The 52,584-nt window shown below is 62.0% G+C and carries 50 protein-coding genes and 1 pseudogene; 25 read left to right on the plus strand and 26 right to left on the minus strand.

From position 1 onward, the window contains the following. Positions 1-8: 8 nt before the first annotated feature. The 6 genes from ntrC to glnA all read right to left on the minus strand — a co-directional run bounded on the left by ntrC (position 9) and on the right by glnA (position 6,266). Positions 9-1,445 (minus strand): nitrogen regulation protein NR(I), encoded by a 1,437-nt coding sequence (gene ntrC / locus NPS29_RS22345; RefSeq protein WP_274135160.1) that lies wholly within the window; start codon positions 1,443-1,445, stop codon positions 9-11. Next, positions 1,442-2,527, minus strand: a complete 1,086-nt coding sequence (gene glnL / locus NPS29_RS22350; RefSeq protein ID WP_274135162.1) for a nitrogen regulation protein NR(II) — start codon at positions 2,525-2,527, stop codon at positions 1,442-1,444. Before glnL ends, ntrC begins: the two co-directional genes overlap by 4 nt. A 307-nt stretch (positions 2,528-2,834) precedes the next feature. Further along, positions 2,835-3,479 carry a DUF4124 domain-containing protein gene (locus tag NPS29_RS22355; RefSeq protein ID WP_274135163.1) on the minus strand — a complete coding sequence of 215 codons (645 nt, stop codon included), beginning with the start codon at positions 3,477-3,479 and terminating at the stop codon, positions 2,835-2,837. Further along, the gene (locus tag NPS29_RS22360; RefSeq protein WP_274135164.1) at positions 3,463-3,987 is read right to left on the minus strand and encodes a DUF4124 domain-containing protein; all 525 of its coding nucleotides are present in this window, start codon (positions 3,985-3,987) and stop codon (positions 3,463-3,465) included. The genes NPS29_RS22355 and NPS29_RS22360 overlap by 17 nt, the downstream gene beginning before the upstream one ends. 119 nt (positions 3,988-4,106) lie before the next feature. Continuing rightward, a complete protein-coding gene (locus NPS29_RS22365) occupies positions 4,107-4,673 on the minus strand; it encodes a chorismate mutase (protein WP_274135165.1) in 567 nt (188 codons plus the stop codon). Positions 4,674-4,859: 186 nt separating this feature from the next. Further along, entirely contained in the window at positions 4,860-6,266 is a 1,407-nt protein-coding gene (gene glnA / locus NPS29_RS22370; RefSeq protein ID WP_274135166.1) for a glutamate--ammonia ligase, read from the minus strand. Positions 6,267-6,597: 331 nt separating this feature from the next. Between glnA and thiI the strand changes: the two genes are divergently transcribed. Both thiI and typA read left to right on the plus strand, forming a co-directional pair. Then, the gene (gene thiI, locus NPS29_RS22375) at positions 6,598-8,052 is read left to right on the plus strand and encodes a tRNA uracil 4-sulfurtransferase ThiI (protein WP_274135167.1); all 1,455 of its coding nucleotides are present in this window, start codon (positions 6,598-6,600) and stop codon (positions 8,050-8,052) included. Positions 8,053-8,193: 141 nt separating this feature from the next. Next, a complete protein-coding gene (gene typA / locus NPS29_RS22380) occupies positions 8,194-10,014 on the plus strand; it encodes a translational GTPase TypA (protein ID WP_274135169.1) in 1,821 nt (606 codons plus the stop codon). Between the two features lie 214 nt (positions 10,015-10,228). Here the strand turns inward: typA and NPS29_RS22385 are convergent, their stop codons facing one another. Beyond that, the gene (locus NPS29_RS22385) at positions 10,229-10,684 is read right to left on the minus strand and encodes a YkgJ family cysteine cluster protein (protein WP_274135170.1); all 456 of its coding nucleotides are present in this window, start codon (positions 10,682-10,684) and stop codon (positions 10,229-10,231) included. Here NPS29_RS22385 and NPS29_RS22390 point away from each other — a divergent pair. Then, positions 10,683-10,895, plus strand: coding sequence for a hypothetical protein (locus NPS29_RS22390; RefSeq protein WP_274135172.1), 213 nt, complete (start codon positions 10,683-10,685; stop codon positions 10,893-10,895). The two genes, NPS29_RS22385 and NPS29_RS22390, sit on opposite strands and share 2 nt — an antisense overlap. Beyond that, entirely contained in the window at positions 10,858-11,421 is a 564-nt protein-coding gene (locus tag NPS29_RS22395) for a phosphonate degradation HD-domain oxygenase (RefSeq protein ID WP_274135174.1), read from the plus strand. The genes NPS29_RS22390 and NPS29_RS22395 overlap by 38 nt, the downstream gene beginning before the upstream one ends. A 99-nt stretch (positions 11,422-11,520) precedes the next feature. Here NPS29_RS22395 and NPS29_RS22400 read toward each other — a convergent pair whose 3' ends face one another. Together NPS29_RS22400 and NPS29_RS22405 are read right to left on the minus strand one after the other, a co-directional pair. Further along, positions 11,521-12,906, minus strand: a complete 1,386-nt coding sequence (locus NPS29_RS22400) for a GTPase/DUF3482 domain-containing protein (protein ID WP_274135176.1) — start codon at positions 12,904-12,906, stop codon at positions 11,521-11,523. Beyond that, a complete protein-coding gene (locus NPS29_RS22405; RefSeq protein ID WP_274135177.1) occupies positions 12,899-14,278 on the minus strand; it encodes a DUF2868 domain-containing protein in 1,380 nt (459 codons plus the stop codon). The genes NPS29_RS22400 and NPS29_RS22405 overlap by 8 nt, the downstream gene beginning before the upstream one ends. 185 nt (positions 14,279-14,463) lie before the next feature. Here NPS29_RS22405 and NPS29_RS22410 point away from each other — a divergent pair, with 185 nt between their 5' ends. Both NPS29_RS22410 and NPS29_RS22415 read left to right on the plus strand, forming a co-directional pair. After that, positions 14,464-14,976 carry a dihydrofolate reductase gene (locus NPS29_RS22410; protein WP_274135178.1) on the plus strand — a complete coding sequence of 171 codons (513 nt, stop codon included), beginning with the start codon at positions 14,464-14,466 and terminating at the stop codon, positions 14,974-14,976. 228 nt (positions 14,977-15,204) lie between these two features. After that, positions 15,205-16,260, plus strand: coding sequence for a haloacid dehalogenase-like hydrolase (locus NPS29_RS22415; RefSeq protein WP_274135179.1), 1,056 nt, complete (start codon positions 15,205-15,207; stop codon positions 16,258-16,260). Positions 16,261-16,405: 145 nt separating this feature from the next. Here NPS29_RS22415 and NPS29_RS22420 read toward each other — a convergent pair whose 3' ends face one another. Together NPS29_RS22420 and NPS29_RS22425 are read right to left on the minus strand one after the other, a co-directional pair. After that, positions 16,406-17,788: an ATP-binding protein gene (locus tag NPS29_RS22420; RefSeq protein ID WP_274135180.1), complete on the minus strand. Its 1,383-nt coding sequence runs from the start codon at positions 17,786-17,788 to the stop codon at positions 16,406-16,408. Further along, positions 17,785-18,495, minus strand: a complete 711-nt coding sequence (locus tag NPS29_RS22425; RefSeq protein WP_274135182.1) for a response regulator — start codon at positions 18,493-18,495, stop codon at positions 17,785-17,787. The genes NPS29_RS22420 and NPS29_RS22425 overlap by 4 nt, the downstream gene beginning before the upstream one ends. Before the next feature lie 240 nt (positions 18,496-18,735). Between NPS29_RS22425 and NPS29_RS22430 the strand changes: the two genes are divergently transcribed. From NPS29_RS22430 to NPS29_RS22440, 3 genes are read left to right on the plus strand one after another with little or no spacing between them, the layout of a single operon-like run. Continuing rightward, the gene (locus NPS29_RS22430) at positions 18,736-19,836 is read left to right on the plus strand and encodes an ABC transporter substrate-binding protein (RefSeq protein WP_274135238.1); all 1,101 of its coding nucleotides are present in this window, start codon (positions 18,736-18,738) and stop codon (positions 19,834-19,836) included. Continuing rightward, positions 19,833-20,915, plus strand: coding sequence for a FecCD family ABC transporter permease (locus tag NPS29_RS22435; RefSeq protein WP_425312547.1), 1,083 nt, complete (start codon positions 19,833-19,835; stop codon positions 20,913-20,915). The genes NPS29_RS22430 and NPS29_RS22435 overlap by 4 nt, the downstream gene beginning before the upstream one ends. Next, the gene (locus NPS29_RS22440; RefSeq protein WP_274135184.1) at positions 20,912-21,697 is read left to right on the plus strand and encodes an ABC transporter ATP-binding protein; all 786 of its coding nucleotides are present in this window, start codon (positions 20,912-20,914) and stop codon (positions 21,695-21,697) included. The genes NPS29_RS22435 and NPS29_RS22440 overlap by 4 nt, the downstream gene beginning before the upstream one ends. A gap of 240 nt (positions 21,698-21,937) precedes the next feature. Here the strand turns inward: NPS29_RS22440 and ilvD are convergent, their stop codons facing one another. Further along, positions 21,938-23,785, minus strand: coding sequence for a dihydroxy-acid dehydratase (ilvD, locus tag NPS29_RS22445; RefSeq protein ID WP_274135186.1), 1,848 nt, complete (start codon positions 23,783-23,785; stop codon positions 21,938-21,940). A gap of 457 nt (positions 23,786-24,242) precedes the next feature. On the opposite strand from ilvD, the gene NPS29_RS22450 reads away from it, so the two are divergent. Both NPS29_RS22450 and NPS29_RS22455 read left to right on the plus strand, forming a co-directional pair. Continuing rightward, positions 24,243-24,968, plus strand: coding sequence for a magnesium transporter (locus tag NPS29_RS22450; protein ID WP_274135188.1), 726 nt, complete (start codon positions 24,243-24,245; stop codon positions 24,966-24,968). A 172-nt stretch (positions 24,969-25,140) separates the two neighbouring features. Continuing rightward, entirely contained in the window at positions 25,141-25,599 is a 459-nt protein-coding gene (locus tag NPS29_RS22455) for an REP-associated tyrosine transposase (protein ID WP_274135190.1), read from the plus strand. Between the two features lie 75 nt (positions 25,600-25,674). Here the strand turns inward: NPS29_RS22455 and NPS29_RS22460 are convergent, their stop codons facing one another. Then, complete coding sequence (locus NPS29_RS22460; RefSeq protein ID WP_274135191.1) at positions 25,675-26,871, minus strand: class I SAM-dependent rRNA methyltransferase; 1,197 nt, start codon at positions 26,869-26,871, stop codon at positions 25,675-25,677. A 168-nt stretch (positions 26,872-27,039) separates the two neighbouring features. On the opposite strand from NPS29_RS22460, the gene NPS29_RS22465 reads away from it, so the two are divergent. The 3 genes from NPS29_RS22465 to NPS29_RS22475 all read left to right on the plus strand — a co-directional run bounded on the left by NPS29_RS22465 (position 27,040) and on the right by NPS29_RS22475 (position 29,319). Further along, positions 27,040-27,906: an HDOD domain-containing protein gene (locus NPS29_RS22465; protein WP_274135193.1), complete on the plus strand. Its 867-nt coding sequence runs from the start codon at positions 27,040-27,042 to the stop codon at positions 27,904-27,906. Positions 27,907-27,945: 39 nt separating this feature from the next. Beyond that, positions 27,946-28,758 carry a bifunctional DNA-formamidopyrimidine glycosylase/DNA-(apurinic or apyrimidinic site) lyase gene (gene mutM / locus NPS29_RS22470; RefSeq protein ID WP_274135195.1) on the plus strand — a complete coding sequence of 271 codons (813 nt, stop codon included), beginning with the start codon at positions 27,946-27,948 and terminating at the stop codon, positions 28,756-28,758. 222 nt (positions 28,759-28,980) lie between these two features. Continuing rightward, positions 28,981-29,319: a multidrug transporter gene (locus NPS29_RS22475; protein WP_274135198.1), complete on the plus strand. Its 339-nt coding sequence runs from the start codon at positions 28,981-28,983 to the stop codon at positions 29,317-29,319. Here the strand turns inward: NPS29_RS22475 and ggt are convergent. The 6 genes from ggt to NPS29_RS22505 form a co-directional block, all read right to left on the minus strand. Next, positions 29,301-31,043 carry a gamma-glutamyltransferase gene (gene ggt / locus NPS29_RS22480; RefSeq protein WP_274135200.1) on the minus strand — a complete coding sequence of 581 codons (1,743 nt, stop codon included), beginning with the start codon at positions 31,041-31,043 and terminating at the stop codon, positions 29,301-29,303. The genes NPS29_RS22475 and ggt overlap by 19 nt on opposite strands. A 79-nt stretch (positions 31,044-31,122) precedes the next feature. Continuing rightward, positions 31,123-31,374, minus strand: coding sequence for a YfhL family 4Fe-4S dicluster ferredoxin (locus tag NPS29_RS22485; protein WP_081565136.1), 252 nt, complete (start codon positions 31,372-31,374; stop codon positions 31,123-31,125). A gap of 99 nt (positions 31,375-31,473) precedes the next feature. Beyond that, entirely contained in the window at positions 31,474-31,953 is a 480-nt protein-coding gene (gene coaD / locus NPS29_RS22490) for a pantetheine-phosphate adenylyltransferase (RefSeq protein WP_274135204.1), read from the minus strand. A gap of 183 nt (positions 31,954-32,136) precedes the next feature. After that, positions 32,137-33,735, minus strand: a complete 1,599-nt coding sequence (locus NPS29_RS22495; protein WP_274135205.1) for a GMC family oxidoreductase — start codon at positions 33,733-33,735, stop codon at positions 32,137-32,139. 27 nt (positions 33,736-33,762) lie between these two features. After that, the gene (locus NPS29_RS22500) at positions 33,763-34,302 is read right to left on the minus strand and encodes a twin-arginine translocation pathway signal protein (RefSeq protein ID WP_274135207.1); all 540 of its coding nucleotides are present in this window, start codon (positions 34,300-34,302) and stop codon (positions 33,763-33,765) included. After that, complete coding sequence (locus tag NPS29_RS22505) at positions 34,299-35,738, minus strand: coniferyl aldehyde dehydrogenase (protein ID WP_274135209.1); 1,440 nt, start codon at positions 35,736-35,738, stop codon at positions 34,299-34,301. Before NPS29_RS22505 ends, NPS29_RS22500 begins: the two co-directional genes overlap by 4 nt. 166 nt (positions 35,739-35,904) lie before the next feature. On the opposite strand from NPS29_RS22505, the gene NPS29_RS22510 reads away from it, so the two are divergent. The 3 genes from NPS29_RS22510 to NPS29_RS22520 all read left to right on the plus strand — a co-directional run bounded on the left by NPS29_RS22510 (position 35,905) and on the right by NPS29_RS22520 (position 38,777). Next, positions 35,905-37,101 (plus strand): MFS transporter, encoded by a 1,197-nt coding sequence (locus NPS29_RS22510; protein ID WP_274135211.1) that lies wholly within the window; start codon positions 35,905-35,907, stop codon positions 37,099-37,101. A 73-nt stretch (positions 37,102-37,174) separates the two neighbouring features. Next, the gene (locus NPS29_RS22515; protein ID WP_274135213.1) at positions 37,175-37,861 is read left to right on the plus strand and encodes a TetR/AcrR family transcriptional regulator; all 687 of its coding nucleotides are present in this window, start codon (positions 37,175-37,177) and stop codon (positions 37,859-37,861) included. A gap of 61 nt (positions 37,862-37,922) precedes the next feature. Beyond that, positions 37,923-38,777 (plus strand): sulfurtransferase, encoded by an 855-nt coding sequence (locus NPS29_RS22520; RefSeq protein WP_274135215.1) that lies wholly within the window; start codon positions 37,923-37,925, stop codon positions 38,775-38,777. 172 nt (positions 38,778-38,949) lie between these two features. Here the strand turns inward: NPS29_RS22520 and NPS29_RS22525 are convergent, their stop codons facing one another. The 6 genes and pseudogenes from NPS29_RS22525 to NPS29_RS22550 form a co-directional block, all read right to left on the minus strand. Continuing rightward, positions 38,950-39,273, minus strand: coding sequence for an AzlD domain-containing protein (locus NPS29_RS22525; protein ID WP_274135217.1), 324 nt, complete (start codon positions 39,271-39,273; stop codon positions 38,950-38,952). Further along, entirely contained in the window at positions 39,270-39,992 is a 723-nt protein-coding gene (locus NPS29_RS22530) for an AzlC family ABC transporter permease (protein ID WP_274135219.1), read from the minus strand. The genes NPS29_RS22525 and NPS29_RS22530 overlap by 4 nt, the downstream gene beginning before the upstream one ends. Positions 39,993-40,179: 187 nt before the next feature. Next, positions 40,180-41,193: a hydrolase gene (locus NPS29_RS22535; RefSeq protein ID WP_274135221.1), complete on the minus strand. Its 1,014-nt coding sequence runs from the start codon at positions 41,191-41,193 to the stop codon at positions 40,180-40,182. Continuing rightward, positions 41,177-41,797: a 16S rRNA (guanine(966)-N(2))-methyltransferase RsmD gene (rsmD, locus tag NPS29_RS22540; RefSeq protein WP_274135223.1), complete on the minus strand. Its 621-nt coding sequence runs from the start codon at positions 41,795-41,797 to the stop codon at positions 41,177-41,179. Before rsmD ends, NPS29_RS22535 begins: the two co-directional genes overlap by 17 nt. Continuing rightward, a pseudogene (locus tag NPS29_RS22545) lies at positions 41,797-43,170 on the minus strand (M16 family metallopeptidase); the annotation flags it as partial. The pseudogene NPS29_RS22545 and the gene rsmD, both read right to left, overlap by 1 nt. Before the next feature lie 131 nt (positions 43,171-43,301). Continuing rightward, positions 43,302-44,654, minus strand: coding sequence for a M16 family metallopeptidase (locus tag NPS29_RS22550; protein ID WP_274135226.1), 1,353 nt, complete (start codon positions 44,652-44,654; stop codon positions 43,302-43,304). Positions 44,655-44,910: 256 nt separating this feature from the next. On the opposite strand from NPS29_RS22550, the gene ftsY reads away from it, so the two are divergent. The 4 genes from ftsY (at position 44,911) to rpoH (ending at position 49,153) form a co-directional block, all read left to right on the plus strand. Next, positions 44,911-46,470 carry a signal recognition particle-docking protein FtsY gene (ftsY, locus tag NPS29_RS22555; RefSeq protein WP_274135228.1) on the plus strand — a complete coding sequence of 520 codons (1,560 nt, stop codon included), beginning with the start codon at positions 44,911-44,913 and terminating at the stop codon, positions 46,468-46,470. Then, positions 46,467-47,138 (plus strand): cell division ATP-binding protein FtsE, encoded by a 672-nt coding sequence (gene ftsE, locus NPS29_RS22560; RefSeq protein WP_274135230.1) that lies wholly within the window; start codon positions 46,467-46,469, stop codon positions 47,136-47,138. The genes ftsY and ftsE overlap by 4 nt, the downstream gene beginning before the upstream one ends. Further along, positions 47,135-48,160, plus strand: a complete 1,026-nt coding sequence (ftsX, locus tag NPS29_RS22565; RefSeq protein ID WP_274135232.1) for a permease-like cell division protein FtsX — start codon at positions 47,135-47,137, stop codon at positions 48,158-48,160. The genes ftsE and ftsX overlap by 4 nt, the downstream gene beginning before the upstream one ends. 138 nt (positions 48,161-48,298) lie before the next feature. Next, positions 48,299-49,153, plus strand: a complete 855-nt coding sequence (gene rpoH, locus NPS29_RS22570) for an RNA polymerase sigma factor RpoH (protein WP_274135233.1) — start codon at positions 48,299-48,301, stop codon at positions 49,151-49,153. A 187-nt stretch (positions 49,154-49,340) separates the two neighbouring features. Here the strand turns inward: rpoH and mtgA are convergent, their stop codons facing one another. Further along, positions 49,341-50,051 carry a monofunctional biosynthetic peptidoglycan transglycosylase gene (gene mtgA / locus NPS29_RS22575; RefSeq protein WP_274135234.1) on the minus strand — a complete coding sequence of 237 codons (711 nt, stop codon included), beginning with the start codon at positions 50,049-50,051 and terminating at the stop codon, positions 49,341-49,343. 79 nt (positions 50,052-50,130) lie between these two features. Between mtgA and NPS29_RS22580 the strand changes: the two genes are divergently transcribed. The 4 genes from NPS29_RS22580 (at position 50,131) to trmB (ending at position 52,554) form a co-directional block, all read left to right on the plus strand. Next, positions 50,131-50,514, plus strand: a complete 384-nt coding sequence (locus tag NPS29_RS22580; RefSeq protein ID WP_274135235.1) for a DUF423 domain-containing protein — start codon at positions 50,131-50,133, stop codon at positions 50,512-50,514. A 208-nt stretch (positions 50,515-50,722) separates the two neighbouring features. Continuing rightward, the gene (thiS, locus tag NPS29_RS22585; RefSeq protein WP_274135236.1) at positions 50,723-50,923 is read left to right on the plus strand and encodes a sulfur carrier protein ThiS; all 201 of its coding nucleotides are present in this window, start codon (positions 50,723-50,725) and stop codon (positions 50,921-50,923) included. 67 nt (positions 50,924-50,990) lie between these two features. Further along, positions 50,991-51,785, plus strand: coding sequence for a thiazole synthase (locus NPS29_RS22590; protein ID WP_274135237.1), 795 nt, complete (start codon positions 50,991-50,993; stop codon positions 51,783-51,785). A 55-nt stretch (positions 51,786-51,840) separates the two neighbouring features. Further along, entirely contained in the window at positions 51,841-52,554 is a 714-nt protein-coding gene (trmB, locus tag NPS29_RS22595; RefSeq protein WP_274135240.1) for a tRNA (guanosine(46)-N7)-methyltransferase TrmB, read from the plus strand. The last annotated feature ends 30 nt before the right edge of the window (positions 52,555-52,584 follow it).

A 52,584-nucleotide genomic window follows, 5' to 3' on the forward strand; every position in this document is an offset into this window, starting at 1 on the left:
GTCACGCCTTAACCCTCATCCCCCTCGTCATCATCCCCACCATCGATCTTCATGCCTAGCTCCTTGATCTTGCGGGTCAAGGTGTTGCGGCCCCAGCCCAGCAGCACGGCGGCGTCGCGACGGCGGCCTGCGGTGTGCTTGAGAGCTGTCTCGATCATGATGCGTTCGAAGGTCGGCACGGCGCTGTCCAGCAGGCTTGACTGCCCGCGGGCCAGCGCCTGGTCGGCCCATTGACGCAGTGCTTGCTCCCAGTTGGTCACTGGCGCTGCGTCTTGCGGCAGGCTCAGCAGTTCAGGTGGCAGGTCGCTGATGTGCACTTCGCGACCCGACGCCATCACCGTGATCCAGCGGCAGGTGTTTTCCAGCTGGCGCACGTTGCCTGGCCATGGCAGGTGCTTGAGGTATTCCTCGGTCTCGGCCTTGAGCAGCTTGGGCTCTACCGCCAGTTCCTGCGCCGCGCGGCTGAGGAAATGCTTGGCCAGGGTCGGGATGTCTTCGCGACGGTCCGACAGGCGCGGAATGTGGATGCGGATCACGTTCAGACGGTGAAACAAGTCCTCACGGAATTTGCCGGCCTGCACCAGGGTTTCCAGATTCTGGTGAGTCGCGGCGATGATGCGTACATCGACCTTGACCGGCACATGGCCGCCCACGCGATAGAACTCTCCGTCAGCCAGGACGCGCAGCAGGCGAGTCTGGGTGTCGGCCGGCATGTCGCCGATTTCATCGAGAAACAGCGTGCCGCCATCGGCCTGTTCGAAACGGCCGCGACGCAGGTTGGCAGCGCCGGTGAACGCGCCTTTTTCGTGACCGAACAGCTCGGATTCCATCAGGTCCTTCGGAATCGCCGCCATGTTCAGGGCAATGAACGGCGAGGCCGAACGCGGGCTGTGGCGATGCAGCGCATGGGCCACCAGCTCTTTACCAGTGCCGGATTCACCGTTGATGAGCACGGTGATGTTGGAGTGGCTCAGGCGGCCGATGGCGCGAAACACTTCCTGCATCGCCGGCGCTTCGCCGATGATTTCCGGGGTGCGGGTCAGGGTTGGCGCAACGTCCATGCCCTGTTGTTCCTGGGCGTGCTGGTTGGCGCGCTTGACCAGCGCCACTGCCTCATCGACGTCGAACGGCTTGGGCAGGTATTCGAAGGCGCCGCCTTGATAGGACGCCACCGCGCTGTCCAGGTCCGAATGCGCCGTCATGATGATCACCGGCAGGCGCGGGTGCTGTTCGCGGATACGCGCCAGCAGATCCAGGCCGCTGGCGCCGGGCATGCGGATGTCGGAGATGATGACATCCGGCTGCTGGCGCGCCAGGCGGCTCATCACGCCATCGGCGCTGTCGAAGCTCTGCGTGGTCATGCCTTCTTGCTGCAAGGCCTTTTCCAGTACCCAGCGGATGGAACGGTCGTCATCGACGATCCAGACAGTTTCACTACGGCTCATGTCGAAGCTGCTCCTTGTTCCAGCGGCAGGAAGATCGAGAAAGTGGTGTGGCCAGGATGGCTGTCACACTCGATCAGCCCCTGGTGCTGACTGATAATGTTCTGGGTGATGGCAAGGCCCAGCCCGGTACCGTCCGGGCGGCCGCTGACCATTGGGTAGAAAATGGTTTCCTGAAGTTCCTGGGGAATGCCGGGGCCGTTGTCGATGATTTCGATCTTGCTCACCAGGCGATGGCGCACGTGGCCGATGGTGAACTGGCGCATGGCCCGGGTGCGCAGGCTGATGCGGCCCAGGCGCAGCTCGTTCTGCCCGCTGATGGCCTGCATCGCGTTGCGCACGATGTTGAGCACGGCCTGGATCATCTGCTCGCGGTCGATCAATACATCAGGAATGCTTGGGTCATAATCGCGCACCAAAGTGATGCAGCCTTGGCTTTCGGCCTCCACCAGGCTGCAGACGCGCTCCAGCACCTCGTGGACGTTGGTCATCGCCAGCGAAGGCAGCTTGTTCGAACCCAGCATGCGGTCGACCAGATTACGCAGGCGGTCGGCCTCTTCGATGATGACGTTGGTGTAGTCCTTCAGGCCCTCATCGGGCAGCTCGCGGGACAGCAGTTGTGCCGCGCCGCGAATCCCGCCCAGCGGGTTCTTTATTTCGTGAGCCAGGCCACGCACCAGCATCTTGGTGGTTTCCTGCTTGGACAGTTGTGCCTCTTCCTTGGTGATCCGCAGCAGGCGGTCACGAGGGTGGACTTCCAGCAACAGCAGGGTTTCGCCCTGGGACAGGATCGGCGTCACGGCGTAATCGACCGTCAGCGTCTGGCCGGTCAGCGCGGTCAGCATCGCCTCGCGCTTGGTGAACGGATGGGCTTGCTCCACCGCCTGACGCAGCGAACTCAAGGCTTCGGCGGATTCGGTGAACAGCTCGCTGATGAATTGCCCATGGCTGCGCTGGCCACTGATGGCGAGCAGCATTTCGGCAGCCGGGTTCATGTACTCAAGGCGCAGATCCGAATTGAGCAGAATCGTGGCAGTGGTCAGGTTGTCGAGCAGCAGTCGGTGCAACGTATCGCTGATAGTCATGAATCTCGTTGACCTCTTTTGGCACATCGCACTGGGGCAAGCCCGAAAGTGCAGGCTCTGGTTGGTCTTGGCCAGCGTGGAAAAGCCACTGATTCAGGGGCGTATTCCTCGCATATTCGCTGGAAAATGCAAAAACCAAACCAAGCTCCGAAAAGAAGCGTTGGCCGAGTCATTTCGGGCCTTTTCTGCACCGTTTGATCGAGTGGGCGGCCGAGCGGCGCAATTTGTGACCCAAAATGGTGTTTTGGTCAGGTCGTTCGTTCAGCTTATGCACCATTTTGGAGCTTAGACCCTGAAAAGGGCGCCATTAGAAAAAAGGCAGGATGCTGCTTTTCTCTTCTGGCGGCTTGTCCTTGAGCGGGCATTCGGGGCGCACGCCGTAGTCGTCCGTCTTGCACGGTTGAGCCAGACGCTTCTGCGCCAGCGAGATGCGCACCATATGGAAAGGTTGATTGGGCGTGCGCTCGACCACCCGCCCAAACTCGTCGACTATTTCGATGGACAGTTGGTGGGTGCCGCGGTCGATGTTGGTCATCGGGAACACCGGGCTGCGTCCCTGCTCGCTGAAGGTCTTGCCGTCCAGCAAGAGGCGGTAGGTGTGGCGAGGTTGCAGTTCGGGATCGTTGGTGACGGTCACGATCAGGTTGCCCTGGATGTCCCGGATGGTGCTGTCCGGTTCCGGGGCGAGAATGCGCAGCAACTGGTAACGAAACAGCGGCCCGGGTTGCGGTTTGCTGCTGGCTGCCTGGCGAGGGGCCTTGGGGGCAGCCTTGATCTGGTTGCTGGGGGCGATATCGACCTTCTTCGCGCCACGGTGGGGCTGATCGGTGTAGACCCGGTTCCCCTCGGCATCGACGTAGGTGTACACATCGGCCACGGCCAGTTGGCAGCAGAGCATCAGCAGGCAGACGAGGACTGTTCCGAATCGCTTCACATCAAGGCTTGCCGACATGGACCCGCTGCACTGTCAGGTTGATGGTCTGGCTTTGCTGGATCGCCTGGTTGCCCTGGAGTACTGCCACCGAGAGACTGTGTTCGCCACGGTCGATTTCCATCACCTGCATGCGCGGCACGTTGGTCGGCTGGCCGTAAGGCTTGCCGTCGATGATCAGTTGCAGCAGATGGCCCTGTTGCAGGCGCGGCTGAATCGCCACGCCAACGGTGAAATTGCCGTTGTTGGCCCGCAGCGCCTCCTCGGTGGGCAGGTCGGTCAAGGCGAGCACCTGATAGGCCGCTGTGTTCTGCGGAGCCTGGCCCTGTGGCGCAGACGCACCGGACGGGGCCGGTGGCGTGTTGGTGGGCACGCTGTTGAGCGGCGGCAGATCCACCGTCTGGGCCTTGATGCCATCGGGCGGCTGATTGGTGTACGCCGTGTTGCCGTTGGCGTCGGTGTACTTGTAGATCTGCGCGACGGCGGGCAAGGCTAAAAACAGCAGCAAAAGGGCAAGGCTTTGACGCATGACTGCTCCAGTACCACGATCAGGAGAACGACTGGTTGTGCCGCGCACGTACGACGCGCGGCACAGGCGCCAGCATAGAGCAAAGCGTGGCGATCGTGTCATTCGCGGCGAGCCTGGACTCAGGCTTTGCCGGGTGCACTGCACAGGGTAGCCGTGGCGGTCTGCATTGCGGTCACGATGATCGGGTCGGATGTGTGACGGTGTATTTCCGCCTGTACCCAGTCCGGGCAGGCGGCGTCATGTTGCCAGGGCAGAAAGGCTGCGTACTTCTGCATCATCACCGGTTGCAGGGTGTCGAGACGGGCGCGAATACCTTGAAAGGCGCTGGCGGCAGGCTCGGCGGGAACCTGGGCGGTCGCGTGCCACTGGGCGATGCGGGCGTACTGCACCTGCTTGTTGGCTTCGATTTGCGCGGTCATGAAGCGACGTACATCGTCCTTGGCCAACCCGTAGGTCGTGGCCTGATTTTCGGCATTGAGGATCACCTGCTGCTCGCGCTCGCTGTCCTGCACGGCCTTGCCGCTGTACCACTTGCTCAGCGCGACATCGTTGGCCACGTCCGCCCGCTGGCCCACGGCTTCAATCAGGGGCCGTAACGAGGCCGGCGCGGGCACTGGCGAGGTTGTAGTGGCGCAGCCTGACATCAATGGCAGGGTCGTGAGGAAGAAGGCGAGGGGCTTGAGCATGTCGAAGTCCTTGATGGGGGAGACGCGGGTCGTGCTGGCGATTATTGCCGAATCATTGGGTGAGCGTGCGGTATCAGGATATTGCCCTTGATTGCGCTTTTTATGCTCCTGACAAAATCGCAGGCATGAAAAAGGCCTCCCGAAGGAGGCCTCTTGTTCACGCAGCTTGCGCTGGCGCGACTGGGATCAGCAGCTGTAGTACAGCTCGTATTCCAGTGGGTGTACGAAAGTACGAACCTTGATTTCTTCTTCCGATTTCAGAGCGATGTAGGCATCGATGAAGTCGTCGCTGAAAACGCCGCCCTTGGTCAGGAACGCACGGCCTTTGTCCAGCTCTTCCAGGGCTTCTTTCAGGCTGCCGCAAACTTGTGGGATCTCTTTGGCCTCTTCAGGCGGCAGGTCATACAGGTTTTTGTCAGCAGCATCGCCTGGGTGGATCTTGTTCTGGATACCGTCCAGGCCGGCCATCAGCAGAGCTGCGAAAGCCAGGTATGGGTTGGCAGCCGGATCCGGGAAGCGAGCTTCGATACGACGGCCACGTGGGCTGGAGACGTAAGGAATGCGGATCGAGGCGGAACGGTTGCGAGCCGAGTAGGCCAGCATTACTGGAGCTTCGAAACCTGGGACCAGACGCTTGTAGGAGTTGGTCGACGGGTTGGTGAAGCCGTTCAGTGCCTTACCGTGCTTGATGATACCGCCGATGAAGTACAGAGCGGTGTCGGACAGGCCGGCATAGCCTTCGCCAGCGAAGGTATTCTTGCCATCTTTGGCGATGGACATGTGAACGTGCATACCCGAGCCGTTGTCGCCGTACAGAGGCTTAGGCATGAAGGTAGCGGTGCGGCCGTAAGCGTCGGCAACGTTGTGAACAACGTACTTCAGGGTCTGAACTTCGTCAGCCTTCTTCACCAGGGTGTTGAAGCGGGTGCCGATTTCGTTCTGACCAGCGGTTGCCACTTCGTGGTGGTGAACTTCGACGACCTGGCCCATTTCTTCCAGGGCGTTGCACATTGCGGTGCGGATTTCGTGGTCGTGGTCGAACGGAGGAACTGGGAAGTAACCACCCTTGACGCCTGGACGGTGGCCTTTGTTGCCGCCTTCGATGTCAGCGTCGGACATCCAGGAGCCTTGTTCGGAGAAGATCTTGAACATGGAGCCGGAGATGTCGGACTTGAACTTCACTTCGTCGAAGATGAAGAATTCTGGCTCTGGGCCTGCGAATACGGTGTCACCGATACCGGTGGTCTTCAGGTACTCTTCGGCGCGGTGAGCGATGGCGCGTGGGTCGCGGTCGTAACCTTGCATGGTCGAAGGTTCGATGATGTCGCAAACCAGGATCAGGGTCGGCTCTTCGGTGAACGGGTCCAGAACGGCAGTTTCGTCGTCTGGCAGCAGGATCATGTCGGAGGCTTCGATGCCTTTCCAGCCGGAGATGGACGAACCGTCGAACATTTTGCCGACTTCAAAGAAGTCATCTTCCAGCGCATCGCGAGCAGGCATGGTCACGTGGTGCTGAGTACCTTTGGTGTCCGTGAAGCGCAGATCAATCCACTTAACGTCATGATCTTTGATGAGTTGAACCGACTTCGACATGTTGTCCTCCGGGGTGGATTAGGGCGGGTAGTTGTGGGCCCTTAAATTTGGGTGATGCCGGGCGCGAATAGTCGGCCAAGGCAACCTGCCTCACAAGGGAGCAATTTGCATGCCAGTGCCCCGTCATGGGTTTTTCCGCGAAAACCACCTGTTTTAGGGCGTTAAACGTCGCAATTGTGAAAATCGATGCACCTTATTGGTGCTCATGGATTGTATACAGTGCCATTTTGGTGCGCTGATGATCGGCTGTGAGATAGTTGGTCAAACCTTGAGCAATTTCCGCTATAATCCGCGCCCCCCTTTTTCGACCGGCACCTCGCGCGCTGTTTTCATGAAACTAATCGTTAAAGTTTTCCCGGAAATCACCATCAAAAGCCGGCCTGTACGCAAGCGCTTCATCAAGCAGCTGGCCAAGAACATCCGCACCGTGCTCCGTGATCTGGACCCGGCGCTGGTGGTCGATGGCGTGTGGGACAACCTCGAGGTCGAAACCAGGGTCGAGGACGCGAAGATCTTGCACGAAATGACCGAGCGCCTGAGCTGCATGCCCGGCATTGCGCATTTCCTGCAGGTCGATCAGTACCCGCTGGGCGACATGGACGACATCTATGAGAAGTGCAAACTGCATTTCGGCGATGCCCTGCCCGGCAAGATTTTCTCGGTACGCTGCAAGCGCGGCGGCCACCATGACTTCAGCTCCATGGACGTCGAGCGTTACGTGGGCAGCAAGCTGCGCCGCGAGTGCGGTGCGGCCGGCATCTCCCTCAAGGACCCTGAGGTCGAGGTGCGGATCGAAGTCCGCGACCAGCGCCTGTACGTGATCCACAGCCAGCACAACAGCATCGGCGGTTACCCGCTGGGCTCGCTGGAGCAGACCCTGGTATTGATGTCCGGCGGTTTCGACTCCACGGTTGCGGCTTACCACGTGATGCGCCGCGGCCTGATGAGCCATTTCTGCTTCTTCAACCTGGGCGGCAGGGCCCACGAGCTGGGCGTGATGGAAGTCGCGCACTTCATCTGGAAGAAGTACGGCAGTTCCCAGCGCGTGCTGTTCGTCAGCGTACCGTTCGAGGAAGTTCTGGGAGAAATTCTCGGAAAAGTCGATAACAGTCATATGGGCGTAGTATTGAAGCGTATGATGTTGCGCGCTGCGACCAATATTGCCGACCGGCTGGAAATCGACGCGCTGGTCACCGGCGAGGCGATTTCCCAGGTGTCCAGCCAGACGCTGCCCAACCTGTCGGTCATCGATTGCGTGACGGAAAAGCTGGTCTTGCGCCCGCTGATCGCCAGTCACAAGCAGGACATCATCGATGAGGCCGATCAGATCGGCACCGGCGCTTTTGCCCGCCACATGCCTGAATACTGCGGCGTGATTTCGGTGAACCCGAAAACGGCAGCCAAGCGCCACCGCGTCGAGCATGAAGAAAAAGAGTTCGACATGGCCGTGCTCGAGCGTGCGCTCGAAAACGCCCGTCTGGTGCCCATCGACCGCGTGATCGAGGAGTTGGGCCAGGACGTCCAGGTCGAGGAAGTCAGCCAGGCCCTGGCCGGACAAGTGGTCATCGACATCCGTCACCCGGATGAAGCCGAAGACCGCCCGCTGGAGCTGGCAGGCATCGAAGTACAAACGCTGCCGTTCTTTGCATTGAACAGCCGTTTCAAGGAACTGGATGACACGCGCCAGTACCTGCTCTATTGCGACAAAGGCGTCATGAGTCGCCTGCATGCTCACCATCTGCTCAGTGAGGGGCATGCCAATGTGCGCGTTTATCGACCGAGCTAAGTGCCCGGGGCTGTTTGCCTGTGGCTTGCGTCACCGGCCCCCCGACACCAGTCGTCAGCCGTAACGGCTTTCGCCGGTTGTTCGCTTTCATAGCTGTCTACAATCAGTCAGCTCACCGAATCCTCTGATCGAGATACACAAGTGATCGAAAATCTACGTAACATCGCCATCATTGCTCACGTTGACCATGGTAAGACTACCCTCGTCGACAAGCTCCTGCGTCAGTCCGGCACTCTTGAGCGCAACGAGCTCAACGACGAACGCGTGATGGACTCCAACGACCAGGAAAAAGAGCGCGGTATTACCATTCTCGCGAAGAACACCGCGATCAACTGGAATGGCTACCACATCAACATCGTCGACACCCCTGGCCACGCCGACTTCGGCGGTGAAGTAGAGCGCGTGATGTCGATGGTCGACTCCGTTCTGCTGCTGGTCGACGCTCAAGACGGCCCTATGCCGCAAACCCGTTTCGTGACCAAGAAGGCTTTCGAAGCCGGTCTGAAGCCGATCGTCGTGATCAACAAGGTTGACCGTCCGGGCGCGCGTCCTGACTGGGTTCTGGACCAGATCTTCGACCTGTTCGACAACCTGGGTGCCACCGACGAACAGCTGGACTTCAAAGTCGTCTACGCCTCGGCCCTGAACGGCATTGCCGGTCTGGACCACACCGAAATGGGCGAAGACATGACCGCGCTGTACCAAGCGGTTGTCGACCACGTTCCAGCGCCAGCCGTTGACCGTGACGGCGCGTTCCAGATGCAGATCTCCGCTCTGGACTACAACAGCTTCCTGGGTGTTATCGGTGTTGGCCGTATCGCTCGTGGTCGCGTCAAGCCAAACACCCCGGTTGTCGCTATCAGCGCCGACGGCAAGCGCCGCAACGGTCGTATCCTGAAGCTGATGGGTCACCACGGTCTGCACCGTGTGGACGTTGAAGAAGCAGCTGCCGGCGACATCGTCTGCATCAGCGGTTTCGACGAGCTGTTCATCTCCGACACCCTGTGCGACATCAACACCGTCGAGGCGATGAAGCCTCTGACCGTTGACGAGCCAACCGTTTCCATGACCTTCCAGGTCAACGACTCGCCATTCTGCGGTAAAGAAGGCAAGTTCGTGACGTCCCGTAACATCAAGGACCGTCTGGACAAAGAGCTGCTGTACAACGTCGCACTGCGCGTTGAAGAAGGCGACTCGGCTGACAAGTTCAAGGTTTCCGGCCGTGGTGAGCTGCACCTGTCGGTACTGATCGAAACCATGCGTCGCGAAGGCTTCGAGCTGGCCCTGGGCCGTCCTGAAGTGATCATCCGTGAAGTTGACGGCGTGAAGCAGGAACCGTTCGAAAACGTCACCATCGACATCCCTGAAGAATCCCAGGGCAAGGTCATGGAAGAGATGGGTCTGCGTAAAGGCGACCTGAGCAACATGGTGCCGGATGGCAAGGGCCGTGTTCGTCTGGAATACAACATCCCTGCTCGCGGTCTGATCGGTTTCCGTAACCAGTTCCTGACCCTGACCAACGGTGCTGGCATCCTGACCTCGATCTTCGATCGCTACGCTCCAGTGAAGTCGGGCCACATGTCCGGCCGTCAGAACGGCGTTCTGGTTTCGGTTGAAACCGGCAAGGCACTGACCTATTCCCTGGAAACCCTGCAGGCTCGCGGCAAGCTGTTCGTTGAACACGGCCAGGAGATCTACAACGGTCAGATCGTTGGTCAGAACTCCCGTGACAACGACCTGGGTGTAAACCCAACCAAAGGCAAGAAGCTCGACAACATGCGTGCTTCGGGTAAAGACGAAACCATCGCTCTGGTACCACCTGTTCGCTTCACCCTGGAACAGGCTCTGGAATACATCCAGGAAGACGAGCTGTGCGAAGTCACTCCTAAGTCCATCCGTCTTCGCAAGAAGATCCTGGACGAAAGCGAGCGTACCCGCGCTGCCAAGAAAGCCAAGGCTTAATTAGCCCCGGCTGAACGAAAACGCCCCCGGTCGAAAGGCCGGGGGCGTTTTTGTTTGTGTGGCATAAGGCTGAATGTTGCGAGGTCTTTGTGGGAGCGAGCTTGCTCGCGAAGACGTCCGTGCTGTCAGCGCAATTTCGGCGGCTGATCAATCCCTTCGCGAGCAAGCTCGCTCCCACAGTTCCCCGTCAGTCGCGGGAGTGCGCACGCGGGCGTCAGAACTTCAACGGCACCCGGCCGGAGTTCGAATTCAGCGTACCGCTGCTCTCGCGAACCACTTCCTTGGGCTTGTACGCGCAGTAACCCGGGCGCGGGCCGATCTTGGGGTGGTTGCGGCAAGTGTCGGGGCGCTTGTCGTAGATGGTGCACAGGCGGCTCTTGCGATCCAGGTACAGGCAGTCGTTGTTGCTCATGCGCTGCAACGTGAAGATGCCCGACTTCTGGTTGAATCGCTCGATAATGCCTTCCTTCTGCAAGCGCTTGGCGATGTTCTTCGGGTTGTCACCCATTTCGAACTCATCGACCACCCCGATACGAATCAGGTCCTTGATCTTCGCCTCGACAGGCAACGTGCAGCAGCTGGAAATGCAGCCTCCGCACATGTGGCTGGAGTATTTCTGCCAGGTCTCCAGGCGGTCGAGTTCAGCGGCGGCGATCAGGGTGGGTTTCATGAAAATGGATTCCGGGTGTATCGGGCGCGCGATCATACCGGGCGCCGCGCATTTCCCCTATCGCAAAATGATCGATGCGACTATCGGCAGGTCTGGCATTGTTGCCACGGCATCGCAATACAGCCAGCGTAGTGTGCGCGCACAGGCAAGCATTATCGGATCGAGGGTGGCTTATGCAACAGGCTCAACAGGTGGTCAACGAGGTTTTTGATCTGTACGTACAGCGCGGCAGCGACGATTACATCGGCGAGCCGGTGTCGCAGATCGAGCACATGTCACAGTCCGCGCAGTTGGCGATGATCGAAGGCTACGACGACGAAGTGGTGCTGGCGGCGTTCTTCCATGACATCGGTCACATCTGCGACCACGACCTCGACGCTGCGAGCATGGGCGGCTATGGCGTGGCCAGTCATGAGCGGGTGGGCGCCGATTACCTGCGCAAATGCGGCTTCAGCGAACGCCTCGCCAAACTGGTGGAGTATCACGTTCAGGCCAAGCGCTACCTGACGCTGCGCCAGCCCGGTTACTACGCGCAACTGAGCGAAGCCAGCCGCCGTACCCTGGAATATCAGGGCGGCGTGATGAGCGAGGCCGAGGCAGATGCGTTCGAGAAAGACCCGCTGTGTGATGTCAGCCTGCGAATGCGGCAGTGGGACGAGATGGCGAAAGAGCTGAACGTGCCGGTGATCGATCTGAAAATCCTGAAGGAAAAGGCCCTGGCCCTGTTGGCGGCATAACCCCGTAGCAGCACGGCTTGCCGGCGGGGCGGTGTGCCAGACAAATATGCTTCACCTGACACACCGGTCCCGCCGGCAAGCCGTGCTGCTACGTGGACCTCATGGCACCACGGATTTTGCCAACGCCTCCACCTGCTCCTGCCGCTCGGCATGGTTCAGCCTGGCGTGGGGGTTGAGCGACGACCATTGCGGATGCGCCCGTGCCTTGTGCAGGGCGTCCGGCAGTTTGCCTTCGCGCCAGGATTTGTCCTGCGGGGTGTCCAGCTTGATGCTGTCCATCGCCGCGTGGCCGCGGGCTTCAAGCGCTGCGAGCAGTTGGCGTTGACGCAGGGCCAGCAGGCGCAGCACCGCATCGTCCACCGTCAGTTCGCGCTGGCCCTTGAGCTTGCCGAGCAGCCGGCCGCCGTAACTGCGGGCGGTCTGCAGGGCGCCCCCGGCGATGGCGCCCACCAGCGCTGCGGCGCCCAGAGTGATGCCGCCGACCAGCACGTCCACGCCCAAGCCTGCCGCCGCCCCGGCCGCGATGCCGCTGCCTACGCGCACGCCCAGCAACTTGAGCGTTTCAGGGTTGAACAGATCATCACCCCAGCGCCCGTCCATCAACGGCAAGTCGCTGGCCGAAGCGTCCTCGCGCCTGAACGCGTACAGCTTGAGCAGCGATTCGACGCAGCGCTGTTCCCGCTGGCGCACGCCCTTGCGCAGGTCGTCGACGGCGCGCTGCACCTGGTCGGGCTCGCTGGCGACACTGCGTCGACAGGCCGCGCAATCGAGCAGCAACTCGGCGATCAACCGTGCCGCACTGTGCCGACGCACTTCACGCTGGGCCTGCTGGTCGAGAATCAGCCGTTCCAGCTGCCCGCGCGAGTTTTCCAGCAACAGCGCCAGGCTTTCATACAAGCGCCGCTCTCCATCCTCGGGCGGGGCGACGCTGTCGAAGCGCACCAGCGCGTGCAGCCCGAGGCGCGCCAAGGCTTCGCGCCAGTCTGGCTCGCGGTGCTGTGCGCTGCTGACGAAATTCAGCACCGGCAACAGCGGTTTGCCACAACTGGCGAGGACGGCCAGCTCGTCACGGTATTTGGCCAGCACCGGCTCCCGGGCGTCGATCACGTACAGGCCCGCGTCCGACGCCAGCAATTGGCGCAGCACCTTGGCTTCCTGTTCGAAACGCTGGCGGGCTTCGCTGCCGTCGAGAAAGCGCGCCAGGCGTGCCGGGCCGTCGAGGCGTTCGCCCGGGCGATCCAGGCGTTCGAGGTAGTCGAGCAGGGCGATGGCGTCTTCCAGGCCCGGCGTGTCGTACAGCTCCAGCAGCGCCTGGCCGTCCACCGACAAACGTGCGCCTTCCACATGGCGGGTGGTGCTGGGGCGATGGCTCACTTCGCCAAACCCGACGTCGCGGGTCAGGGTACGCAGCAGCGAGGTCTTGCCGACGTTGGTGTGCCCGACCACTGCGAGTTTCAGCGGACGGTAGCTGGCTTTGTCAGTCATGTCCGGTCTCCAGCCAGGTCAGCGGCGCGCTGTCGGCCCAGTGCAGTTCCTGTTGTTGCAGTGCGCTGTGCCAGTCACTCAACCGGTCGGCATCCAGCGCTTCACCCACCGGTGCGGGCAGGAGCCAGATGCGGGTGGCGCTGGCGCAGCGAGCCAGCTCGGCGATCAGTGCAAGACTGCCGCGATCCGGCGAGCGGCGAGGGTCGCAGGCAATCGCCAGGCGTGCCGGCGGATAGCGGGTCAGTTGATCGAGCAGGTTGCGGCGCGATTCCCGGCTGTCGAGAATCCCGGCGTCGGCGATGCCTTTGGGCAGCTTGGGCGGCCAGGGGCGTTGCTCGTCCAGCTCTATGGCCACCAGCAACGCGCCTTCGCTTTGCGCCGCAGGGGGACCGCTGGTGACCTGATGCAATTGGGCAGGCGCAGCATCGTTGACCCCCAGCCGCTCGCTGCTGGGCATCAACCGTTCCCGCAGCTCGACGAAACCGGGTTCGCTCAAGTCTAGGGTCAGGTGTTTGCGACCGCTGCGCCAGCGTCCGTAGCACAACAGCGTGAGCAGCAAGCGAGGCGCGATGCCGTACACCACCAGCACGCCCACCAGCCATGCTGCCCAAGACTGACGAGCGTTTTCGACCACCAGTGCCGTGTCGCCGCTGGCGCGGATCATCGCCTCGCTTGGCACGCTGAAACCCAGCAGCGAGGGCAGGGTGCCGAGCCCTTGAGTGAGGGTGACGAAGGTGTCGCTACCCAGGATCGTGGTTTCCCAGACGAAGCCATAGCGCCGGGTCGCCATCAGCAACAGCAGCAGTGTCAGCGCACTCGTTAGAGCGAGCAGCCACAGGCCATTGACGCAGGTGCCCAGCAGCCAGCGATTCAGGCGCTTGCGTTGCAGCAGCAGAATCAGCGCCGGGGCCAGTTGCGCGGCCTGGGCATCGCGGGCGAGTTTTTCACTCAGCCACAGCCAGAGCCGCCCAAGGCTGGCGGCGCCTTCGCCTGCGAAGATCAGGCCCAGCGCCCAGCCGATCAACAGGATCAGGTCAAGGCCCAGCAGGCTGCCCAGGGCCCAGAACACATTGACCGGTGCCTGGCCATTGCCCAGCGCTGCGAACGCAAGGCCAGCGCCGCTGACGACAGCGAAGAGCGCCAGCAGGATCAGCGCCAGCCGAGCGCCCTGTTTCCAGTGGCGCAGGGCCGCGAGCATGCCGTCGCGCTCGGCCAGCCACAGGGCGCGATGTTTGATTCGGGAAAGCAGGTCGCCATCGCCGGCACGGGCGCGGCGAGTCGCTTCGTCATCCTCAAGAGGTCCTGCATATTGTTCACGCAGGCGCACGGCTTCGGTCAGCCAGAGTTCATCGAGTGGGGTCAGTGCAGTCACGCGGCGTCTCGTTGGTGAAATCAAGGGTGAGCATAACCGTTGTGGCGCAAGCGCGCAGGCAAGGGGGCTCGTGGTGCTTGGACAACCGTTATCGCGAGCAAGCTCACTCCTACAGGGGTGCGGTGATCCTGTAGGAGTGAGCTTGCTCGCGATAGGCCGGGGCGGACTCTGCTATCCTCGCCGCCATGAACAAACATCTCCCCCTCAGCCTGATTGCCGCCCTCGGTGAAAACCGTGTGATCGGTGTCGACAATTCCATGCCCTGGCATCTGCCGGGGGATTTCAAGTATTTCAAGGCCACCACCCTGGGCAAGCCGATCATCATGGGCCGCAAGACCTGGGATTCGCTCGGTCGCCCGTTGCCGGGTCGTCTGAACATCGTGGTGACTCGCCAAGCCGATCTGAAGCTGGAAGGCGCTGAAGTCTTTACCTCGCTTGAGGCCGCCGTGGCCCGCGCCGAAGAGTGGGCGACGGAGCAGGGCGTTGATGAAGTGATGCTGATCGGCGGCGCGCAGTTGTACGCGCAGGGGTTGGCGCAGGCAGATCGTCTGTACCTGACTCGCGTCGCGCTCAGCCCCGAAGGCGATGCGTGGTTTCCCGAGTTCGATCAGGCGCAGTGGAAGCTGGTTTCCAACGTTGAAAACCCGGCGGTGGATGGCAAGCCTGCGTACAACTTTGAGGTGTGGGAGCGCTGTTAAAAAGCAATCGCGAGCAAGCTCACTCCTACAGGGCTTGCGTAGATCCTGTAGGAGTGAGCTTGCTCGCGATGCTGTTTGTTCCGTAACAAATATGTCGTTTTTGTGTCATCTGTCGCGATCAGCGCGCAACATGACGCCATCAGAACGCGCACGGTCGCTGACGTTTTCAAACAGTCATGGCTTTTTGGTACGGTCCCTCCTCGAATTAATAAAGGGGAGGAAACCGTTATGAATTTCGTACCAAAACTGTTGGCCGCCGCACTCTGCCTGGGCCTTGCCGGGCAGGCGTTTTCTACCGAACTCAAGCACTGGCCCGAGCCTGCCGCCAAGCAGTTGAACGCCATGATTGCGGCAAATGCCAACAAGGGTAATTTCGCAGTCTTCGACATGGACAACACCAGCTATCGCTACGATCTGGAAGAGTCGCTGCTGCCGTTCATGGAAAACAAAGGGCTGATTACCCGCGAAAAGCTTGATCCTTCCCTCAAACTGATTCCGTTCAAAGATACGGCCGACCACAAGGAAAGCCTGTTCAGCTATTACTACCGCCTCTGTGAAATCGACGACATGGTCTGCTATCCATGGGTCGCGCAGGTGTTCTCCGGCTTCACCCTTAAGGAACTCAAAGGCTACGTCGACGAGCTGATGGCATCCGGCAAGCCGGTGCCGAGCACCTATTACGAAGGTGACGTGGTCAAGACCATCGAAGTCCAGCCGCCGAAGGTCTTCACCGGCCAGGCCGAGCTGTACAACAAGCTGATGGAGAACGGCATCGAGGTCTACGTCATGACCGCCGCGTCCGAGGAGCTGGTGCGCATGGTCGCCTCCGATCCGAAGTACGGCTACAACGTCAAACCGCAGAACGTCATCGGCGTGACCACGCTGCTGAAGAACCGCGACACCGGCGAGCTGACCACCGCGCGCAAGCAGATCAGCGCCGGCAAGTACGACGAGAAGGCCAACCTGGGCCTTGAACTGACTCCGTACCTCTGGACCCCCGCCACCTGGATGGCTGGCAAGCAGGCGGCGATCCTGACCTATATCGATCAGTGGAAAAAACCGGTGCTGGTGGGTGGGGATACGCCGAGCAGCGACGGCTACATGCTGTTCCACGGTGTTGACGTCAACAAGGGCGGGATTCACCTGTGGGTCAATCGCAAGGACAAGTACATGACCCAGCTCAACGGCATGATGAAGACCAACGCCGAGGCTCAGGCCAAGGAAGGGCTGCCGGTGACAGCGGACAAGAACTGGGTGATCGTCAAGCCTGACGAGATTCAGTAAGTCACGTCATTCCTCCGCAACATTTTGACCCACGAAAGACCTGTAGGAGTGAGCTTGCTCGCGATGGCGGTGTGTCAGGTTCAGATGAATTGACTGACTTGACGCTATCGCGAGCAAGCTCACTCCTACAGGGTTTGTGTGTGATTCAGATGCGGGGCAAATCCAGAATCGCTTCCAGCCCGCCGCTCTCGCGGTTGCGTAATCGCAAACGCCCGTCATGGGCCGCTGCCACGGTGTGGGCGATGCTCAGGCCCAGGCCGTAGCCGCCAGTACCGGCGTTACGCGAGCTTTCCAGCCGATAGAACGGCTCGACCACCTGCTCCAGCTGATCTTCCGGAATGCCCGGGCCCTGGTCGGCGATCACGATGCGCAATCGCTCGGGTTGATCCTCGATGAAGATGTCCGCCTGATGCCCGTAGCGAATAGCGTTCTCCAGCAAATTCTGCACACAACGTTTCAGGCTGCGCGAATAGGCAGGCAAGGGTTGCAGCGCCGAGCCGTGCAGGGCCACCTGGGCGTGCATGTCCTGAAAGTCGGCCTGCAGGCTTTGCAGCAGCGCGTTGATGTCCACGCTCTGGCGACTCTCGTTGATCTCGCCGCTGCTGACGAACTCCAGCGTCGACGACACCATGTTCTCCATGTCTTCCAGATCCTTGCGAAAGCGCTCGCGGGTCTGTTCATCGGCGAGCATTTCGGTGCGCAGCCGCAGGCGGGTGATGGGCGAGCGCAGGTCGTGGGAGATCGCCGCGAGAAACCGCGTGCGCTCCCGCAGGTTGGCGATCAACCGCTGCTGCATGCTGTTGAACGCCCTGGCCGCGCGGCGCACCTCAAGCGGGCCGTCCAGTGCCAGCGGTGCGCGCTTGATGTCCCGGCCCAGGGCCTGAGCGGCGTTGGTCAGCTCGGTCAGCGGGCGAATGGCCAGGCGCACCGCGAGCAGGACGATGATCGTCAGCAGGATGATCCGCACCAGGTAAATGCGCAGGAAGTAATCGAACATCACCTGCACCGGCGTCAGGCTGGTCCAGCCCTGATCTTCGCGGGCGCGCACCTGCAGCCAGCGACCGTCCGGCAAGTGCAGCTCAATGTTGAACATCCCGGCAGCAGGGCTTGAGCCGAACAGCGTGCTCATCCCGGCGGCGTTGCCCTGATCGTCGAGCAGCGACAGGTGCAGCAAGCGCAAGTCGCTGGCGATGCCCGTGCGCTGCTCGATGACATTGTTCAGCAGGCGCTCGGTGGCCTGGTCGGCGCTGCTCAGCTTCTCGGTCCGTGGCCTTGGAGCTTCGATGAATTGCAGGCGGAAGTCCGGCGTATTGAGGTGGCCGATGAAGCCGTTGGTGTGGGTGGGCTCGATGTGAATCACCCGAACGATGTCGGCCAGCCGACTGGCGATCAGGCGCGTGGGGATTTCCAGCACCTGGCTGTGGCGCACGTCGTACCAGATGCTGCTGGTGGCGATCTGCGCCGCGACCATCCCCGTGACCAGAATGATGACCAGGCGCCCGTACAGCGTGCGCGGCCAGAGTCTCACGAGGCGCTGGCCACGGCGGTTGCGGTGAGCATGTAGCCTTCGTTGCGCACGGTCTTTATCAGCTTGGGGTCAAGTTGTTGGCGCAACCGGCTGACGCAGACATCGATGGAGCGGTCGAACGGCGTGCTGTTCTTCTCGAACACGTGGTTGAGCAGAAAATCGCGGCTCAACGGGCGGTTGGGGTGCTGCAACAGCAAGCGCAGCACCCGGTAGTCGGAGTTGCCCAGGCTGATCACCAGCCCTTCAGGCGACAGCACCTGGCGGGCGCGGGTGTCCAGTTGCCAGCCATCGAAGGTCACGAACGGGGTTTCGTCGACGCGGGCGCGTTCAGGGAAACTCTGCACCCGACGCAGCACCACCTTGATCCGCACCAGCAGCTCGCGAGGGTCGAAGGGTTTGGGCAGGTAGTCGTCGGCGCCGATTTCAAGGCCGACGATGCGGTCGATCAGGCTGCCCCGTGCAGTGAGCATGATCACCGGTGTATTGGAGGTGGTGCGCAGTTCGCGGCACAGGCTCAGGCCGTCTTCACCGGGCAGCATCACGTCCAGCACGATCAGGTCGATGACGTTCAGCTCAAGGCGGCGGCGCATTTCCTTGCCGTCGCACGCAGTGGACGTCTGATAGCCCGCATCGCGCAGATACTCTGCAAGCAGTTGCCGGATTTCCGGATCGTCATCGACGATCAAAACGTGGTCTTGCCTGGACATAAGGGACGCTGTGCCTGTGAGTCGAGAAAGGGCAGCCCTGCCGAGACGCCCGCTGGGCGTTGTCCTACCGAAAAAGCCAACCAGCGGGCGGAGCAAATGTAATGGAATGTTGTGGGCGGCGAATTCCTGCATCACCAATACAAAGTTGGCCCGACCCGAACTGCGCTGCTCTTTAGACTGGCCGTTGTAAATGCGAGTCATTGTAATCTGGAGACGTGCGTGTTCAAAACTTTCCTCTCGATGCGCGGCACTGCTGCGTTGGTCTTGCTGTTGGGCGCCTGTCTGGCCCAGATCCCGCTGGCCTCGGCCAAGGAAGTCACCGATGTGCTGGGGCGCAAGGTGCAGGTGTCCGACCATGTTCAGCGTGTGGTGCTGGGCGAGGGCCGCCTGATTTCCGTATTTGCGTTGCTTGATCGCGACGGGCCCTTCAAGCGCATCGTCGGCTGGCAGGCCGATCTGAAGAAGCTGGACCCGAACACCTACAAGGCCTATGCGGCAAAATTTCCCGAGGTCAGCAAGATTCCGCTGATCGGCCAGGCCTCTGAGCAGAGCGTCAGCGCTGAAGAAATCCTCAGCCTCAAACCCGATCTGGCCGTGTTCAGCATTTCCGGCCATGGTCCGACCGAACACAGCCCGGTGGCCGACACGCTGGCAGCGGCGGGCATTCCGGTGTTGTTCGTGGACTTTCGCATCAAGCCCGTCGAAGGCACCCGCACCAGCATGATGGCGCTGGGCCGGGCGCTGGGTCGCGACAAGGAAGCGGCCGCCTACATCGATTTCTATGACCAGCACCTCAAGCGTGTAATCGACACCGTGGGCAAGATCGATGACAGCCAGCGTCCGAGCGTCTTCCTTGAACTGCTGGCCGGCGCCTGGCAGGCCCCGGGGCATACCACGGGCAAGAGCGGCATGGGTGAAATCATCAAGCTGGTGGGCGGGCGCAACATCGCCGAAGGTGTGGTGCCGGGTGCGCTGGGCGACGTCAGCGTCGAGTACGCGCTCAAGGCCGATCCGGACATCTACATCGCCACCGGCAACCACGAACCGGGCTTGCTGCTGGGCGCGGGTGTGCAGCCTGCTCCGGCCCAGGCGGCGTTCGCCAAAGTGCTGGCGCGCCCCGAGTTCAAGGACCTGCGCCCGATCCGCGACGGTCAGGCCCATGGCCTGTGGCATGACTTCTATAACTCGCCGTACAACATCCTGGCCATCGAAGCCCTCGCCAAGTGGATCAGCCCGGCGAAGTTCAAGGACCTGGACCCGCAGCAGACCATGGCCGAGATGAACCAGCAGTTCCTGCAAACGCCGCTGTCGGGCCAGTACTGGATCGATCAGCAGAAGTGACCTCTCAAGCACATGGCCTGCCCGAGCACGCTCCGGCAGGTCTTGAAGCCGCAAGCCAGGGTTATCGACGGCTGCTGGCGCGGCGTTTCTGGCTACTGGCGGGACTGGCGCTGGTGCTGGTTTTCGCCATGCTCATCGATCTGACCACCGGGCCGTCCGGCATGAGCCTGGGCACCTTGCTCGATGGCGTGCTGCATCCCGAGCATCTGGCTATCACCGACCGCATCATCATCTGGAACGTGCGCCTGCCCTACGCGCTGATGGCGGTGCTGGTGGGTTGCGCGTTGTCGCTGGCCGGTGCGGAAATGCAGGCGATCCTCAACAACCCGCTGGCCAGCCCCTTCACTCTGGGTGTGTCGTCGGCGGCCGCGCTGGGCGCCTCGCTGGTGATCGTGTTTCCACTGTCGTTCAGTTGGCTGTCGGGAAATGCTGCCGTGACGGTCGCAGCCTTCGTGTTCGCCTGCGCCTCGGTTTTTCTGCTGCAAGCCATGTCGCGATTGCGCGGCGCGGGGGTGGAAAGCCTGGTGCTGTTCGGCATTGCGCTGGTGTTCAGTTGCAACGCGCTGGTGGCGCTGCTGCAACTGGTGGCCACCGAAGATGTGTTGCAACAATTGGTGTTCTGGAGCCTGGGCAGCGTGGCGCGGGCCAACTGGGACAAGCTCGGGATGCTGGCGCTGGTTTTGGTGGTGGTGATGCCGATGTCGTTCGCCGCCTCCTCGCGCATGACGCTGCTGCGCATGGGCGAGGACCGTGCCCAGAGCTTCGGTATCGATGTGCGTCGCCTGCGACTGTTTTCCCTGCTGCGGATCAGCCTGCTGTCGGCCACCGCCGTGGCGTTTGTCGGCACCATCGGTTTTGTCGGGCTGGTGGGACCGCATATCGCCAGGATTCTGGTGGGCGAGGATCAGCGCTTTCTGTTCCCGGCCAGCGCCCTGGTCGGCGCGTTGTTGCTGTCGCTGTCGTCGATCGCCAGCAAGTTGATCATGCCCGGTGTGATCGTGCCGGTCGGGATTGTGACAGCGTTGGTCGGCGTGCCGATTTTTGTGTTTCTGGTGTTCAAGCGCGGGAGGCAGCTATGAGTGGCCTGAGCGTGCGCGATGCCTGCGTCAGTTACGGGCGGCGACAGGTGGTGCGCGGTTTGTCGTTGCCGGATCTGCAACCGGGCACCGTGACTGCGCTGATCGGCCCGAATGGCGCAGGCAAATCGACCTTGCTGCGCGCCGTGGCGGGGCTGGAAAGGATGAGCGGGGAGGTCAGCCTTCAAGGTCGTGCGCTGAACGATGTGTCCATCGCCGAGCGTGCACGACAGATCGCCTACATGCCGCAGAACCTGCCGCCGGGGCTGTCGCTCAGCGTCATGGAAAGCGTGATCGCGGCGTTGCGCGCCGGGGCTTTCAATGGTGTGCCCTTGTCCAGCGAAGGCTGTCTGCGCGAGGCGTATCGGGCCTTGCAGCGGATCGGCATCACCCATCTGGCCGATCAGCTGTTGAACGGGCTTTCTGGCGGGCAGCGGCAACTGGTCAGCCTGGCGCAACTCATCGCTCGCCGCCCGACGGTCATGCTGCTGGACGAGCCGACCAGCGCGCTGGATCTGAATTACCAGCTCAAGGTCATGGCCAGCGTGCGGGACATGGTGCGTGAACATCAATTGATCGCCGTGGTGGTGCTGCATGACATCAGCCTCGCAGCCCGGCATGCCGACCAGCTCGCGGTGCTGCGGGATGGGCAGTTGTTTGCCTTTGGTAGCGCCGGGCAGATTCTCACGCCAGGGTTGCTTGCTGATGTTTATGGCGTGCAGGGACGGGTCGAGCTTTGCTCGCAAGGGAGCATTCAGGTGCTGGTGGATGGGGCGTTGGCGTGAGATGTCTTTGATCCACCCGTAGGAGCGCGCTTGCCCGCGACCGCGGTGTGTCCGTCACCGATTCCTGAAGGCTGGGCACCGATCCTGTAGGAGTGAGCTTGCTCGCGATTGCATTCGGCCAGTCAATGCTGCATTGAACGATCGGACGCTATCGCGAGCAAGCTCACTCCTACAGGTGCTGTGTACAAACAAAAAGCCCGGCATCGCTGCCGGGCTTTTCTTTGCTGCACTGAACGCCGTTTACGGCACCAGCTTGTCCAGCATGGCCTTGTCACGCACAGCGCCTTTGTCGGCACTGGTCGCCAGCAGGGCGTAGGCCTTGAGCGCGGTGGTCACCTTGCGTGGACGCGACTCGACCGGCTTCCAGCCTTTCTTGTCCTGCTCGGCGCGGCGGGCGGCCAGTTCTTCGTCGGACACCAACAGGTTGATGCCACGGTTCGGAATGTCGATCAGCACCTTGTCACCGTCGCGCACCAGGCCAATCGCGCCACCGGCTGCAGCTTCCGGCGAAGCGTGGCCGATGGACAGGCCGGAAGTACCGCCCGAGAAGCGGCCGTCGGTCAGCAGCGCACAGGCTTTGCCCAGGCCCTTGGATTTCAGGTAGGAAGTCGGGTAGAGCATTTCCTGCATGCCCGGGCCGCCTTTCGGACCTTCGTAACGGATGATGACGATGTCGCCGGCCTTCACTTCGTCAGCGAGGATGCCGCGTACGGCGCTGTCCTGGCTTTCGAAGATCTTCGCGTTGCCTTCGAACACGTGAATCGATTCGTCCACACCGGCGGTTTTCACCACGCAGCCGTCCAGCGCGATGTTGCCGTACAGCACGGCCAGGCCGCCTTCTTGCGAATAGGCGTGCTCGACGCTGCGGATGCAGCCGTTCTCGCGGTCGTCGTCCAGGGTTTCCCAGCGTGTCGACTGGCTGAATGCGGTCTGCGTCGGGATGCCGGCCGGGCCTGCCTTGAAGAAGTGGTGAACCGCTTCGTCGTCAGTCTGGGTGATGTCCCACTTGGCGATAGCTTCTTCCATTGACTTGGCGTGCACGGTCGGCAGGTCGGTGTGCAGCAGGCCGCCACGGGCCAGCGAACCGAGGATGCTGAAGATGCCGCCGGCGCGGTGCACGTCTTCCATGTGGTACTTCTGGATGTTCGGCGCGACCTTGCACAACTGCGGCACACGGCGCGACAGGCGATCGATGTCGCGCAGGTCGAACGCGATCTCGGCTTCCTGGGCGGCGGCCAGCAGGTGCAGGATGGTGTTGGTCGAACCACCCATGGCGATGTCCAGGGTCATCGCGTTTTCGAAAGCCTTGAAGTTGGCGATGTTGCGCGGCAGTACCGAGTCATCGTTGTCGCGATAGTAGGTCTTGCACAGCTCGACGATGGTGCGGCCAGCCTGCAGGAAAAGCTGCTCGCGGTCGCTGTGGGTGGCCAGGGTCGAACCGTTGCCAGGCAATGCCAGGCCCAGGGCCTCGGTCAGGCAGTTCATGGAGTTGGCGGTGAACATGCCGGAGCACGAACCGCAGGTCGGGCAGGCGCTACGCTCGTATTCGGCGACTTTCTCGTCGGAGGCGGTGGAGTCCGCGGCGATGACCATCGCATCGACCAGGTCCAGGCCGTGGCTGGCCAGTTTGGTCTTGCCGGCTTCCATCGGGCCGCCGGACACGAAGATCACCGGGATGTTCAGGCGCAGGGCGGCCATCAGCATGCCGGGGGTGATCTTGTCGCAGTTGGAGATGCAGACGATGGCGTCGGCGCAGTGCGCGTTGACCATGTACTCCACGGAGTCGGCGATGATTTCGCGGCTAGGCAGCGAATACAGCATGCCGTCGTGGCCCATGGCGATGCCGTCATCGACCGCGATGGTGTTGAATTCTTTCGCCACACCGCCGGCTTTTTCGATCTCGCGGGCGACCAACTGGCCCAGGTCCTTGAGGTGCACATGGCCTGGCACGAACTGGGTGAACGAGTTGGCGATGGCGATGATCGGTTTCTTGAAGTCTTCGTCTTTCATACCCGTGGCGCGCCACAGGGCACGTGCGCCGGCCATGTTGCGGCCATGGGTGGATGTTTTCGAACGATAATCAGGCATGGAGCACTCCGGGCGGCTAATCAGGTTTAAACAGGGAGTGAGCTTCTCTTGGTCCATTGCAACGGCGACAGGTAGCTGCCGTCGCGGATGAGGTCGGTGACGCCACAGGATCGCTGCGCTTGACCGGAGCTCATAAACCCGCCGGGGATGATTGGCGATGAATACGCCGATTCTACACCGCTTGCGTGCCGATGGAATGCCAAGACCGATCAGGGGCGGTCTGGAATGCGCTTGTAGGACGTTTCTGAAAATCATTTGCACGGGTTTTGTCATCGCGCCCGCTTGGTTACTATCCCCGCGCCGCATGTGCGGCCTACGAGAAATCCCTCAATGGACCACCCCAGTTCAAGTTCCTCCGGAACGAACAATCTGGCACCGACCGCAGCGGCGGCGGGCTTGCCTGTGAGCTGACGTGGTCGGCTTTCCGGGTGGCCTGCGCGGCCGCCTGGAGAGAAGCATGACTACATTTGACCTCGTACACGGCAACACCTCTTTCACCGACCTGTCCGCAGCCGAAATCGCTGCGCATCTGGACGCGCTGCCTCATGACAAGCGTGCTGACGTCCTGGGTCGGCTCAATACCGATGCCGCCGTGGAAGCCACCGAAGACTTCCACAAGGGCGCCTTGATCTCCACACCCCTTGGCAACCTGAGCACGGCCACCGCTGCCTTCCTGTATCGCAAGCGCGTGCTGTGGCTGGTGCTGCTGGTGTTCGGCAACCTGTTTTCCGGCGCGGGCATCGCAGCCTTCGAAGACGTGATCGCGGCCAATATCGTGCTGGTGTTCTTCCTGCCATTGCTGGTGGACAGCGGCGGCAACGCGGGTGCGCAATCGGCGACCCTGATGGTGCGGGGCCTGGCGACCGGTGAAGTGGTCATCAAGGACTGGCTGCGCTTGCTGTGGCGCGAATGCTCGGTGGCCCTGGCGCTGGGCGTGACCATGGCGGTGGCCGTGGCATTTCTGGGTGCGGTACGTGGGGGCTGGGAGATTTCCATGGTCGTCGCCAGCAGCATGCTGGTGATCGTGCTGGTCGGCAGCCTGATCGGCCTGAGCCTGCCCTTCCTGTTCAGCCGCCTGAACATGGACCCGGCAGTGGCCAGCGGCCCGCTGATTACCTCGATTGCCGATGCGGCGGGGGTGTTGGTGTATTTCGGGATTGCTTCGGTGATTCTGGGGCTTTGAGGCCGTGCCAGGCTTTATCGCGAGCAAGCTCACTCCTACAGGATCTACGCATGACCTGTAGGAGTGAGCTTGCTCGCGATGATGTCTCAGACACATCCGGCATAACTGACCCGCACCAGCCTCCTATGAACATAACTAGCCTCACTAGACGATTCTAAAATGAGGCAAAGGCATGCCAGATTTTCCAAAAGGAAAGACCCTACGCAACGGGCGTTATTCTGAACCCGGAAGGATCTACCTCATTACGTCCGTGACTCAGGGCCGAACGCCGGTGTTCGCGGATTGGCGTTTGGGGCGCTTGGTGGTGGAGGAGTTGCGAGCGGCTCAAGAGTCAGGGATGGCGGACTCGATGGCCTGGGTTGTCATGCCTGATCACCTGCATTGGCTTATGGCACTGAAAGATAGTCAGTTGACCCCGCTCATGCAGCGAGTCAAGTCGCGCAGCGCCCGCTCGGTCAACAGCGTGAGGGGTGGGCATACGCAACTTTGGCAACGAGGTTTTTACGACCGTGCTCTGCGCAGTGAGGATGATCTGTTGAGGATGGCGAGGTATGTAGTGGCGAACCCATTGCGGGCCGGGCTTGTGCGCAGGATCGGAGACTATCCGCTGTGGGATGCAATCTGGCTGTAGGAGCGAATCGCGAGCAAGCTCACTCCTACAGGTCATGCGTAGATCCTGTAGGAGTGAGCTTGCTCGCGATGTTTTTTAGCTATTGGGCAACAACCGACAAGTAATGCTCTTGATGTACCGCGTTTCCGGGATTGCCGGGTGTACCGGGTGGTCCGGGCCCTGGCCGCCGCGTTCCAGGAGCTGGATGTTGCGGTCCAGGTGGCGGGCGCTGGTCAGGAGGATGTTCTGCAGGTCGTCTTCCGGCAGGTGCATCGAGCAGGAAGCGCTCACCAGGATGCCGTCCTTGCTCAGCAGGCGCATGGCCTGTTCGTTCAGGCGACGGTAGGCGCCTTCGCCGTTCTTCAGGTCTTTCTTGCGTTTGATGAACGCAGGCGGGTCGGCGACGATCACGTCGAAACGCTCTTCAGCCGCTTTCAGCTCTTTAAGCGCCTCGAACACGTCGCCTTCCACGCAGGTGACTTTATCGGCAAAGCCGTTCAGGGTCGCGTTGCGCTCCACGCCATCAAGGGCGAAGCCCGAGGCGTCGACGCAGAACACTTCGCTGGCACCGAATGCACCGGCCTGCACACCCCAGCCACCGATGTAGCTGAACAGGTCCAGTACCCGCTTGCCCTTGACGTACGGCGCCAGGCGCGCGCGGTTCATGCGGTGGTCGTAGAACCAGCCGGTCTTCTGGCCTTCCATCACCGGGGCCTCGAACTTCACGCCGTTTTCTTCCAGCGCAACCCACTCCGGCACCAGGCCGAAGGCGGTTTCGACGTACCGGTTCAGGCCTTCGGCGTCACGCGCCGCCGAGTCGTTCTTAAGCAGGATGCCGCTTGGCTTGAGCACTTGAATCAATGCGGCCAGCACGTCGTCCTTGTGCTCTTCCATGGTCGCGGAAGCCAGTTGCACCACCAGGATGTCGCCAAAACGGTCGACCACCAGGCCTGGCAGCAGGTCGGAATCACCGTAGACCAAGCGATAGAACGGCTTGTCGAACAGGCGCTCGCGCAGCGACAGGCACACGTTCAGGCGGTGCACCAGCAGCGATTTGTCCAGCGGCAGCTTGACGTCGCGCGACAGCAGGCGTGCGCAAATCAGGTTGTTCGGGCTCAGGGCGACGATGCCCAGCGGTTTGCCGCCGGCGGTTTCAAGGATCGCCTGGGCGCCTGGAGCGAAGCCGTTGAGCGGCGTGGCGGCAACGTCGATCTCGTTGCTGTAGATCCACAGGTGACCGGCGCGAAGGCGACGGTCGGCGTTGGGCTTGAGGCGCAAGCTAGGCAGGGACATGACGTCGCTCCGGAAAAAAGAGCGGGATTATAACCCGTGATCCGGCCTGCGGGCGTGCCGCTGTGAATTAACTGGCTGACGGTCTGTCGGATCCAGAGACTGTATCAACGGTTGTCGTAGCATGGGCGGTAAGGGTTAAAATCGCCCCCTGACCCCGAGTGTGTACTTATGTCCCAAGAGCTTACTTCCGAGCAGATCCAGCAGGCGTTGCAAGGCATCAGCGTCCCGCCCCAGCCGCAAATCATGGTGGATTTGCAGATGGAGCAGTACATGCCCGACCCTGACCTGGGTGTCATCGCCCGGTTGATTGCGCAGGATCCGGGGCTGTCCGGGGCTTTGCTCAAGATCGTCAACTCGGCCCATTACGGCCTGGCCAACAAGATTGCCTCGATCCAGCGCGCGGTCAATCTGCTGGGCAGCCGCTCGATCATCAACCTGATCAATGCGCAGTCGATCAAGGGTGAGATGAGCGACGAGACCATCGTGGTGCTCAACCGCTTCTGGGACACCGCCCAGGACGTGGCCATGACCAGTCTGACGCTGGCCAAGCGCATCGGCTCGCAAACCGTGGATGAATCCTACGCGCTGGGTCTGTTCCACGATTGCGGTGTGCCCTTGATGCTCAAGCGTTTTCCCGAGTACATGAACGTGCTCGAAGAGGCTTATGCCAAGGCCGGGCCAGAGTCTCGGGTGGTGGACACCGAAAACCGCATTCTCAACACCAACCACGCCGTTGTCGGCTATTTCACTGCCAAGTCTTGGCGTTTGCCTGAACATGTCAGCAATGCCATCGCCAACCACCACAATGCGCTGGCGATCTTCCAGGACGAGTCGGGCCGCAATGCCCCCCTCAAGAACCTGCTGGCGATCCTGAAGATGGCCGAGCACATCTGCTCTTCCCATCGTGTGCTGGGCAACCAGGTGGTCGATCATGAGTGGAACAGCATCGGCCACCTGATCCTCGATTACGTGGGGCTGTCGGACTACGACTTCGAGAACCTCAAGGAAAGCCTTCGTGAACTGAGCTCGCACTGATTCTGCGGGCCTTGCGTCTGTCCCTCATCGAGTTGCCCCATGCCTGAATTGCCTGAAGTCGAAACCACCCGTAGGGGCATCGCCCCTCATCTGGAAGGACAGCGCGTCAGCCGCGTGATCGTGCGTGATCGCCGCCTGCGCTGGCCGATTCCGGAAGATCTGGACGTGCGCCTGTCCGGCCAGAAAATCGTGATCGTGGAGCGCAGGGCCAAGTACCTGCTGATCCAGGCCGAGGTGGGCACGCTGATCAGCCATCTTGGGATGTCCGGCAATCTGCGGCTGGTGGAGGCGGGGCTGCCTGCGCTCAAGCACGAACACGTGGACATCGAGCTGGAGTCGGGCCTTGCCCTGCGCTACACCGACCCTCGTCGTTTCGGCGCGATGCTCTGGAGCCTCGATCCGCACAATCACGAATTGCTGGTGCGCCTAGGGCCTGAGCCGCTGACCGACCTGTTCGACGGCCTGCGCCTGTTCGAGCTGTCCCGTGGCCGTTCGATGGCGGTCAAGCCGTTCATCATGGACAACGCCGTGGTGGTGGGCGTGGGCAATATCTACGCGACCGAAGCGCTGTTCGCGGCGGGCATTGATCCGCGGCGCGAGGCCAAGAGCATTTCCAAGGCGCGCTATATAAAGCTGGCGGTCGAGATCAAACGAATCCTGGCCGCTGCCATCGAGCGTGGCGGTACGACGCTGCGGGACTTTATTGGCGGCGACGGCCAGCCCGGTTATTTCCAGCAGGAGCTGTTTGCCTATGGTCGTGGCGAAGAGCCGTGCAAGGTCTGCGGCACGACGATGCGCGAGGTGAAGCTGGGGCAGCGGGCGAGCGTGTATTGCCCCAAGTGTCAGAAGTAACCTGCTGCTTTTCTGTGGGAGCTGGCTTGCCAGCGAAGGCGGCGTGTCAGACAGCCCACCGGGTGCTGATTCACCGCCTTCGCAGGCAAGCCAGCTCCCACAAGATATGTGGCGCGGCTGATACCAGGTTTTACGATAATTGCGCGGCTGCTCGCTTGCTTAACCCCCATCCCTGTTTATAGTGAGCAGCATCACTATTTGCCGAGCCTGAAGGACCACGCCATGAGCCCGTTTCGCATTCTCGCTGCTACCCTGGCCCTGTTTTTTGGTTTGCAGATGACACCTGCCATGGCTCAGGTCGAGGCCTCGGGCGGGGATGATCCCGTCTATCAGATCCAGAATCCGCCAGCCTACGCGATGATCGGCGACTTGCTGGTCGCCCGCCCGCTATTGATTGTCGCGACCGTGCTGGGCGCCGGCCTGTTCGTCATCGCCTCGCCGTTCGCGGCCGCAGGCGGCAACCTCGGCGCCACCGGCAAGGCGCTGGTGGTCGATCCGGGCAAGGCCGCGTTCGTGCGCTGCCTGGGCTGCACCACCAGCGGCTACGGCAAGCACGACTGATCGGCGCAGGCCCGCATCAAGCTCAATGGCGCAGTCGGTTTGAATATCTCTGAAACCCCGATGCCGCGAGGATCGCTCGCGGCTTCCACGCGGGCGTTGTTCTTGCGCCACAGCAGCACCTGCTGATTGCCGAAGTCGCGCTTGGTCTCCCGCAGCCGATAGCCGCGTTCGCGCAAGTCGGCCAGTTCCTCTTCCGTAAACGCCCCCGGCTCATACTCCATCACGTCAGGAATGTACTGGTGGTGATAGCGCGGCACCGATGCCCAGTTGGCGATGGGCTGTTCGTCCAGGTACTGCAGCATCGACAGCAGCACCATGCTGGGAATCCGGCTGCCCCCTGGCGTGCCAAAGGCGGTGAACGCGTTCGGGCCTTCGATGAAACTGGGGCTCATGCTCGACAGCGGGCGCTTGCCCGGTTCGATGATGTTCGCCTGGCTGCCGACCAGACCGTAGGTGTTGCTGCCCTTGGGATCGACGGCGAAGTCATCCATCTCGTCATTGAGAATCACCCCGGTACCCGGCACGGTGAAGGTCGAGCCAAACGGCAGGTTCAGTGACAGGGTCGCGGCGACGGCGTTGCCTTCGTTGTCGAGCACGGCAAAGTGGCTGGTGTTGTCCCCTTCACGCCAGCGCGGGGCGGGCGGCAGGATGTTGTTGGGCGTGGCCCGGTGCGGGTCGATGCTGGTGGCCAGTTCCATCAGATAGTCCGGGGCAAGTACCTGCGCCACCGGGTTGGGCACGAAATCAGGATCGCCGAACAGCACCCTGTCGCGATAGGCCCGGCGCAGCACCTCGACCACATAATGGGCGCGCTGCACCTTCTCGGACTCGCGCCACGGCAATTGCTGCAACATGTACAGGCTCTGCGCCAGCGCCACGCCGCCGGCCGAGGGTGGCGGGGCGCTTATGAGTTCGCGCTGATCCGCCAACTGGAAGCGCAGCGGCGTGCGGGTGATGACGTCGTATTCTTCGAAATCGTGGTAGTTCCAGACCCCACCCGCCGCCCGAACCCCGCTCACCATCGCCTGGGCCGTCAGCCCACTGTAGAAACCTGCGCGGCCTTTATCGGCCAGACGGTCCAGGGTCTGGGCCAGTTCCGGTTGCTTGATGATCTCGCCCAGCTCCGGCACGTCGTTGTTACGCAGGAACAGCCGGGCGCTTTCCTTGTTCTCCCGCAGCGCAAACAGCCGCCAACTGGCGCGATCGCGATAGACCTCATCGACCTTGAAGCCGCGGTAGGCGATGCGGATGGCCGGGGCCAGAGAGATGGTGAGCGGCAGGCGGCCATAACGCTCGGCCAGTTCGACCAGCGCGGCAGGTAGACCGGGAATGGCTGCGGCCATCGGGCCGTTCAGGGAAAGATCGGGCTGGGCGATGCCATGGCGGTAGAACATCTTGCTCTTGGACTTGAGTGGCGCTTTTTCCCGCGCGTCCAGGAACTGGTACTGCACAGGCTCCCCGGCCTGACGCAGCAGAAAGAAGCCGCCGCCACCCATTCCCGAGCCGTAGGGCTCGACCACGGCAAGGGTCGCGCTGATGGCGATGGCGGCGTCGAAGGCGTTACCCCCATCGACCAGAATTTCCCGACCGGCGGCGGTCGCAATGGGGTGGGGGCTGGCGATAGCCGCCTGATCCGGATGATCCGGGCTGGCCTGGGTGGTGAAGGCGCACAGGAAAAGCGCAGCGCCCACCGAGGACGGAACCCGCGAAAGCTTCGATGTCATGCGTATCTCGCTCAGGTCAACAGGCATTACAGCCAGTGTCTTCGGCGAAAGCGCGGATGCCGACAGGATATGCCTTCGGTTATGCCTTACTGGTAATCAACGTGTACTTGGCCATGAGCTCGTCCTTGCTCTCCACGTGGTTTTCATCCAGCGGAATGCAATCCACAGGGCACACTTGCTGGCATTGCGGTTCATCGTAATGGCCGACGCACTCGGTGCACAGGTTCGGGTTGATTACGTAGATCTCCTCGCCTTGAGAGATCGCTTCGTTCGGGCACTCGGGTTCGCAGACGTCGCAATTGATGCAATCGTCGGTGATGATCAGGGACATGGATACTCCTGCCACGGTCGACACCGGGGCATATAAACACTAATGCGGCGAATTGTGCCGCATTAGCGCTGCATATGCACCTGGACCGTGACGTCCGGGCTAGGGTTTGAACCTTTCGCTCAGCGCCTGGGCGACCGCAGGATGTACGAATTTACTGATATCACCGCCTAACGCTGCGATTTCTCTGACCAGCGTAGATGAAATGAATGAATAGCGTTCGGACGGGGTGAGAAAAAGACTTTCGACGTCCGGAGCCAGCTGCCGATTCATGTTGGCCAGCTGGAATTCATATTCGAAGTCAGAAACGGCGCGCAAACCGCGCAGCAGGATGTTGGCGTTCTGCTCCTTGGCGAAATGCACCAGCAGACTGGAAAAGCCCACGACTTCGACGTTGGGCAGGTGTTTGGTCACCTCGCGGGCCAGTTCGACCCGTTGATCGAGTGTGAACAGCGGGTTTTTCTTCGGGCTGGCCGCCACCGCGATCACGACCTGATCGAACAGGCGAGCGGCGCGCTCGACCAGATCGCCGTGGCCCCGGGTGATTGGGTCGAAGGTGCCTGGGTACAACGCTCGGTTCATCGGATCGTCCTGATGTCGCAGTGCAAAAGGGAACCGGGATGGTAGCGTAGCGGGCTCGCGGGGCCAAGTTTCGGCTATCGCCGAGCGCTTCGTAGCAGCACGGCTTGCCGGCGGGAGCGGTGTATCTGCAACCAATGCATCGACTGACACACCGCTCCCGCCGGCAAGCCGTGCTGCTACGGATCAAGTTGGCGGGTTGAGGCGCTCGGCCAGCGCCGTCGCCAGTTGCGCGGTCAGCCCATACACCGACAGCTGCGGGTTGGCGCCGATGCTGGTGGGGAACAGCGAGCCGTCGTGAACCGAGAGATTCTCCAACTGATGATGGCGCCCCAGGCTGTCGACCACGGCCTGCGCGGGGTCCTCGCCCATGGCGCAACCGCCCATCACATGGGCGCTACCCAGCCGGGTGCGGAAAATTTCCAGCTTCAGAGAGTCGATCAGCGTGCGTGCCTGGGCAGCGGTTTTCACGTAGTCCGCATCGCCATGCAGCGGCATCACGGCCCGAGCGCCGCCGGCGAACTGGATCTCGGCCATGCTGTGCAGAGCGCGACGCACGCCCTCCCAGGCGTAGGGCGAAACCTGGTAATCCAGCACCGGCGTGTCGTCGCCGCGCAGGTGCACGGTGCCACCCGGGCTCTGCGGATGAAACCCGTCGCGCAGCAGCGCCAGCATCATGTGGGTGTGAGGGAGTTGCGCCATGCGCTCGGCATTGGCGGGGCCGTACCTTCCGAGCAGGGTGCTGGCCAGTGCTGGTTGCAACGGCGGCACTTCGAGCTTGTAGGCCATGGGCCCGGTGACGCCGTCACGCCACTGGAAATGATCGGAGTAGATCGACTGCGGCGCCCCGTAAAACGGGTTTATCACCTGATCGAACAGCCCGGCGGAAAACACCGTCAAGTGCAGAAAGGTACGTTTGCCCAATCGCTCGTGCGGGTCGGGAGCCTTGGAACGCATCAGCAGTGCGGGGCTGTTGATGCCACCCCCGGCCAGCACCGTGTGGCGCGCCTTCACGGTGATCCTGCGTCCGGTGGGCGCCACGCAGCGCGAGTCCATCGCCTGGCATTCCACGCCCGTAACCTTGCCATTCTCGATGATCAGACGCTGGGCACGGCTCAGGTACAGCAGCTCGCCGCCCTTATCCAGCATCGCCGGGATGGTGGTCACCAGCATCGATTGCTTGGCATTGGTCGGGCAGCCCATGCCGCAGTAGCCCAGATTCCAGCAGCCGCGCACGTTGCGCGGAATCACGTGCCAGCTGTAACCGAGCTTTTCGCAGCCTTGGCGGATCACGTCGTTGTTGGCGTTCGGTGGCATGATCCAGGGCGCTACGCCCAATCGCTGTTCCATCTTGTCGAACCAGGGCGCCATCTCGGCGGCGCTGTGACCCGTGACGCCATGTTCCCGCGCCCAGTGCTCCAGCGTCTGGCCCGGCGTGCGGAAGCTCGACGTCCAGTTCACCAGCGTCGTGCCACCCACGGCCCGGCCTTGCAGAATGGTGATCGCGCCGTCCTTGCTCATTCGGCCAATGCCTTCCTGATACAGGGTCGAGTAGGCCTGATCCTCCAGCAGGGTGAAGTCGGAGCTGGTTTTCAGCGGGCCTTCCTCGATGATCAGCACCTTGAGCCCGGCGCTGCTGAGGATCTCGGCGGTGGTGCCGCCGCCTGCGCCACTGCCAATGATGGCGACATCCGCCTCCAGCGTCAGATCGCTCTCAAGGCGCGAGCCATCGTGAGTTTTCCATCCGCGTGCGAGACCTTCGCGAAACGTGTCGGGAACTGGCATGGAACCTCTTCTTATTGTTGTATGGGCTCAAATCTTCGGTGGTCCGGGATAGCCGCAACCCGCCCAGGATTGCGGTTGGCTGTACCAGGCCATGAGCACCAGTTGCAGCAGAGAGCTGTGCCCCTGACGCAGCAGGTCCAGCGAACTGTTCTCCCAACGGCTGAGAAAGTGGCGAATCTGTCCGGGATCGGCGTTTTCCCATGGCCCCCAGATCCCGGTCAGCGGCCCGCGGGTGATGGCCATCGCCAGCACGTCGAACAGTTGCCGGGTGAGCTTGAGCATTTCCGGCGACAGGTGCGAAAGGCCGCTGTCCAGGCCGCGCAGGGTGAGCTCGGTGGCGGATTGCGGGGTAACGCCCGTCAGCGCGCCATCGAGCATCACCGGGATCACGGCCAGCAAAAACGGCAGGTCGCCGGGACGTAATGCATCGAATCCGGGCGCCGTGTCGCTGCTGGAGCAGCCGCTGAGGCTGGCTGTCACGCCCGCCGTTGCCAGAAATGCGGTGGCGCCGACGCTGAATTTGAGCAAGCCCCGTCGGGAGAGCCCATCAACGGCCTGGGCGCTCATCGCACGAACAGCCGCTGGATCAGCTTCTGGATCGCCTTGCCATAGGGCGGGTAAATCAGCCGGGCAGCGTTGAAACGTTGCTTGATGAAGACGCCTTTGGCTTTGCTGAACGTCAGAAAACCTTCATGCCCGTGGTAGTGCCCCATGCCGGATGGCCCGACGCCGCCGAAGGGCAAGTCGTCCTGAGCGACGTGCAACAGGGTGTCGTTCAGGCACACGCCACCAGAATGAGTCTGTTCCAGCACGCGTTTTTGCTCGGCCTTGTTGTAGCCGAAGTAGTACAGCGCCAGTGGACGAGGGCGTTGGTTGATGTAGTCAAACGCCTGCTCGATCCGTTCATAGGGGACGATCGGCAACAGCGGGCCGAATATCTCGTCCTGCATGACCAGCATATCGTCGCGCACATCCAGCAGGAGGCTGAACGGCATGCGCCGGCCCTGGCCTTGCCCGTACAGCGAGACGACCCGCGCACCTTTGTCCGTTGCATCCTGCAGGTAGCTGTTCAGCCGCGCCAGATGCCGGGGATTGATGATCGCGGTGTAGTCCGGGTTGTCAGCGAGCGTGGGATAAAACCCGGTAACCGCCTGTTTGTAGGCCTCGACGAATGCCTCGACACGATCCTTGGGCACCAGCACGTAGTCCGGCGCCACACAGGTTTGTCCGGCATTCAGCGTTTTGCCGAAGGCGATGCGTTCGGCGGCGTCTTTGAGCGGTACGTCATGGGCTACGATGGCTGGCGACTTGCCGCCCAGCTCCAGCGTGACAGGGGTGAGGTTTTCAGCTGCGGCCCGCATCACGTGGCGCCCGACGCTGGTCGCACCGGTGAACAATAAGTGATCGAACGCAAGCTTTGAAAAAGCGACGCCGACCTCTGCCTCGCCCAGTACCACGGCCACCAGGTCCTCAGGAAACACCCTGGCGAACAGGGTCTTGAGCAATTGACCGGTGGCGGGCGTGGATTCACTGAGCTTGAGCATTACCCGGTTGCCTGCCGCCAGGGCGCCGACCATCGGGCCAATGGCCAGATAAAGCGGGTAGTTCCACGGCACGATCACCCCGACCACGCCGAGTGGCTGATAAACGACTTTTGCCGACGCGGGCTGAAACGCCATGCCCACGCTGCGCCGGGCCGGGCGCATCCATTTTTTCACATGACGGCGGGCGTAATGGATGTTGTGCAGGCTGGGCATCAGTTCGGCAAGCAGCGTTTCGTCGGCACTGCGGTTGCTGAAATCGGCGCTGATGGCTTCGATCAGGGCCTGACGTTCATCGCTGAGCAACTGCCGCAGGCTGTCGAGCCATTGCAGGCGCTGCCCGGCCCCTGGCATCGGGTTCGCAGCGAAGGCCTGACGCTGAAGATCGAAGAGGCGCTCAAGCTCATGATGCGAGGCGGGGTCGTCATCTGGCAGGGGCGAGCGGAGGGATTCGACAGGCATCGCTGCTGTTCCTTTTTGATTTTATAGAATGGTTTTAGAGTTATTGCTCTATAAAGTCAAATGCTGCAAATCAGCAGGCCAAACCTTGCACGCGGGCAGGCTCGGAGCCAGACTGTTTGCCGCGCTTTCCTGCGCTGCCGCTCGTGATGTCTGACATGGAGTCTCAATGCGCACGGACTATTTCGCGTTCTTCTTTTCCCTGTTTCTCTCCCGGCTTGCCGACCAGATCCTGCTGTTTCTCGTACCGCTGATCGTCTTTCAGACCACCAACAGCGCGGCTTGGGCGGGCCTTGCGTTCTTCGTCGAAACGCTGCCGCGCTTCCTGGCTTTTCCGATCTGCGGGGCGCTTTGCGATCGTTTTTCACCGATCCGTCTGCTGCACATCAGCCAGGTCTATCGCGCCGGGCTCTGTCTGCTGGCGATGGTGCTCTATGGCGTGTTCGGCGGGCTGTACTGGTTGGTGTTGCTGTCGGCAATCTGCGGTGTCCTGACGACCCAGGGCATCATGGCCCGCGAAGTGGTGATGCCCCATGTGTTCGCTGACTATCGCTACGGCAAGACGCTTTCCTACTCGCAGATCGCCGATCAGACCGGTCTGGTGCTGGGGCCTTTGCTGGCGGCGATGTCTCTGGAGTTCTGCCCATGGCCTGGGGTGGTGCTGGGTGCGGCGATGCTGTTTGGCCTGGCGGATGTTGCGATGCGCGAATGGCAGCGCAGCAGTGACTTCAAGCTCGACGCGCCTGGGCATGGCACAGCTTCCTGGATTGAGCCGCTGAAAACCGCGTGCGGGCACATCGCTCGCATCCCGGAGTTGAAGAAGATCATCTGCCTGGCGGTGGGTGTGAACCTCATCGTCGGGGTGACGCTGGCCAGCTCGGCGGCGATGGTCATTGGCAGTCTGGAGCAGAGCAAGGATTTCTATGCCGGGCTTCAGGCGGCGGGGGCGCTGGTCACGATCGGCATTCTGTTCGTGCTGGCGCGCATCGACCTCCCGCTCAAGGTGCTGGGCGCCTTGTCCTACCTGGCCATCACCCTGGGCGGACTGTTGATGGCCACGGGCGCTGCGTCGGCAATCTACGTCCTGGGCTTTCTGCTGGTGGTCGGCTTCGACAAGATGTTCAACATCTACATGCGCAGCATTCGTCAGCGTGTGATTCCCGCGCGCGACTTCGGCAAGACCGTTGGCGTGATCACGCTGCTCAACAATCTCTCCCAGCCGCTGGCCGGTTTGCTGGTCGGGATGCTGGCTGCACCGCTGGGGTTGCGCGGGGTGATTCTGGTGCTGACGCTGCTGGCCGGGGTGATCGCGATTGCCGTGGTTGTGGTCGCCCGGACGAAAAGTGTGACGCCCCTCCAGTCGTGATGGCTGCCCCGGGCGTCGATCCTTGCGTTAAGATCGAGCACATCCCTGTTACATTCCAACGTTCGAGTCGAGCATGGCGCCGCGCATCAAGACACTCCGCATCAAAACCCGAGAACGCATCGTGCAGACCAGTCTGGAGCTGTTCAATCTGCAGGGCGAGCGCAGTGTCAGCACCAACCACATCGCGGCCCACATGGAAATTTCGCCGGGCAACCTGTATTACCACTTCCCCAACAAGCAGGCGATCATTGCCGAGCTGTTCACCGAATATGAAGCCCTGGTGGACAGCTTTCTGCACCTGCCCAAGGGTCGGCTTCCCGACGTTGAAGACAAGCGCCATTACCTGTTGGCGATCCTCGACGGCATGTGGCGCTATCGCTTCCTGCATCGGGATCTCGAGCATCTGCTCGACGCCGATCCTGAGCTGGCGGCGCGTTATCGGCGTTTTTCCCAGCATTGTCTGCTCAAGGCCATGGCGATTTACGGCGGCTTCGTCGAGGCGGGGATTCTGCAGATGGACAAGGTGCAGATCGAGTCGCTGACGCTCAATGCGTGGATCATCCTTACCTCGTGGGTGCGTTTTCTCTGCAGCACCCGTGAGAATTCCGCTCACCTGAACGAAAACGCCATCCGTCGCGGCGTCTATCAAGTGCTGATGCTGGAACTGGCCTACGTCACCCCCGATGCGCGGGAAGCGGTCCATGGATTGTGCCAGGAATTTTTCGTGCCGCTGACCAAGGCACTGGAAGAGGCTGGCTGAACAGCCCTTCGCACCGATTGTTTTTCGCTTTAGCCATTTTTACTGTCTGCAGGAGTCTGTCATGTCCATCGCGCAACTGATAAGCCCGCAACAACTGGCCGAACGGCAAAAGAAACCGGGGCTGGTGATCCTCGATTGTCGCTCATCCCTGGATGATCTGGACTACGGCCAGCGCAGCTATGCCGAGGGGCATATCGAGGGTTCTTCCTACGCCGACCTGCTCAATGACTTGAGCGGTCCCATCACCAGGGGCGTCACGGGGCGTCATCCGTTGCCCAACCCTCAGGCGCTGATCGAGCGTTTGCGTTTCTGGGGTGTGGATAATGACAGCGAGATCGTGCTCTACGACGACGGTCCCGGCGCCTACGCCGCCCGTGCCTGGTGGTTGCTGGCCTGGCTGGGCAAGCGCGATGGCGTGTTCGTGCTCGATGGCGGCCTCAAGGCCTGGCACGGCGCGGGCCTGCCTCTGAGCCTGGACCCGCCGGAGCATCGCGAGGGCAACTTTCAGGGCAAGCCGGACGACTCGCTGGTGCTGAGCGCGGCGGACGTGCAGAGGAAACTCGACAAGCCGGAAGTGACTCTGATCGATGCCCGGGCCCCGGCGCGTTTTCGTGGCGAGGTGGAGCCGATCGATCCGGTGGCGGGGCACATCCCTGGCGCCCAATGCGCGGCGTTCACTGACAATCTCGGGGCGGATGGACGCTTTTTGCCCGCCGACCAGCTCAAGCAGCGTTTCGCCCAGACCTTGAACGGACGGCCTGCCGAGAAACTGGTGGCCTATTGCGGCTCGGGTGTGACGGCGTGCCACAACCTGTTCGCCCTGTGCCTGGCGGGTTACCCGTTGGGGCGGTTGTATGCGGGGTCGTGGAGTGAGTGGATCAATGATCCACAGCGCGGCGTCGCGACGGGGGAGTAAGGCCAACATCCGCCGCCCCCCGTTGCTGCACGGCCGGGCGGCGCTCTCGAGATCGCTCCCGCGGGCAAGCCCGGCTGCTACGGGAAATGGTCGGTTCTCGATTTTGCGTACACCCACAATCCTGTAGCAGCACGGCTTGCCGGCGGGTGCGGTCTTGAGGTCGGCGACGATCCTAGATCTGCCCCATCGCCCAGCGCAGCAAGAAGAACACCGCCAGCCCGCCCCCAATGGTTCCCAGGAGATTGCGGGTCAATGCGGCGATGGCAATGGCTATGATGCCAGCCAGCAGGTAGGCGTTATCCAACGACAACTGCCAGTGCTGGCCATCCGGGAGCAGCATGCCGGGCACCACGATTGCGGTCAGCACCGCAGTGGGCACGTAGTGCAGGCCTTGGCGCACCACCGGCGGGAAGCGCAGGTTCGGCCAGGCGAACAGGCTGTAGCGCATCAGGAAAGTGATCGCGGTCATGCCCAGAATCAGCCACCAGTAACTCATGAATGCACCTGCGTGCCAGACGCGGCACCCTTGATCTGCCGACGCTCCAGAATCACGCCGACGGCAATCCCGCTGAACGCCGCGGCCATCAAGCCCAGTTTGTAGGGCCATGCCCATGTCATCAGCGCCACTGCACCTGCAGCCAGCGCCGCCGCCACTTGCGGTTGATTGCGCAGCATGGGCACGACGATGCCGATGAAGGTCGCCAGCATCGCAAACTCGAGCCCCCAACTCGCCATGTCCGGTACCGCCTGACCGAACAGCACCCCCACCAGCGAACTGCCCACCCAGCAGGCATACAGCGAGCAGGTCACGCCCAGCCAGTACCAGTGGGCCAGCGGCGATTTGCCGTGCACCAGGTAGTAGCGCTGGACCACGGCGAAGGTTTCATCGGTCAGCCAGAATGCCAGCAACAGGCGCCAGCGTTGCGGCATGCCCTGAACCTGGGGTTGCAGCGTGGCGCTGTACAGCACGTGGCGCAGATTGACGATCAGGGTCGTGAGCAGGATCACCACGGCGCTGGCGCCCGCGCCCATCAGGCTGATGACGATGAACTGCGCCGAGCCTGCATAGACGAACAAAGACATCCCGACCGCCTGCCACAGCGACAGGCCGCCGACGCCGGCCAGGGTTCCGAAGATGATGCCGAACGGCGCAATGCCAAACAGCATGGGCACGCTGTCGCGAAGGCCGCGAACGAAGAGTGGATAGCGGGACATGGGTTTTCTCCTTATGTCCCGGATGGTAGGCCGGTGCGGGCGGTGTGTCTTGAACGATCCTGCACGTACTTGATCGGGGAGAACCTGTGGGAGTGAGCTTGCTCACGAATTCGGCGTAGCGGGCTCCGAATGTGTTGAGACTGTAGCGACCTCTTCGCGAGCAAGCTCGCTCCCACAGTGATCCGCACTAGCCCATGTGCGAGCCATGCACATCCACCAGCCACTGCGGAATGCGCTGCTCCAGGTAATAACTCGGTGTCCTGATCGAGCCACCGACAAAGCCCACGTGCCCGCCCTTGTTCTGCAAATCGAACTCGGTGCTGGACGACAGTTCGCTGGCATCGGGCAGGCTGTGCCTGAACACGAACGGGTCGTCCAACGCCTGCACCAACAGGGTCGGGGTGCGAATCGCTCCGAGAAAGTAGCGGCTGGAGGCCCGGCGGTAATAGTCGTGGGCGTCGAGAAAGCCGTTCAACGGCGCGGTGACCTTGCCGTCGAACTCCCAGAAGGTGCGCAGGTTCTCCAGCGAGCCCAGCGCCGCCAGTTCCGCCAGCCCCTCGCTCAGGCCTTCATGCTGGAAGCGCCGTTGCTTGTCGCGGATATAGCCGACCATCTCGCGCATGAAATGCCGCTGGTAGACCTTGGAAAATCCCTGGCCAATGCGGTCGGCGCATTCATCCAGGCGAAACGGCACCGACACCGCAGCCGCCCCTTGCAGGTGGCTGTCCAGGCCCGATTCGCCAAGGTGCTTGAGCAGGATGTTGCCGCCCAGCGAATAGCCAACCGCATACAGCGGCGCCAGTGGCCGGGCGGTACGGATGTGATCGATAACGGCGGCCAGGTCTTCGCTGGCGCCTGAATGGTAGCTGCGCGGCAGCAGGTTCGGTTCGCCCGAGCAGCCACGCCAGTTCAGCGCAGCGCTGGTCCAGCCCCGTTTGGCCATGGCCTGTTGCAGGCCGGCCACATATGGCGAGTTGGAAGAACCGGTCAGCCCGTGCAAGACCAGCACGACCGGCACTTTGGCGTCATGGGGACCATGCCAGTCGATGTCGAGAAAGTCGCCGTCTTCGAGCCAGATGCGTTCGCGGCGGCGCTCCAGATGAACGGTCTTGCGCCACAGCGGCCCCCACAGGGTTTGCAGGTGAGGGTTGCCCAGGCCGGTCGCCGGAACGAACGGGCGGCTGTCAGTGAGCGGTGCCACTTCGTTCCCACAGTGCGTAGTACACCTGGCCAGCCTTCTTCTCCCGATGCAGGCGCCAGTTGCCCGGCATGCCCAGCGTCGAAGGCGCGGTTTCGCTCTCGGTGTAGATCCAGGCGTCGTCGGCCAGCCAGTTGCGTTCCTCCAGCAGGGTGCAGGCAGGGGCCAGCAGGTTCTGGTGGAACGGCGGGTCGAGGAAGATCACGTCGAACTGTTCAGCCGGCTGTGTCTCCAGGTAACGCAAGGCATCGCCTGTGGACGTCTTGCCCACGGTGCAGCGCAAGGTGCCCAGGTGCTCGCGCAGGCTGGAAATGGCGGCAGAGTTGGTGTCCAGCGCCAGGCCCATGCTCGCACCGCGTGACAGCGCTTCGAGGTAGAGCGCGCCGCTGCCGGCGAACGGATCGAGCACGCGAGCGCCCTCGATATAAGGCGCCAGCCAGTTGAACAGGGTTTCACGTACCCGGTCCGGCGTCGGGCGCAGGCCCGGGCCGTCAGGGAAACTCAGACGCCGACTGCGCCATTCGCCGCCGATGATCCGCAGTTGGCCAAGGCCCGTGTGAATTTTGTGGCCTTTGTGGATACGCGGCGGCTTGGAAGTCGAGGTCATCAGTGCTCCGGAACGCCGAGGGGTTGCTCGGCAGGTCTATCAGTAGGGGGTGGCAGAGGCTTCTGCGGGACGGTGGGACCGGCGGTCACGACGACCAGCTTGTCAACGTCCAGGTGTTTGTTCATTACAGCCTTGATCTGCTCGACCGTAACGCTCTGAGACTGCGTCATGAAATCTTCGAGGTAGCTCAGGGGCAGATTATAGAAGCCAATGGCACCCAATTGGCCAACGATGGCCGAGTTGCTCGCGGTCGAGAGCGGGAAGCTGCCCGCCAGTTCGCGCTTGGCGTCGTCCAGTTCCTTCTGGGTAGGGCCGTTGGCAAGGAAGTCGCGGGTGATGTCCTTGACCAGCTTGAGGGTGTTTTCACTCAGTTCGGCGCGGGTCTGCAGGCCGATCATGAAAGGCCCCTGGGCCTGCATCGGGGTGAAGCCCGACGAAACGCCGTAGGTCAGGCCGCGCTTTTCACGCACTTCGGTCATCAGGCGGCTGCCGAAGCCGCCGCCGCCGAGGATCGAGTTGCCCAGCGACAGCGCGGCGTAATCGGGGTCGGCGCGGTCGATGCCCAGCTCGGCCAGCATCAGGTGAGTCTGCTTGGACGGGAACTCGATATGGGTATCGCCCGGCTGGGGCGCGGTCGGCGCGACGGTTTTCGCCAGTGCCGGGCCTTTTGGCAGCGAGGCCGAGACCTGCGCCGCGACAGCTTCGGCATCGGCGCGAGACAAATCGCCCACCAGCGCGATCACCGCGTTGCCAGCGGCATAAGCCTTGGCGTGAAAGGCCTTGAGCTGCGCCAGGGTGATCGGCGTGATGCTCTTGGCGGTGCCCATGCTCGGGTGCGCGTAGGGGTGATCGCCATACAGGCGCTTGAACAGCTCGTCGCCCGCCAGCTTGCCGGGGTTCTGCTTCTGATATTCGAAGCTGGCCAGCAGCTGGTTCTTGATACGCGCCAGCGAGTCGGACGGGAAGGTCGGCTTGCCCACCACTTCCGAGAACAGCTTCAAGGCCGGATCGCGTTTGTCGGGCGCGCTCAGGCTGCGCAGCGAGGCGATGGCCATGTCGCGATAGGAGCCGTTGTTGAAGTCGGCACCCAGGCCTTCGAAACCTTCGGCGATGGCGCCGACGTTCTTGCCTTTGACGCCCTCGTTGAGCATGGCGTTGGTGATCAGTGCGATGCCCGGTGTGGCGCCATCCTGGCTGCTGCCTGCGGCGAACAGCAGGCGCATGTCGAACATGGGCAGTTCGTGGGCTTCGACGAACAGCACGCGGGCGCCTTCGGCGGTGTTCCACGACTGGATGTTCAAGGTGCGCCTGGCAGGTGCCTTGCCGTCCAGTTCCTTGAGGGTTTCAAGCCTGGAGGCCGCCTTGTCGATGGCCTTCGGTGTTTCTGCAGGTGCCTGGGTGGCCTCCTCGGCAAAGGTCTGGGTGGCGCCGAACAGCCCGAGGGTGACGGCCAACAGCAGAGCAGGGGCCCGCTTCAGTGCGAAGCGTGTCTCGATGCGCCGGGTCATTGGGCTTTCTCCTCTGGCAGTACGTGCGCGACGGCCAGGCGTTCGCGGGTGAAATAAGTGCGTGCGGCTTTCTGGATGTCTTCGGGCGTGACGCTTTGCAGGTCAGTCAGCTCCCGGTCGATCAGTCGCCACGACAGGCCGACGGTTTCCAGCTCGCCGATGGTGCTGGCCTGGCTGGTGATCGAATCCCGCTCGTACACCAGGCCGGCAATGACCTGGGCACGAACCCGCTCGAGCTCTTCCTTGGTCGGCGGCTTGTTCTTCAGCTCATCGAGCAGGCGCCAGATGCCGGCTTCGGTGTCCGCCAGGGTTTTCTTCTTCTGCATGTTCGGCGTGGCGCTGATGGTGAACAGGCTGTCGCCACGGGAGTAGGCGTCATAGCTGGACGACGCGCCGGTAACCAGCTCCTCGCCACGCTCGAGACGGGTCGGAATGCGGGCACTGTAGCCGCCGTCGAGCAGGGCGGAAATCAGACGCAGGGCATTGACCGACTGCGGGTCGGTTGCGGTGGACAGGCTCGGCACGTTGAAGCCGTACATCAGGCTGGGCATCTGGGTGGCCACATGCACGGTAATCTGGCGCAAGCCGGGCTCGGCCAGCTCCAGCGGTTTTTTCGACGGCGGAACGTCACGGCGCGGGATCGGCCCGAAGAAGCGCTCGGCCAGGGCCTTCACTTCGTCGGGTTTCACGTCGCCGACCACCACCAGCGTGGCGTTGTTGGGGACATACCAGGATTCGTACCAGTGGCGCAGCTCCTGGACGGTCATGCGGTCCAGGTCGGCCATCCAGCCGATGGTCGGCGTGTGGTAGCCGCTGGCCGGGTAGGCGATGGCCTTGAAGCGCTCGTAGGCCTTGGCGTTGGGCTTGTCATCGGTGCGCAGGCGGCGCTCTTCCTTGATGACTTCGATTTCCCGGGCGAATTCTTCAGGCGGCAGGCGCAGGCTGGCCATGCGGTCGGCTTCCAGCTCGAAGGCCACGCTCAGGCGGTCCCGGGCCAGCACCTGGTAATAAGCGGTGTAGTCGTCACTGGTGAAGGCGTTCTCTTCGGCGCCCAGGTCACGCAGGATCAATGAGGCTTCACCGGGGCCGGCCTTGGAGCTGCCCTTGAACATCATGTGTTCCAGTGCATGGGACAGGCCGGTCTGGCCGGGCGTCTCGTAGCTGGAGCCGACTTTGTACCAGACCTGGGACACCACGACCGGGGCGCGGTGATCTTCGCGCACGACGACCTTCAGGCCGTTTTCCAGCGTGAACTCGGAAGTGGGTTGAGGATCGGCGGCCATGGCTGCGAGGGGCAAACACAATGTGCCGAGCAGAAGGCCTGCGGCACGGCGGGCGAGAGCATTCATTCGTAATTTGAACCTTCGAGACGGCCTGCGTGAACTTAGCGTCGGCGGGCGCGGGGGTGTTAGGATAGCGACCAGTTTGCTCGCCGACCATGGCTAAGACGTAGGACTCTTCGTCTAGGGCCGCAAGGCGATGCCTAAATGGCGTGAACGGTAGGGCGTTTGCTGAACAAGCGCGCCCGATTACAGTCTGTTTCGCATACAGAATTTTTCAGAGGCGCCGGTCTGGCGCGTCGCTACCTTGAGATAGCCGTCCTCCATGTTTGGTTCCAACGACGACAAGAAGACCCCAGCCCCGGCTGGAGAGAAGAAAGGCCTGTTCGGATGGCTGCGCAAGAAGCCGCAGGAAACCGTCGCCGAGCAGCCCAAGGACTTGCCCGCAGCAGCGCCTGAGCCAGTCGCCGAGTCGACGCCGCCCGTTGCTGAGCCGCAGATCGCCCCGCCAATTCCCCCAGCGCCAGCGCCTCAGATCACTGCGGCCTTCGAAGCCCCAGCGCCGGTCATCGAGCAGCCAGCGGGCGAGCCGTGGCTGAAACTGCCGGTCGCTGAAGAGCCGGTGGCGCTGACTGACGAAGCCGAGCCCCACGTCACTCCGCAGATTCCGGCGTACACCGCGTCCCACGTGCAGCCAGAGGCCGTCGAGCCTGCCCCGGTGCAAGTGCCGCCGTCGGTCGAGCCTACACCCGTTGCCACGCCTGACCCTATCGCGGCTGACGACTTGCCAGCCTTGTCCCAGCCAGCGCCGCTTGCCGCACCGGTTGCTGTCGCGCCTGTCGCAGCTCCAGTTGCTCCAGTTGCTCCAGTTGCTCCAGTTGCTCCAGTTGCCCCGGTAACCCAGCCAGCACCTGTCGTGGTCGAGGCTCAGCCTCAGCCAGTCGAGCCCAAGCAGCCGGGCTTCTTCGCCCGCCTCAAGCAAGGCCTGTCCAAGACCAGCGCCAGCCTGGGCGAGGGCATGGCCAGCCTGTTCCTGGGCAAGAAGGCCATCGACGACGACATGCTCGACGAGCTGGAGACCCGGTTGCTGACCGCCGACGTCGGTGTGGAGGCAACGTCGCTGATCGTGCGCAACCTGACGCAAAAAGTGGCACGTAAACAACTGACCGACAGCGACGCGCTGTACAAATCGCTGCAGGCCGAGCTGACCGAAATGCTCAAGCCGGTCGAAGCGCCGCTGGTGATCGAACAGCAGCACAAGCCGTTCGTTATTCTGGTGGTCGGCGTCAACGGCGCCGGCAAGACCACCACCATCGGCAAGCTGGCGAAGAAACTCCAGCTGGAAGGCAAGAAGGTCATGCTGGCCGCGGGCGATACGTTCCGCGCCGCCGCCGTCGAGCAATTGCAGGTCTGGGGCGAGCGCAACAAAATCCCGGTCATCGCCCAGCACACCGGCGCCGACTCCGCATCGGTCATCTTCGACGCCGTGCAGGCCGCCAAGGCCCGTGGCATCGACGTGTTGATCGCCGACACGGCCGGTCGCCTGCACACCAAAGACAACCTGATGGAAGAGCTGAAAAAGGTCCGCCGGGTCATCGGCAAGCTGGATGAAGCCGCGCCTCACGAAGTGCTGCTGGTGCTGGATGCCGGTACCGGGCAGAACGCCATTAGCCAGGCCAAGCAGTTCAACCAGACCGTGAACCTGACCGGCCTTGCCCTGACCAAGCTCGACGGCACCGCCAAGGGTGGCGTGATCTTCGCCCTGGCCAAGCAGTTCGGGCTGCCGATTCGCTACATCGGTGTCGGTGAAGGCATCGACGATTTGCGGACTTTCGAGGCCGAACCCTTTGTTCAGGCCCTATTCGCCGAGCGGGAGCGCACATGATTCGTTTCGAACAGGTCGGTAAACGCTATCCGAACGGACACGTCGGCTTGCATGAGCTGAGCTTTCGAGTGCGTCGTGGCGAGTTTCTGTTTGTAACCGGCCACTCCGGTGCCGGTAAAAGTACCCTGCTGCGCCTGTTGCTGGCGATGGAGCGCCCGACTTCCGGCAAGCTGCTGCTGGCCGGGCAGGACCTGGGCCAGATCAGCAACGCGCAGATCCCATTCCTGCGTCGCCAGATCGGCGTGGTGTTCCAGAACCACCAGTTGCTGTTCGACCGCACGGTGTTCAACAACGTCGCGCTTCCTCTGCAGATTCTCGGCCTGTCCAAGGCCGAAGTGACCAAGCGCGTCGACTCGGCGCTGGAGCGCGTGGCGCTGTCCGACAAGGCCGAGCTGTACCCTGGTGACTTGTCCACAGGACAGCAGCAGCGCGTCGGCATCGCTCGCGCCATCGTTCACCGCCCGGCCTTGCTGCTGGCGGACGAACCGACCGGTAACCTCGACCCACGGCTGGCGGCAGAAATCATGGGTGTTTTCGAAGATATCAATCGCCTGGGCACCAGCGTGCTGATCGCCAGTCACGACCTGGCCCTGATCGCACGCATGCGCCATCGCATGCTGACCCTGCAACGCGGCCGACTGATCGGTGACGGGGAGGCCAGCGCATGAGCGCCACTCGTAGCCCTAAAGTGTCCGAGCGTGTCGCACCCAAGGTGGCCGAACCTGCGCCGCCGAAGAAAAAGAAACACGATGATGACGACGGCCCCGGCTTCGGCCAGCTTTTCCACGCCTGGATAGAAGCTCACCGTTCGAGCCTGCTGGACAGCTTGCGTCGCCTGGGCAAGCAGCCGATCGGCAGCTTTTTCACCTGCCTGGTGATGGCGGTAGCGTTAAGCCTGCCGATGGGCCTGTCGTTGCTGCTGAGCAACGTCGAGCGTCTTGGCGGCTCCTGGCAGCGCGCGGCGCAAATCTCGCTTTATTTGCAACTGGATGCTTCGTCGGCAGAAGGTCAGGGTCTGGTGACCCAGATCAAGGAAATGCCCGGAGTCGCCGAAGCCGAGTACATCAGCCGCGATCAGGCGCTGAACGAGTTCCAGCAGCAGTCCGGCCTGGGGGAAGCCCTCAAGGAACTGCCGGAGAACCCGCTGCCGGGCGTGGTGCTGGTCACGCCGCAGGAAGTTGACAAGGCCGCGCTGGAGGCATTACGTACACGTCTTGCCGAGTTGCCGAAGGTGCAGCAGGCCCAGCTGGATCTGGTCTGGGTCGAGCGCCTGGCGGCGATTCTCAAGCTGGGTGACCGCTTTGTCTTCGGGCTCACGGTGCTGTTGGTCGGTGCGCTGTTGCTGGTGATTGGTAACACCATCCGTCTGCACATCGAGAACCGTCGTACGGAAATCGAGGTCATCAAACTGGTGGGCGGTACTGACAGCTACGTGCGCAGGCCCTTCCTCTATATGGGGGCGATCTACGGCCTGGGCGCAGGGATCTTCGCCTGGGGCGTGCTGGCCTTTGGCCTGGACTGGCTGAACGATGCGGTAATCAAGCTGGCGGGGCTGTACGGCAGTGATTTCTCGCTGGCCGGTGTGCCGCCCGCCGACGGTCTGTCGCTCTTGCTTGGGGCCGTGTTGTTGGGGTATATCGGTGCGTGGATTGCCGTTGCACGCCATTTAAGAGAGCTGGCACCTCGTTGAGTGTTAATGTTCATATAATGTTTTCAGTGTAAATATTGTTTCATCTATTGACTTTTCAGCTAAGGGAACTTGTCTCGCGGTTCCCGGTCAATTTCGCAGTGCTGAACTGCACGAGTCATGTGTAGGAGGTTTTTTCGTATGACCAATTCTTTGCAACCTGCTTATGCCCTGGTTCCCGGTGCAAACCTGGAAGCCTATGTGCACACGGTGAACAGCATTCCGCTGCTGACTCCCGAGCAGGAGCGTGAACTGGCCGAGAGTCTCTATTACGAGCAGAATTTAGAGTCGGCCCGCCAGATGGTGCTCGCCCATCTGCGTTTCGTCGTGCACATCGCACGTAGCTATTCCGGTTACGGCCTGGCTCAGGCAGATCTGATCCAGGAAGGTAACGTCGGCCTGATGAAGGCTGTAAAACGCTTCAACCCTGAAATGGGCGTTCGTCTGGTGTCGTTCGCTGTGCACTGGATCAAGGCCGAGATTCACGAGTTCATCCTGCGCAACTGGCGCATCGTGAAAGTCGCCACCACCAAGGCTCAGCGCAAGCTGTTCTTCAACCTGCGCAGCCAGAAAAAGCGTCTGGCCTGGCTGAACAACGAAGAAGTGCACCGCGTGGCTGAAAGCCTGGGTGTGGAGCCGCGTGAAGTGCGCGAAATGGAAAGCCGCCTGACCGGCCAGGACATGGCGTTCGACCCGGCAGCCGAAGCTGACGACGACAGCGCATTCCAGTCGCCGGCCAACTATCTGGAAGACCATCGCTACGACCCGGCTCGCCAGCTGGAAGATGCCGACTGGACTGACAGCTCGACGGCCAACCTGCACGAAGCGTTGAACGTGCTGGACGACCGCAGCCGCGACATCCTCTACCAGCGCTGGCTGGCCGAGGAAAAGGCCACGCTGCACGACCTGGCCGAGAAGTACAACGTGTCTGCCGAGCGTATTCGTCAGTTGGAAAAGAGCGCGATGAACAAGCTCAAGCTGTCGATTGCCGCGTAAGCGACAAGCCGCAATGCAAAACGCCCCGAGATGATCGGGGCGTTTTTGTTTGTGGGGCTGACGAAGACCTGTAGGAGTGAGCTTGCTCGCGATAGCGGTTTTTCAGTCACTGCCTTGGTGTCTGGTGCGACGCCATCGCGAGCAAGCTCACTCCTACAGGTTTTGCGCGTGGCTCTAAAAGTTTGGTTTACCACTGCCGCCGATTGTTTATCCCCACCAGATAATCATCCCCACCCAACTGCCGCATCTGCTGGCGGATCCAGCCAGCGCGGCGTGAGACGTAGCTGCTCGGGTGGCTAGCGCTCCATTCCCGCGGGTTGGGCAGCACGGCGGCCAGGTAGCTGGCCTGCTGGGTCGATAGCTGGCTGGCGTTGACGTGGAAGTGATGCTGCGCGGCGGCCTGGGCGCCGAAGACGCCGTCGTCCCATTCCACGCTGTTGACGTACACCTCGAGAATCCGCTGCTTGGACCAGAACACCTCGATCAACCCGGTGAACCAGGCCTCCAGGCCCTTGCGCAGGTAGCTGCGGCCGGACCACAGGAACAGGTTCTTCGACACCTGCTGGCTCAGGGTGCTGGCGCCGCGAATGGAGCCGCCACGCTCGTTGTGAACCAGTGCGGCCTGAATGGCGTCGATATCGAAACCCCAGTGCTCGGCGAATTTCTGGTCTTCACCGGCGATCACCGCGACTTTCAGGTCATCGGAGATCTTCTCCCACGGCTCCCAGTCGCGCTGCAGGTCAATGGGCTGGCCGTCGAACCAGGATTCGATCTTGCGCTCGACCATCAATGCGGTAAACGGAGGAGGCACGAAACGGAAGATCAAAACCAGCACGACACTTGCCGCTGCGAACCAGAGCAGGCCTTTGGCGACACGACGAAGGAGAAAACGCAGCATAGAGATGGCTTGGCCGAACCCGTTGAGCGGGCCATTATACAGACCACGGGCCATTGAACGACTTCGCAGGGAGCTGCACATGTTACGAACCTTTCTGATGTTGGCTGCATTCTTCGGATTCACCGGCGTTGCCCTCGGCGCATTCGCAGCCCACGGCCTGAAAAACCGCCTGACGCCGGAGTACCTGGCGATCTTTCACACAGGTGTGCTCTATCAGGTGATTCACGCCCTGGCGATTTTCGGCGTGGCGATTCTGGCGACACAGATTCAAGGGCGGCTGGTGAGTTATGCCGGGATCGCCTTCGTGCTGGGCATCCTGCTGTTCTCCGGCAGCCTGTACCTGCTGACCCTGACCGGCGTCAGCAAGCTGGGCATCATCACGCCGATTGGCGGACTGTGCTTTCTGATCGGCTGGTTCATCCTGGGCTGGCTCGCGTGGCGGCTGGGGCTGGATACCCTCTGAACCACGACACCCAGCCCGTAGCAGCGCGGCTTGCCGGCGGGAGCGGTGTGTCAGGCAACACTTCAGGTACTGGCACACCGCTCCCGCCGGCAAGCCGTGCTGCTACGGGGCTCTAGACCTGTGCAGGACGAATGGCGCGCCTTTGCCTTGGGAATCCTGACTGATCGGGCTAGAATGCACGCCCCCTAAAATGATGGCTGCCCTTCGCATGCGCATTCAGTTGAACGGTGAATCCTATGAACTGCCCGACGGCGAGACCGTTGCGTCGTTGCTGACCCGTCTGGACCTGGCCGGGCGCCGTATCGCGGTCGAGCTCAATCTGGATATCGTCCCGCGCAGCCAGCACGCCTCCACGGCGTTGAATGAGGGCGATCAGGTCGAAGTGGTGCACGCCATCGGCGGCGGTTGATCCGCAGCGCCGCAGCCTGCCTGATCCAGAAGAACTGCAAAAACCTCAACCGTAAAGAGGATTTTCGATGAGCAATGTTCGTAGCGACAAGCCGTTCACAGTGGCCGGTCGTACTTTCCAGTCGCGCCTGTTGGTCGGCACTGGCAAGTACAAGGATATGGAAGAAACCCGTCTGGCCATCGAAGCCTCGGGCGCCGAGATCGTCACCTTCGCTGTGCGCCGTACCAACCTCGGCCAGATTGAAGGCGAACCGAACCTGCTCCAGGTGCTGTCACCGGATCGCTACACCTTCTTGCCCAACACGGCTGGCTGCTACGACGCCATCGAAGCCGTGCGCACCTGCCGCCTGGCCCGTGAGCTGCTCGACGGCCACAACCTGGTCAAACTGGAAGTATTGGCGGACCAGAAGACTCTGTTCCCCAACGTGATCGAAACCCTCAAGGCCGCCGAAACGCTGGTCAAGGAAGGCTTCGACGTGATGGTCTACACCAGCGATGATCCGATCATCGCCCGCCAACTGGCTGAAATCGGCTGCTGTGCGGTCATGCCGCTGGCCGGTCTGATTGGCAGCGGTCTTGGCATCTGCAACCCGTACAATCTGCAGATCATCCTCGAAGAATCGAAAGTCCCGGTGCTGGTCGATGCCGGTGTCGGTACTGCATCCGACGCCACCATCGCCATGGAGCTGGGCTGCGAAGCGGTGCTGATGAACTCGGCCATCGCCCATGCGCAGCAACCGATCCTCATGGCCGAAGCCATGAAACACGCCATCCTGGCAGGCCGCATGGCTTACCTGGCTGGTCGCATGCAGAAGAAACTCTATGCCAGCGCGTCCTCGCCGCTGGATGGTCTGATCAAGTAAGAGCCTGTTGATGATTGATTCGCAAAGCAGCGACCCACTTCCGGACGACGAAGTGATGAACGACGAAGACGGTAAAGAGCAGGGCGACGACAGCCATCACCGGCGCATCAAGAGCTTTGTGATGCGCGCCGGGCGCATGACCGAAGGCCAGCAGCGCGGCCTGGATCAGGGGCGCCCGCTGTTCGTGCTGCCACTGGCCGACGCGCCGGTCGATTACGACAAGGTGTTTGGTCGCTCGGCGCCGCGCACCCTGGAAATCGGCTTCGGCATGGGCCACTCACTGCTGGAAATGGCAGCGGCGGCACCTGAGCAGGATTTCATCGGCGTTGAAGTGCACCGTCCGGGTGTCGGTGCGCTGCTCAACGGCGTGCTGACTCAGGGCCTGACCAACGTGCGGGTCTACGATTGCGACGCGATCGAAGTGCTCAACCGCTGCGTGGCCGACAACAGCCTGGACCGCCTGATGCTGTTCTTCCCGGACCCATGGCACAAGTCGCGTCACCACAAGCGCCGTATCGTCCAGGCTGAGTTCGCCGCGCTGGTGCGCAGCAAGCTCAAACCAGGCGGCATTCTGCACATGGCTACCGACTGGGAGCCCTATGCCGAGTACATGCTGGAAGTGATGAACGTCGCGCCGGGTTATCGCAACCTGGCCGAAGACGGCAAATGCGTCCCGCGCCCTGCGGAACGTCCGATCACCAAGTTCGAACGCCGTGGTGAGCGGTTGGGGCATGGGGTTTGGGATTTGAAGTTCGAGAAGATCGCCTGATATTTACGACGATTACCTCGTAGCAGCACG

This window comes from Pseudomonas putida (assembly GCF_028682175.1).
GTDB classification, from domain to species: domain Bacteria; phylum Pseudomonadota; class Gammaproteobacteria; order Pseudomonadales; family Pseudomonadaceae; genus Aquipseudomonas; species Aquipseudomonas putida_AD.

Excerpts from the sequence above, each read along its gene's own strand:
- NPS29_RS22360 (WP_274135164.1), bottom strand. The coding sequence starts at position 3,987 with ATGCGTCAAAGCCTTGCCCTTTTGCTGCTGTTTTTAGCCTTGCCCGCC.
- NPS29_RS22580 (WP_274135235.1), top strand. The coding sequence starts at position 50,131 with ATGTTACGAACCTTTCTGATGTTGGCTGCATTCTTCGGATTCACCGGC.
- NPS29_RS22390 (WP_274135172.1), top strand. The coding sequence starts at position 10,683 with ATGAAAATGGATTCCGGGTGTATCGGGCGCGCGATCATACCGGGCGCC.
- NPS29_RS22500 (WP_274135207.1), bottom strand. The coding sequence starts at position 34,302 with ATGAGCGCCCAGGCCGTTGATGGGCTCTCCCGACGGGGCTTGCTCAAA.
- NPS29_RS22515 (WP_274135213.1), top strand. The coding sequence starts at position 37,175 with ATGGCGCCGCGCATCAAGACACTCCGCATCAAAACCCGAGAACGCATC.
- ilvD (WP_274135186.1), bottom strand. The coding sequence starts at position 23,785 with ATGCCTGATTATCGTTCGAAAACATCCACCCATGGCCGCAACATGGCC.
- NPS29_RS22355 (WP_274135163.1), bottom strand. The coding sequence starts at position 3,479 with ATGTCGGCAAGCCTTGATGTGAAGCGATTCGGAACAGTCCTCGTCTGC.
- ftsY (WP_274135228.1), top strand. The coding sequence starts at position 44,911 with ATGTTTGGTTCCAACGACGACAAGAAGACCCCAGCCCCGGCTGGAGAG.
- NPS29_RS22505 (WP_274135209.1), bottom strand. The coding sequence starts at position 35,738 with ATGCCTGTCGAATCCCTCCGCTCGCCCCTGCCAGATGACGACCCCGCC.
- thiI (WP_274135167.1), top strand. The coding sequence starts at position 6,598 with ATGAAACTAATCGTTAAAGTTTTCCCGGAAATCACCATCAAAAGCCGG.
- ggt (WP_274135200.1), bottom strand. The coding sequence starts at position 31,043 with ATGACATCGAAGCTTTCGCGGGTTCCGTCCTCGGTGGGCGCTGCGCTT.
- NPS29_RS22385 (WP_274135170.1), bottom strand. The coding sequence starts at position 10,684 with ATGAAACCCACCCTGATCGCCGCCGCTGAACTCGACCGCCTGGAGACC.
- NPS29_RS22440 (WP_274135184.1), top strand. The coding sequence starts at position 20,912 with ATGAGTGGCCTGAGCGTGCGCGATGCCTGCGTCAGTTACGGGCGGCGA.
- NPS29_RS22590 (WP_274135237.1), top strand. The coding sequence starts at position 50,991 with ATGAGCAATGTTCGTAGCGACAAGCCGTTCACAGTGGCCGGTCGTACT.
- NPS29_RS22475 (WP_274135198.1), top strand. The coding sequence starts at position 28,981 with ATGAGCCCGTTTCGCATTCTCGCTGCTACCCTGGCCCTGTTTTTTGGT.
- NPS29_RS22460 (WP_274135191.1), bottom strand. The coding sequence starts at position 26,871 with ATGTCCCTGCCTAGCTTGCGCCTCAAGCCCAACGCCGACCGTCGCCTT.
- ftsX (WP_274135232.1), top strand. The coding sequence starts at position 47,135 with ATGAGCGCCACTCGTAGCCCTAAAGTGTCCGAGCGTGTCGCACCCAAG.
- NPS29_RS22495 (WP_274135205.1), bottom strand. The coding sequence starts at position 33,735 with ATGCCAGTTCCCGACACGTTTCGCGAAGGTCTCGCACGCGGATGGAAA.
- NPS29_RS22450 (WP_274135188.1), top strand. The coding sequence starts at position 24,243 with ATGACTACATTTGACCTCGTACACGGCAACACCTCTTTCACCGACCTG.
- NPS29_RS22525 (WP_274135217.1), bottom strand. The coding sequence starts at position 39,273 with ATGAGTTACTGGTGGCTGATTCTGGGCATGACCGCGATCACTTTCCTG.
- NPS29_RS22455 (WP_274135190.1), top strand. The coding sequence starts at position 25,141 with ATGCCAGATTTTCCAAAAGGAAAGACCCTACGCAACGGGCGTTATTCT.
- NPS29_RS22415 (WP_274135179.1), top strand. The coding sequence starts at position 15,205 with ATGAATTTCGTACCAAAACTGTTGGCCGCCGCACTCTGCCTGGGCCTT.
- NPS29_RS22365 (WP_274135165.1), bottom strand. The coding sequence starts at position 4,673 with ATGCTCAAGCCCCTCGCCTTCTTCCTCACGACCCTGCCATTGATGTCA.
- NPS29_RS22510 (WP_274135211.1), top strand. The coding sequence starts at position 35,905 with ATGCGCACGGACTATTTCGCGTTCTTCTTTTCCCTGTTTCTCTCCCGG.
- coaD (WP_274135204.1), bottom strand. The coding sequence starts at position 31,953 with ATGAACCGAGCGTTGTACCCAGGCACCTTCGACCCAATCACCCGGGGC.
- mtgA (WP_274135234.1), bottom strand. The coding sequence starts at position 50,051 with ATGCTGCGTTTTCTCCTTCGTCGTGTCGCCAAAGGCCTGCTCTGGTTC.
- rsmD (WP_274135223.1), bottom strand. The coding sequence starts at position 41,797 with ATGACCTCGACTTCCAAGCCGCCGCGTATCCACAAAGGCCACAAAATT.
- NPS29_RS22550 (WP_274135226.1), bottom strand. The coding sequence starts at position 44,654 with ATGAATGCTCTCGCCCGCCGTGCCGCAGGCCTTCTGCTCGGCACATTG.
- rpoH (WP_274135233.1), top strand. The coding sequence starts at position 48,299 with ATGACCAATTCTTTGCAACCTGCTTATGCCCTGGTTCCCGGTGCAAAC.
- ntrC (WP_274135160.1), bottom strand. The coding sequence starts at position 1,445 with ATGAGCCGTAGTGAAACTGTCTGGATCGTCGATGACGACCGTTCCATC.
- NPS29_RS22395 (WP_274135174.1), top strand. The coding sequence starts at position 10,858 with ATGCAACAGGCTCAACAGGTGGTCAACGAGGTTTTTGATCTGTACGTA.
- NPS29_RS22430 (WP_274135238.1), top strand. The coding sequence starts at position 18,736 with ATGCGCGGCACTGCTGCGTTGGTCTTGCTGTTGGGCGCCTGTCTGGCC.
- mutM (WP_274135195.1), top strand. The coding sequence starts at position 27,946 with ATGCCTGAATTGCCTGAAGTCGAAACCACCCGTAGGGGCATCGCCCCT.
- NPS29_RS22465 (WP_274135193.1), top strand. The coding sequence starts at position 27,040 with ATGTCCCAAGAGCTTACTTCCGAGCAGATCCAGCAGGCGTTGCAAGGC.
- NPS29_RS22485 (WP_081565136.1), bottom strand. The coding sequence starts at position 31,374 with ATGTCCCTGATCATCACCGACGATTGCATCAATTGCGACGTCTGCGAA.
- glnA (WP_274135166.1), bottom strand. The coding sequence starts at position 6,266 with ATGTCGAAGTCGGTTCAACTCATCAAAGATCATGACGTTAAGTGGATT.
- glnL (WP_274135162.1), bottom strand. The coding sequence starts at position 2,527 with ATGACTATCAGCGATACGTTGCACCGACTGCTGCTCGACAACCTGACC.
- NPS29_RS22400 (WP_274135176.1), bottom strand. The coding sequence starts at position 12,906 with ATGACTGACAAAGCCAGCTACCGTCCGCTGAAACTCGCAGTGGTCGGG.
- NPS29_RS22410 (WP_274135178.1), top strand. The coding sequence starts at position 14,464 with ATGAACAAACATCTCCCCCTCAGCCTGATTGCCGCCCTCGGTGAAAAC.
- thiS (WP_274135236.1), top strand. The coding sequence starts at position 50,723 with ATGCGCATTCAGTTGAACGGTGAATCCTATGAACTGCCCGACGGCGAG.
- NPS29_RS22520 (WP_274135215.1), top strand. The coding sequence starts at position 37,923 with ATGTCCATCGCGCAACTGATAAGCCCGCAACAACTGGCCGAACGGCAA.
- trmB (WP_274135240.1), top strand. The coding sequence starts at position 51,841 with ATGAACGACGAAGACGGTAAAGAGCAGGGCGACGACAGCCATCACCGG.
- ftsE (WP_274135230.1), top strand. The coding sequence starts at position 46,467 with ATGATTCGTTTCGAACAGGTCGGTAAACGCTATCCGAACGGACACGTC.
- NPS29_RS22425 (WP_274135182.1), bottom strand. The coding sequence starts at position 18,495 with ATGTCCAGGCAAGACCACGTTTTGATCGTCGATGACGATCCGGAAATC.
- NPS29_RS22530 (WP_274135219.1), bottom strand. The coding sequence starts at position 39,992 with ATGTCCCGCTATCCACTCTTCGTTCGCGGCCTTCGCGACAGCGTGCCC.